57 protein-coding genes (2 of these 57 running past the window's edge) are annotated in these 56,141 nt (G+C 74.2%); 28 read left to right on the top strand and 29 right to left on the bottom strand.

Features of this window, described 5'->3' with window-relative positions:
- The 3 genes from GGQ55_RS12525 to GGQ55_RS12515 all read left to right on the top strand — a co-directional run.
- Positions 1 to 1,247 carry the 3' portion of a cryptochrome/photolyase family protein gene (locus tag GGQ55_RS12525; RefSeq protein WP_179717143.1) on the top strand. 127 nt of this gene lie to the left of the window's left edge, so 1,247 of the gene's 1,374 nt are visible here — the last part of the coding sequence; its start codon lies off the left edge, out of view; the stop codon is at positions 1,245 to 1,247.
- The gene (locus GGQ55_RS12520) at positions 1,240 to 2,049 is read left to right on the top strand and encodes an Fpg/Nei family DNA glycosylase (protein ID WP_179717141.1); all 810 of its coding nucleotides are present in this window, start codon (positions 1,240 to 1,242) and stop codon (positions 2,047 to 2,049) included. Before GGQ55_RS12525 ends, GGQ55_RS12520 begins: the two co-directional genes overlap by 8 nt.
- Before the next feature lie 64 nt (positions 2,050 to 2,113).
- Positions 2,114 to 2,941 carry a glycoside hydrolase family 25 domain-containing protein gene (locus tag GGQ55_RS12515; RefSeq protein WP_179717139.1) on the top strand — a complete coding sequence of 276 codons (828 nt, stop codon included), beginning with the start codon at positions 2,114 to 2,116 and terminating at the stop codon, positions 2,939 to 2,941.
- Between the two features lie 3 nt (positions 2,942 to 2,944).
- On the opposite strand, the gene GGQ55_RS12510 is transcribed toward GGQ55_RS12515, so the two are convergent.
- Positions 2,945 to 3,253, bottom strand: coding sequence for a putative quinol monooxygenase (locus GGQ55_RS12510; RefSeq protein ID WP_366489186.1), 309 nt, complete (start codon positions 3,251 to 3,253; stop codon positions 2,945 to 2,947).
- 73 nt (positions 3,254 to 3,326) lie between these two features.
- Between GGQ55_RS12510 and GGQ55_RS12505 the strand changes: the two genes are divergently transcribed.
- A complete protein-coding gene (locus tag GGQ55_RS12505) occupies positions 3,327 to 4,739 on the top strand; it encodes an FAD-dependent oxidoreductase (protein ID WP_366489184.1) in 1,413 nt (470 codons plus the stop codon).
- A gap of 62 nt (positions 4,740 to 4,801) precedes the next feature.
- Here GGQ55_RS12505 and GGQ55_RS12500 read toward each other — a convergent pair whose 3' ends face one another.
- From GGQ55_RS12500 to GGQ55_RS12450, 11 genes are all read right to left on the bottom strand, one after another.
- Positions 4,802 to 5,500, bottom strand: a complete 699-nt coding sequence (locus tag GGQ55_RS12500) for a gamma-glutamyl-gamma-aminobutyrate hydrolase family protein (protein ID WP_179717133.1) — start codon at positions 5,498 to 5,500, stop codon at positions 4,802 to 4,804.
- Positions 5,497 to 6,264 (bottom strand): 3-oxoacyl-ACP reductase, encoded by a 768-nt coding sequence (locus GGQ55_RS12495; RefSeq protein ID WP_179717131.1) that lies wholly within the window; start codon positions 6,262 to 6,264, stop codon positions 5,497 to 5,499. Before GGQ55_RS12495 ends, GGQ55_RS12500 begins: the two co-directional genes overlap by 4 nt.
- A 13-nt stretch (positions 6,265 to 6,277) precedes the next feature.
- On the bottom strand, positions 6,278 to 7,642 hold the full coding sequence (locus GGQ55_RS12490; RefSeq protein WP_179717130.1) for an aldehyde dehydrogenase family protein: 1,365 nt from the start codon (positions 7,640 to 7,642) through the stop codon (positions 6,278 to 6,280).
- A 10-nt stretch (positions 7,643 to 7,652) separates the two neighbouring features.
- The gene (locus GGQ55_RS12485; RefSeq protein ID WP_366489181.1) at positions 7,653 to 8,996 is read right to left on the bottom strand and encodes a glutamine synthetase family protein; all 1,344 of its coding nucleotides are present in this window, start codon (positions 8,994 to 8,996) and stop codon (positions 7,653 to 7,655) included.
- Positions 8,993 to 10,534 (bottom strand): amino acid permease, encoded by a 1,542-nt coding sequence (locus GGQ55_RS12480; protein WP_218859262.1) that lies wholly within the window; start codon positions 10,532 to 10,534, stop codon positions 8,993 to 8,995. Before GGQ55_RS12480 ends, GGQ55_RS12485 begins: the two co-directional genes overlap by 4 nt.
- 106 nt (positions 10,535 to 10,640) lie before the next feature.
- On the bottom strand, positions 10,641 to 11,711 hold the full coding sequence (locus GGQ55_RS28390) for an inositol monophosphatase family protein (protein WP_179717128.1): 1,071 nt from the start codon (positions 11,709 to 11,711) through the stop codon (positions 10,641 to 10,643).
- A complete protein-coding gene (ppc, locus tag GGQ55_RS12470) occupies positions 11,704 to 14,508 on the bottom strand; it encodes a phosphoenolpyruvate carboxylase (protein WP_179717126.1) in 2,805 nt (934 codons plus the stop codon). Before ppc ends, GGQ55_RS28390 begins: the two co-directional genes overlap by 8 nt.
- A gap of 62 nt (positions 14,509 to 14,570) precedes the next feature.
- Positions 14,571 to 15,431, bottom strand: coding sequence for a tetratricopeptide repeat protein (locus GGQ55_RS12465; RefSeq protein ID WP_179717125.1), 861 nt, complete (start codon positions 15,429 to 15,431; stop codon positions 14,571 to 14,573).
- Between the two features lie 84 nt (positions 15,432 to 15,515).
- The gene (locus GGQ55_RS12460) at positions 15,516 to 16,493 is read right to left on the bottom strand and encodes an LLM class F420-dependent oxidoreductase (RefSeq protein WP_179717123.1); all 978 of its coding nucleotides are present in this window, start codon (positions 16,491 to 16,493) and stop codon (positions 15,516 to 15,518) included.
- A 37-nt stretch (positions 16,494 to 16,530) separates the two neighbouring features.
- Complete coding sequence (locus tag GGQ55_RS12455) at positions 16,531 to 17,718, bottom strand: ABC transporter permease (RefSeq protein ID WP_179717121.1); 1,188 nt, start codon at positions 17,716 to 17,718, stop codon at positions 16,531 to 16,533.
- A complete protein-coding gene (locus GGQ55_RS12450; RefSeq protein ID WP_179717119.1) occupies positions 17,715 to 18,632 on the bottom strand; it encodes an ABC transporter ATP-binding protein in 918 nt (305 codons plus the stop codon). Before GGQ55_RS12450 ends, GGQ55_RS12455 begins: the two co-directional genes overlap by 4 nt.
- Before the next feature lie 90 nt (positions 18,633 to 18,722).
- On the opposite strand from GGQ55_RS12450, the gene GGQ55_RS12445 reads away from it, so the two are divergent.
- The 3 genes from GGQ55_RS12445 to GGQ55_RS12435 are packed head-to-tail and all read left to right on the top strand — an operon-like array spanning position 18,723 to position 21,107.
- Positions 18,723 to 19,937 (top strand): MFS transporter, encoded by a 1,215-nt coding sequence (locus GGQ55_RS12445; RefSeq protein WP_179717117.1) that lies wholly within the window; start codon positions 18,723 to 18,725, stop codon positions 19,935 to 19,937.
- Positions 19,938 to 19,969: 32 nt separating this feature from the next.
- The gene (locus GGQ55_RS12440) at positions 19,970 to 20,635 is read left to right on the top strand and encodes a UdgX family uracil-DNA binding protein (RefSeq protein WP_179717115.1); all 666 of its coding nucleotides are present in this window, start codon (positions 19,970 to 19,972) and stop codon (positions 20,633 to 20,635) included.
- 28 nt (positions 20,636 to 20,663) lie between these two features.
- On the top strand, positions 20,664 to 21,107 hold the full coding sequence (locus GGQ55_RS12435) for an organic hydroperoxide resistance protein (RefSeq protein ID WP_179717113.1): 444 nt from the start codon (positions 20,664 to 20,666) through the stop codon (positions 21,105 to 21,107).
- 43 nt (positions 21,108 to 21,150) lie between these two features.
- On the opposite strand, the gene GGQ55_RS12430 is transcribed toward GGQ55_RS12435, so the two are convergent.
- Together GGQ55_RS12430 and pdxH are read right to left on the bottom strand one after the other, a co-directional pair.
- Positions 21,151 to 22,470, bottom strand: coding sequence for an MFS transporter (locus GGQ55_RS12430; protein WP_179717111.1), 1,320 nt, complete (start codon positions 22,468 to 22,470; stop codon positions 21,151 to 21,153).
- Complete coding sequence (gene pdxH / locus GGQ55_RS12425; RefSeq protein ID WP_179717109.1) at positions 22,467 to 23,123, bottom strand: pyridoxamine 5'-phosphate oxidase; 657 nt, start codon at positions 23,121 to 23,123, stop codon at positions 22,467 to 22,469. Before pdxH ends, GGQ55_RS12430 begins: the two co-directional genes overlap by 4 nt.
- 194 nt (positions 23,124 to 23,317) lie before the next feature.
- Between pdxH and GGQ55_RS12420 the strand changes: the two genes are divergently transcribed.
- On the top strand, positions 23,318 to 24,448 hold the full coding sequence (locus tag GGQ55_RS12420; protein ID WP_179717107.1) for a citrate synthase 2: 1,131 nt from the start codon (positions 23,318 to 23,320) through the stop codon (positions 24,446 to 24,448).
- A gap of 95 nt (positions 24,449 to 24,543) precedes the next feature.
- Positions 24,544 to 25,659: a phosphoserine transaminase gene (serC, locus tag GGQ55_RS12415; protein WP_179717105.1), complete on the top strand. Its 1,116-nt coding sequence runs from the start codon at positions 24,544 to 24,546 to the stop codon at positions 25,657 to 25,659.
- Positions 25,660 to 25,707: 48 nt separating this feature from the next.
- Here the strand turns inward: serC and GGQ55_RS12410 are convergent, their stop codons facing one another.
- Together GGQ55_RS12410 and GGQ55_RS28385 are read right to left on the bottom strand one after the other, a co-directional pair.
- On the bottom strand, positions 25,708 to 27,105 hold the full coding sequence (locus GGQ55_RS12410) for a circularly permuted type 2 ATP-grasp protein (RefSeq protein WP_179717103.1): 1,398 nt from the start codon (positions 27,103 to 27,105) through the stop codon (positions 25,708 to 25,710).
- A 103-nt stretch (positions 27,106 to 27,208) separates the two neighbouring features.
- Positions 27,209 to 29,038 (bottom strand): S9 family peptidase, encoded by a 1,830-nt coding sequence (locus GGQ55_RS28385; protein ID WP_366489175.1) that lies wholly within the window; start codon positions 29,036 to 29,038, stop codon positions 27,209 to 27,211.
- A gap of 132 nt (positions 29,039 to 29,170) precedes the next feature.
- Here GGQ55_RS28385 and sepH point away from each other — a divergent pair, with 132 nt between their 5' ends.
- The 5 genes from sepH (at position 29,171) to GGQ55_RS12380 (ending at position 34,752) form a co-directional block, all read left to right on the top strand.
- The gene (gene sepH, locus GGQ55_RS12400; RefSeq protein WP_179717101.1) at positions 29,171 to 30,058 is read left to right on the top strand and encodes a septation protein SepH; all 888 of its coding nucleotides are present in this window, start codon (positions 29,171 to 29,173) and stop codon (positions 30,056 to 30,058) included.
- Positions 30,059 to 30,137: 79 nt separating this feature from the next.
- Positions 30,138 to 31,916, top strand: a complete 1,779-nt coding sequence (locus GGQ55_RS12395) for an ABC transporter ATP-binding protein (RefSeq protein ID WP_179717099.1) — start codon at positions 30,138 to 30,140, stop codon at positions 31,914 to 31,916.
- On the top strand, positions 31,913 to 33,733 hold the full coding sequence (locus GGQ55_RS12390) for an ABC transporter ATP-binding protein (RefSeq protein ID WP_179717097.1): 1,821 nt from the start codon (positions 31,913 to 31,915) through the stop codon (positions 33,731 to 33,733). Before GGQ55_RS12395 ends, GGQ55_RS12390 begins: the two co-directional genes overlap by 4 nt.
- 67 nt (positions 33,734 to 33,800) lie before the next feature.
- Positions 33,801 to 34,274, top strand: a complete 474-nt coding sequence (locus GGQ55_RS12385) for a YflT domain-containing protein (protein WP_179717095.1) — start codon at positions 33,801 to 33,803, stop codon at positions 34,272 to 34,274.
- Positions 34,267 to 34,752, top strand: a complete 486-nt coding sequence (locus GGQ55_RS12380; RefSeq protein WP_179717093.1) for a GNAT family N-acetyltransferase — start codon at positions 34,267 to 34,269, stop codon at positions 34,750 to 34,752. Before GGQ55_RS12385 ends, GGQ55_RS12380 begins: the two co-directional genes overlap by 8 nt.
- Before the next feature lie 24 nt (positions 34,753 to 34,776).
- Here GGQ55_RS12380 and GGQ55_RS12375 read toward each other — a convergent pair whose 3' ends face one another.
- The 4 genes from GGQ55_RS12375 to GGQ55_RS12360 are packed head-to-tail and all read right to left on the bottom strand — an operon-like array spanning position 34,777 to position 37,143.
- Positions 34,777 to 35,580, bottom strand: a complete 804-nt coding sequence (locus GGQ55_RS12375) for an MBL fold metallo-hydrolase (RefSeq protein WP_366489172.1) — start codon at positions 35,578 to 35,580, stop codon at positions 34,777 to 34,779.
- Positions 35,577 to 36,005 carry an alpha/beta fold hydrolase gene (locus GGQ55_RS12370; protein WP_218859261.1) on the bottom strand — a complete coding sequence of 143 codons (429 nt, stop codon included), beginning with the start codon at positions 36,003 to 36,005 and terminating at the stop codon, positions 35,577 to 35,579. The genes GGQ55_RS12375 and GGQ55_RS12370 overlap by 4 nt, the downstream gene beginning before the upstream one ends.
- 39 nt (positions 36,006 to 36,044) lie before the next feature.
- Positions 36,045 to 36,251 (bottom strand): hypothetical protein, encoded by a 207-nt coding sequence (locus GGQ55_RS12365; protein WP_179717092.1) that lies wholly within the window; start codon positions 36,249 to 36,251, stop codon positions 36,045 to 36,047.
- A gap of 40 nt (positions 36,252 to 36,291) precedes the next feature.
- Positions 36,292 to 37,143 carry a TrmH family RNA methyltransferase gene (locus GGQ55_RS12360; RefSeq protein WP_366489170.1) on the bottom strand — a complete coding sequence of 284 codons (852 nt, stop codon included), beginning with the start codon at positions 37,141 to 37,143 and terminating at the stop codon, positions 36,292 to 36,294.
- Between the two features lie 158 nt (positions 37,144 to 37,301).
- On the opposite strand from GGQ55_RS12360, the gene GGQ55_RS12355 reads away from it, so the two are divergent.
- From GGQ55_RS12355 to GGQ55_RS12325, 7 genes are all read left to right on the top strand, one after another.
- Positions 37,302 to 38,249, top strand: a complete 948-nt coding sequence (locus tag GGQ55_RS12355; RefSeq protein WP_179717090.1) for an ABC transporter permease — start codon at positions 37,302 to 37,304, stop codon at positions 38,247 to 38,249.
- A gap of 63 nt (positions 38,250 to 38,312) precedes the next feature.
- Positions 38,313 to 39,035 (top strand): ABC transporter ATP-binding protein, encoded by a 723-nt coding sequence (locus tag GGQ55_RS12350; RefSeq protein ID WP_179717088.1) that lies wholly within the window; start codon positions 38,313 to 38,315, stop codon positions 39,033 to 39,035.
- Positions 39,032 to 39,829, top strand: a complete 798-nt coding sequence (locus GGQ55_RS12345; RefSeq protein ID WP_179717086.1) for an ABC transporter permease — start codon at positions 39,032 to 39,034, stop codon at positions 39,827 to 39,829. The genes GGQ55_RS12350 and GGQ55_RS12345 overlap by 4 nt, the downstream gene beginning before the upstream one ends.
- A gap of 65 nt (positions 39,830 to 39,894) precedes the next feature.
- A complete protein-coding gene (locus GGQ55_RS12340) occupies positions 39,895 to 40,446 on the top strand; it encodes a TetR/AcrR family transcriptional regulator (RefSeq protein ID WP_218859260.1) in 552 nt (183 codons plus the stop codon).
- A 44-nt stretch (positions 40,447 to 40,490) separates the two neighbouring features.
- Entirely contained in the window at positions 40,491 to 41,243 is a 753-nt protein-coding gene (locus GGQ55_RS12335; RefSeq protein WP_179717084.1) for an ABC transporter ATP-binding protein, read from the top strand.
- Positions 41,240 to 41,905: an ABC transporter ATP-binding protein gene (locus tag GGQ55_RS12330; protein ID WP_179717082.1), complete on the top strand. Its 666-nt coding sequence runs from the start codon at positions 41,240 to 41,242 to the stop codon at positions 41,903 to 41,905. The genes GGQ55_RS12335 and GGQ55_RS12330 overlap by 4 nt, the downstream gene beginning before the upstream one ends.
- Entirely contained in the window at positions 41,902 to 44,538 is a 2,637-nt protein-coding gene (locus tag GGQ55_RS12325; protein ID WP_179717080.1) for an FtsX-like permease family protein, read from the top strand. Before GGQ55_RS12330 ends, GGQ55_RS12325 begins: the two co-directional genes overlap by 4 nt.
- A gap of 50 nt (positions 44,539 to 44,588) precedes the next feature.
- Here GGQ55_RS12325 and GGQ55_RS12320 read toward each other — a convergent pair whose 3' ends face one another.
- On the bottom strand, positions 44,589 to 45,419 hold the full coding sequence (locus GGQ55_RS12320) for an acyl-CoA thioesterase (RefSeq protein WP_179717078.1): 831 nt from the start codon (positions 45,417 to 45,419) through the stop codon (positions 44,589 to 44,591).
- Between the two features lie 27 nt (positions 45,420 to 45,446).
- On the opposite strand from GGQ55_RS12320, the gene GGQ55_RS12315 reads away from it, so the two are divergent.
- Positions 45,447 to 46,418 (top strand): aldo/keto reductase, encoded by a 972-nt coding sequence (locus tag GGQ55_RS12315; RefSeq protein WP_179717076.1) that lies wholly within the window; start codon positions 45,447 to 45,449, stop codon positions 46,416 to 46,418.
- 7 nt (positions 46,419 to 46,425) lie between these two features.
- Here the strand turns inward: GGQ55_RS12315 and thpR are convergent, their stop codons facing one another.
- From thpR to GGQ55_RS12290, 5 genes are all read right to left on the bottom strand, one after another.
- Complete coding sequence (thpR, locus tag GGQ55_RS12310) at positions 46,426 to 46,971, bottom strand: RNA 2',3'-cyclic phosphodiesterase (RefSeq protein ID WP_246324430.1); 546 nt, start codon at positions 46,969 to 46,971, stop codon at positions 46,426 to 46,428.
- Between the two features lie 17 nt (positions 46,972 to 46,988).
- Positions 46,989 to 47,282, bottom strand: coding sequence for a hypothetical protein (locus GGQ55_RS12305; RefSeq protein ID WP_179717074.1), 294 nt, complete (start codon positions 47,280 to 47,282; stop codon positions 46,989 to 46,991).
- A 133-nt stretch (positions 47,283 to 47,415) separates the two neighbouring features.
- On the bottom strand, positions 47,416 to 48,741 hold the full coding sequence (locus tag GGQ55_RS12300; protein ID WP_179717072.1) for an MFS transporter: 1,326 nt from the start codon (positions 48,739 to 48,741) through the stop codon (positions 47,416 to 47,418).
- A 44-nt stretch (positions 48,742 to 48,785) separates the two neighbouring features.
- Positions 48,786 to 49,220, bottom strand: a complete 435-nt coding sequence (locus GGQ55_RS12295; protein WP_179717070.1) for a MarR family winged helix-turn-helix transcriptional regulator — start codon at positions 49,218 to 49,220, stop codon at positions 48,786 to 48,788.
- 22 nt (positions 49,221 to 49,242) lie between these two features.
- Positions 49,243 to 50,763, bottom strand: coding sequence for an NCS2 family permease (locus GGQ55_RS12290; RefSeq protein ID WP_179717068.1), 1,521 nt, complete (start codon positions 50,761 to 50,763; stop codon positions 49,243 to 49,245).
- Positions 50,764 to 50,867: 104 nt separating this feature from the next.
- Here GGQ55_RS12290 and GGQ55_RS12285 point away from each other — a divergent pair, with 104 nt between their 5' ends.
- Positions 50,868 to 51,089 (top strand): DUF2530 domain-containing protein, encoded by a 222-nt coding sequence (locus GGQ55_RS12285; RefSeq protein WP_179717066.1) that lies wholly within the window; start codon positions 50,868 to 50,870, stop codon positions 51,087 to 51,089.
- Positions 51,090 to 51,116: 27 nt separating this feature from the next.
- Here GGQ55_RS12285 and GGQ55_RS12280 read toward each other — a convergent pair whose 3' ends face one another.
- Positions 51,117 to 51,890 carry a DUF3027 domain-containing protein gene (locus GGQ55_RS12280; protein WP_436277830.1) on the bottom strand — a complete coding sequence of 258 codons (774 nt, stop codon included), beginning with the start codon at positions 51,888 to 51,890 and terminating at the stop codon, positions 51,117 to 51,119.
- Positions 51,891 to 52,046: 156 nt separating this feature from the next.
- Here GGQ55_RS12280 and GGQ55_RS12275 point away from each other — a divergent pair, with 156 nt between their 5' ends.
- Both GGQ55_RS12275 and GGQ55_RS12270 read left to right on the top strand, forming a co-directional pair.
- Entirely contained in the window at positions 52,047 to 53,534 is a 1,488-nt protein-coding gene (locus GGQ55_RS12275) for an MFS transporter (protein WP_179717062.1), read from the top strand.
- Between the two features lie 23 nt (positions 53,535 to 53,557).
- Positions 53,558 to 54,019, top strand: a complete 462-nt coding sequence (locus GGQ55_RS12270; RefSeq protein WP_366489165.1) for a DUF2771 family protein — start codon at positions 53,558 to 53,560, stop codon at positions 54,017 to 54,019.
- Here the strand turns inward: GGQ55_RS12270 and GGQ55_RS28720 are convergent.
- Positions 54,016 to 54,411: a cold-shock protein gene (locus tag GGQ55_RS28720; RefSeq protein ID WP_179717061.1), complete on the bottom strand. Its 396-nt coding sequence runs from the start codon at positions 54,409 to 54,411 to the stop codon at positions 54,016 to 54,018. The genes GGQ55_RS12270 and GGQ55_RS28720 overlap by 4 nt on opposite strands.
- Positions 54,412 to 54,551: 140 nt before the next feature.
- Here GGQ55_RS28720 and GGQ55_RS12260 point away from each other — a divergent pair, with 140 nt between their 5' ends.
- Both GGQ55_RS12260 and GGQ55_RS12255 read left to right on the top strand, forming a co-directional pair.
- Positions 54,552 to 54,899: a YidH family protein gene (locus tag GGQ55_RS12260; protein ID WP_179717059.1), complete on the top strand. Its 348-nt coding sequence runs from the start codon at positions 54,552 to 54,554 to the stop codon at positions 54,897 to 54,899.
- 5 nt (positions 54,900 to 54,904) lie between these two features.
- Complete coding sequence (locus tag GGQ55_RS12255; protein ID WP_366489163.1) at positions 54,905 to 55,213, top strand: DUF202 domain-containing protein; 309 nt, start codon at positions 54,905 to 54,907, stop codon at positions 55,211 to 55,213.
- Here the strand turns inward: GGQ55_RS12255 and GGQ55_RS12250 are convergent.
- The gene (locus tag GGQ55_RS12250) at positions 55,204 to 55,764 is read right to left on the bottom strand and encodes a nucleotidyltransferase family protein (protein WP_179717055.1); all 561 of its coding nucleotides are present in this window, start codon (positions 55,762 to 55,764) and stop codon (positions 55,204 to 55,206) included. The two genes, GGQ55_RS12255 and GGQ55_RS12250, sit on opposite strands and share 10 nt — an antisense overlap.
- 77 nt (positions 55,765 to 55,841) lie before the next feature.
- Here GGQ55_RS12250 and GGQ55_RS12245 point away from each other — a divergent pair, with 77 nt between their 5' ends.
- On the top strand, positions 55,842 to 56,141 hold the beginning of the coding sequence (locus GGQ55_RS12245) for an endonuclease/exonuclease/phosphatase family protein (protein ID WP_179717053.1). The gene runs 468 nt beyond the window's last position; only the first 300 of its 768 coding nucleotides appear in the window; its start codon is at positions 55,842 to 55,844; the stop codon falls past the right edge of the window.

Genomic DNA, 56,141 nt, shown 5'->3' with positions numbered 1-56,141 from the left:
TCTGGGAGCCGGCCGGCGGCCCGCGCCGGCAGTTCCTGCGCGACTGCCTCGCCGAGCTCGCCGCCGCCCTCGACGGCGCACTCGTCGTCCGGACCGGAGACCCGGCGGACGTCGTCCCCCGCCTGGTCCGCGAGATCGACGCCGGCAGCGTGCACGTCAGCGCCGACACCGGTCCCTACGGCCGCCGCCGGGACGCCGCGGTCGAGCGCGCCCTCGGCGACGTCCCGCTGGTCGGCACCGGGTCGCCGTACGCGGTGACGCCCGGCCGGCTCACCAAGGACGACGGCACGCCCTACAAGGTCTTCACGCCGTTCGCCCGCGCCTGGCGGGAGCACGGCTGGCGGGCGCCGGCCCCCCGCCCCCGCGCGCTCACCTGGGCCGGCGGCGTCGCCTCCGACGGCCTGCCACCCGCGCAGGAGCTGGACGGGGCGCGTCTCCCCGCCGCCGGGGAGGCCGCCGCCCGCGCCGCCTGGCGGCGGTTCCGCGACGAGCGGCTGGCCGGCTACGACGACGCCCGCAACCTGCCCGCGATCGACGGCACCAGCCGGCTATCGGTGCACCTCAAGTACGGCTGCGTGCACCCCCGCACGCTGCTGGCCGACCTCGCCGCCGCGGAGGCGCCCCGCGAGCACGTCCGCCGGTTCACCGACGAACTGGCGTGGCGCGACTTCTACGCCGACGTGCTCTGGCACCGCCCGGAGACCGCGCACGAGGCCTTCGACCGGCGGATGGCGCGGCTGGAGTACGACACCGGCCCGGACGCCGACGAGCGCTTCACGGCCTGGGCGCAGGGCCGCACCGGCTACCCGATCGTCGACGCCGGGATGCGCCAGCTGCTCGGTGAGGCGTGGATGCACAATCGGGTCCGCATGATCACCGCCTCGTTCCTCACCAAGGACCTGCACGTGGACTGGTGGCGCGGCGCCCGCCACTTCCTCGCCCACCTCGTCGACGGGGACCTCGCCAGCAACAACCACGGCTGGCAGTGGGTCGCCGGCACCGGCACCGACGCCTCGCCCTACTACCGGGTGTTCAACCCGGTGCGGCAGGGCCAGCAGTACGACCCGGACGGCGCGTACGTGCGCCGCTGGGTGCCCGAGCTGCGCGAGGTCCCGGACCGCTTCGTGCACGAGCCGTGGCGGGCGCCGGGCGGGGTGCCGGCCGGCTACCCCGAGCCGATCGTCGAGCACGCCGCCGAGCGGCAGGTCGCGCTGGCGCGCTACGAGGCGGTGCGCGCCGGTGCCTGAGGGCCACACCCTGCACCGGCTGGCCCGCCAGCAGACGGTGCTGTTCGCCGGCCGTCCCGTGCGCGTGAGCAGCCCGCAGGGCCGCTTCGCCGCCGGCGCGGAGCTGCTCGACGGCCGGGTGCTCGACCGCTCCACCGCCTACGGCAAGCACCTGTTCGGGGCGTTCGGCGGCGACGTCGTCCACGTGCACCTGGGCCTGTACGGCACGTTCACCACCGGCACCGGCGTCCCGCCGGCCCCGAAGGGGGCGCTGCGGATGCGCTGGGAGGGCGACGGGCCCGACGGCGGGGGCGTCTGGACCGACCTGCGCGGCGCGACCGCCTGCGAGGTGCTCACCCGGCCGGAGGTGACCGCGATCCTCGACCGGCTCGGCCCCGATCCGCTGCGCCGCGGGGCGGACGGCGGCCGCGCCTACCGGCGGATCGCCAAGAGCCGCACGCCGGTCGGCGCGCTGCTCATGGACCAGTCGGTGCTCGCCGGCGTCGGCAACGTGTACCGGGCCGAGCTGCTCTTCCGGCACCGGGTCTCGCCGTTCCGGCCCGGCCACGCGCTCGCCGAGGACGAGTGGGCGCGGATGTGGGCCGACCTCGTCGTCCTCATGCGGGCCGGGGTGAAGCTCGGGCGGATCGTCACCACCCTGCCCGCCGACCGCGCGCGCCGGCGCGGCCCGGTCGACCTCGCCGACGCGCACTACGTCTACCGGCGCACCGGCCTGCCCTGCCGCATCTGCGGGACGGAGGTCCGCACCGAGGAGATGGTCGGCCGGAACCTGTACTGGTGCCCGGTCTGCCAGGCGGTCTGAGGAGTCGTCCCACCCGTCTCGTCCGCCCCGCTGACCCCGCCGCTTCCGTGTACCGTCGCCGCCGATGAGCAGAGGGCCGCGCAGCCTGCTCGTCACGGGGATCGCCGCCGTCGCGGTGGCGCTGGGTCTGCCCGCGACGAGCGCTTCCGCCGCGCCCGCGAACTCCCCCACCGTCGGCTACGACGTCTCGCACCCGCAGTGCGGCAGGTCGCTGCCGACCGGCCAGGCGTTCGGCGTCGTCGGGGTCAACGGCGGGCTGGCCACCACCGCCAACTCCTGCCTGAACTCGCAGCTGCAGTGGGCCGCGCGGTCCACCGGCGTCGTTCCCGGCCAGCCGAAGGTGCAGCTCTACCTGAACACCGCCAACCCCGGCGAGATCCGCGACCTGGTCACCACCTGGCCGTCGAGCGGCAGCACGCCCTACGGCGCGTGCGACGGCCGCAACAGCACCGCCTGCTCGTGGCAGTACGGCTGGGAGCGGGCACGCAACTCGGTCTCGTCGATCTTCGTGCCGGCCGCGATGTCGGCCCGGGTGGATCCCTCCCCCGGCAGCTACACCTGGTGGCTGGACGTCGAGGCGGCGAACACCTGGCAGTCCGCGACATCGGCCGGGCAGGCCCGCAACCGGGCGACGCTCGAGGGCATGGCGGCCTACCTGCGCACCCGCGGCGGCGCGGTCGGCCTCTACGCCCTGCCGGCCGACTGGCAGGAGATCGCCGGCACGGTCACCTGGGACAGCAACCTCTACCGCCTGCCCAGCTGGCTGCCCGGGGCCGGCAGCCCGGCCGGGGCAACGGCGGCCTGCCACCGGGCACCGCTCACCAACGGCGGCCAGGTCACCCTGGCCCAGTACGTCAGCGGCGGCCTGGACGGCGACGTCTCCTGCGTCTGACGGCTACAGCCGGCCCTTCGCGGCGTCGCCGCCCGGCACCGCGGTGAGGGTCCGGACGTTCGGCGGCCCGGACACCTTGCCGGCCAGCGCGGACCCCAGCCGCGTGAGGGCCTCGGCCTTCGAGTGCACCGCCAGCGCCTCGGCGCTCTCCCACCGCTCGACCATGACGAACTCACCGGCGCCCTCGTGCAGCGCGTAGAGCTCGCAGCCGGGCTCCTCGTGCACCTGCGGGATCGCGGCCAGCACCGCCTCGCGAACGGCGTCCTCCTCGCCCGGCTTCGGGGTGATGGTGGCAACGACGACGACGGACACGGGTGACCTCCGGGACGACGGCGGGGCAGAGTGGCCTGGTGCACACTCGCCGCGTGAGGTCAGGATGCCAAACGTGACTACCGAGGGTGCCGAGCCAGGACCGTCCCCGTCCCCCGACCGCCCGCTGCGGGTGGCGGTGATCGGCGCCGGCCCCGCGGGCATCTACGCCGCCGACGCGCTGACCCGCCAGGACGACGTGCCGGTCGCCGTCGACCTGATCGACCGGCTGCCCACGCCGTTCGGCCTGGTCCGGCACGGGATCGCGCCCGACCACCCGAAGATGCGGGCGATCCGCGAGACGTTGCACCGCTTCCTCGACCACCCGCTGGTCCGCTTCGTCGGCAACGTCGACGTCGGCACCGACATCTCCATCGAGGACCTGCGCCGGCACGTCGACGCCGTCGTCTACACCTACGGCGCCTCGGTCGACCGGCACCTCGGCATCGAGGGCGAGGACCTGCCCGGCAGCCTCGCGGCGACCGACCTCGTCTCCTGGTACTGCGGGCACCCCGACGCCGACCGGACCACGGTCGAGGCCGCGCTGCGCGGTGCCCGCTCCGCCGTCGTCATCGGGGTCGGCAACGTGGCACTCGACGTCGCCCGCGTGCTGGCCCGCACCGGCGACGAGCTCGAGCCCACCGACATGCCGCAGCACGTGCTCGACGCGCTGGCCGGCGCGCCGGTGCAGGAGGTGACGATCCTCGGCCGTCGCGGCCCCGCGCAGGCGGCGTTCACCACCCAGGAGCTGCGCGAGCTGGACGGCCTGGCCGGTGCGACCGTGCTGGTCGACCCCAAGGACCTCGAGCTCGAGCCGGACGCCGAGGAGCGCGCCCAGGCCGACCGCGTGGTCAGCCGCAACCTCGCGGTGCTGCGCGAGTGGGCCACGCACGAGCTGGCGCCGGGCAAGATCCCGCTGCGGCTGCAGTTCTTCAGCCGGCCGGCGCGGTTCGTCGGCAGCGAGCGGATCGAGGCGGTCGAGATCGAGCGGACCGCCGTGGACGGCGACGGCCGCGCGTACGGCACCGGTGAGCTGGAGCTGCTGCCCGCCGACCTCGTCATCCGCTCCGTCGGCTACCGCGGCGTGCCGCTACCCGGCCTGCCGGTCGACGAGCGCTCGGGCACGGTGACCAACGAGGACGGCCGGGTGCTCCGCGACGGCGCGGTGTCGCCGGGCGAGTACGTGGCCGGCTGGATCAAGCGCGGACCGACCGGCGTCGTCGGCACCAACAAGCACGACGCGCGCGAGACGATCGCCGCGCTGCTGGCCGACGCCGCCGACGGCACGCTGCGGGTGGGCGGGCCGGTCGACGACCTGGTGCAGACGCTGATCGCCCGCGGCGGTGAGCCGGTGCTGCTCGAGGACTGGCGGGCCATCGACGCCGCCGAGGTCGCGCTCGGCGAGACCCGGGGGCGGGCGCGCACCACGCTGCACGAGTGGGACTCGCTGCTCGCCGCCGTGCGGGCGGCCGCCGCCTCCCCCCGCTGACCCTCGCGGTGCGGTCGTCGCCCTCGCGGGATGGCGCGCGGGTCGCGACCACACGGCGAGGGTCAGGGCCTCCGGGCCGCCGCGACCAGGCCCTCGAAGAGGCGGACGTCGTCGCCGACCTCAGGATGGCCCTGCACGCCGAGCACGAACCGGGCGCCCTCCAGCTCGGCGCCCTCCACCGTGCCGTCGGCCGCCCACGCCACCGGCGTCAGCCCGGCGCCGAGCGCGTCGACGGCCTGGTGGTGGTGGCAGGCCCAGGTCGCCTCGGTGCCGATCAGCCCCGCCAGCCGGCTGTCGGGGGCGATCCGGACGTCGTTGTCGCCGTAGGTCCCCGGCGCGGGCACGTGCACGTCGCTGCCGACGACGTCGGGCAGGTGCTGCACGAGCGTGCCGCCGCGCAGCACCGCGAGCAGCTGCAGTCCGCGGCAGATGCCGAGCACCGGCAGGTCCCGCGCCAGCGCCCCGGCCAGCAGGGCCAGCTCGGCGTCGTCCCGGTGCTGCTGCGCGGGCCCGGTGCGCGGTGAGCGGTCGGCGCCGTAGCGGGCCGGGTCGACGTCCGAGCCGCCGGCGACGACCAGCGCGTCGAGCCGGTCGAGCACCTCCACGTCGCCGGCCAGCGGCGGCAGCAGCACGGGCACCCCGCCGGCCGCCGACACCTTGCGCACGTAGTCGGCCGGCACCAGGACGGCAGGGCAGTTCCACACGCCCCACCGCGCCGTCTCCTCGTACGTCGTGATGCCGACGACCGGCCGCGGACTCACAGCGGCGTCACGTACGCACCCGAGATCCCGCCGTCGACCAGGAACGTCGAGGCGGTGATGAACGAGGCGTCGTCGGAGGCGAGGAAGCAGGCAGCGGAGGCGATCTCCTCCGGCTCGGCGAACCGGCCCATCGGCACGTGCACCAGCCGGCGCGCGGCCCGCTCCGGATCGCTGGCGAACAGCTCGCGCAGCAGCGGCGTGTTCACCGGCCCCGGGCACAGCGCGTTGACCCGCACCCCCTGCCGCGCGAACTGCACGCCCAGCTCGCGGCTCATCGCCAGCACCCCGCCCTTGGAGGCGGTGTAGGAGATCTGGCTGGTCGCCGCGCCCATCACGGCCACGAACGACGCGGTGTTGATCACCGACCCACCGCCGTGCTCCAGCAGCAGCGGGATGCCGTACTTGCAGCACAGGTACACCGAGGTCAGGTTGACCTCCTGCACCCGGCGCCAGGCGTCGAGCTCGGTCTCCAGGATCGAGTCGTCGTCCGGCGGGGAGATGCCGGCGTTGTTGAACAGCACGTCGAGGCCGCCGAAGCGCTCGATCGCGGCCGCGTACATGGCCTGGACGTCGTCGGCGCTGGTCACGTCGGCGCGCACGAACAGCCCGCCGAGCTCCTCGGCCAGCGCCGTCCCGCCGCCCTCGTCGAGATCCGCGACGACGACGTGCGCGCCCTCCGCGGCGAACCGCCGGGCGCTCGCCCGGCCGATGCCGCTCGCCGCCCCGGTGATCACCGCGACCTTGCCCTCGAGCCGACCCGCCACGAAAACCTGCCTCTCAGTCCGTCGCCAGGAAGACGTTCTTCACGTCGGTGAACGAGTCCAGCGCGTCGGGCCCGAGCTCGCGGCCGAGGCCCGACTGCTTCATCCCGCCGAACGGCGTCCAGTACCGCACCGACGAGTGGGAGTTCACCGACAGGTTGCCGGCCTCGATCGCCCGGGCCACGCGGAACGCCCGCCCGAGGTTCTCGGTCCAGATCGAGCCGGACAGCCCGTACTCGGTGTCGTTGGCCAGCCGGATCGCCTCGGCCTCGTCGTCGAACGGGACGACGGCGACCACCGGGCCGAAGATCTCCTTCCGCCACGCCGGCGACGTCGGGTCGACCGGCGCCAGGACGGTCGGCGGGAACCAGAAACCAGGGCCCGAGGGCGCGCTGCCGCGGAACGCCACCGGGGCGTCGTCCGGCACGTAGGCGGCGACCCGGTCGCGCTGGACGGCGCTGATCAGCGGCCCCATCTCGCTGTCCTCCGACCGCGGGTCGAGCACCCGCAGCCCGGTCACCGCGCTCTCCAAGCGGGCGAGGAAGTCATCGAGCACCGGGCGCTGGACCAGGATGCGGGAGCGGGCGCAGCAGTCCTGCCCGGCGTTGTCGAAGACGGCGTACGGCGCGGACGCGGCGGCCTTGTCCAGATCGGCGTCGGCGAAGACGACGTTCGCGCTCTTGCCGCCGAGCTCCAGCGTCACCCGCTTCACCTGCTCGGCGCAGCCGGCCATGATCTGCTTGCCGACCTCGGTGGAGCCGGTGAAGCACACCTTGCGCACCGCGGGGTGGGTGACGAACCGCCAGCCCACCACCGAGCCCTTGCCGGGCAGCACCTGGAAGACGCCCTCGGGGATGCCCGCCTCGCGGGCCAGCTCCGCCAGGCGCAGCGCGGTCAGCGGGGTGACCTCGGCCGGCTTGAGGACGACGGTGTTGCCCGCGGCCAGCGCCGGCGCGAATCCCCAGCCGGCGATCGGCATCGGGAAGTTCCAGGGGACGATGATGCCCACGACACCCAGCGGCTCGGCGAAGGTGACGTCGACCCCGCCCGGCACCGGGATCTGCCGTCCGGCGGCCCGCTCCGGCGCCGCCGAGTAGTAGGTCAGGACGTCGCGGACGTTGCCGGCCTCCCAGCGGGCGTTGCCGATCGTGTGGCCCGAGTTGCTCACCTCCAGCTGCGCCAGCTCCTCGAGGTGCTCGTCGACGGCCTCGGCGAAGCGGCGCAGCAGCCGGCCGCGGTCGCCGGGCGCGACCGCGCGCCACGCCGGGAACGCGGCGGCGGCGCGCTCGATCGCGGCGTCGGCCTGCTCGAGCGAGGTCTCCTCGACGCTGGTGACGATCTCCTCGGTGGCCGGGTTGACGATGTCGAAGACGGCGGTCACGGCCACATCTTCACAGTCGCTCGAATCCCCGGAACTTCTCCCAGTCGGTGACCGCCGCGTCGAAGGCCGCGAGCTCCACCCGCGCTGCGTTGACGTAGTGCTCGACGACGTCGTCGCCGAACGCCGCGCGGGCCAGCGAGCTCTTCTCGAACAGCTCGGCGGCGTCCCGCAACGTCGTCGGCACCCGCGGCTTGTCCGACGCGTAGGCGTTGCCCTCGAACGCCGGCTCCAGCGGCAGCTCGTTCTCGATCCCGTGCAGGCCCGCGGCGACCAGCGCGGCCAGCGCCAGGTACGGGTTCACGTCGCCGCCGGGCACCCGGTTCTCCGCCCGCAGCGACGACCCGTGCCCGATCACCCGCAGCGCGCAGGTGCGGTTGTCGAAGCCCCAGGCGACCGCCGTGGGCGCGAAGCTGCCGAGCGCGAACCGCTTGTAGGAGTTGATGTTCGGCGCCATGAGCAGCGTGAACTCCCGCTGGGCGGCGAGCAGCCCCGCCAGCCAGTGCTCGAACACCGGCGAGAACCCGTGCGCGCCGTCGCCGGCGAACACCGGACGGTCGTCGGCGTCGCGCAGGCTCACGTGCAGGTGGCAGCTGTTGCCCTCCCGCTCGTTGAACTTGGCCATGAAGGTCAGGCTCATCCCGCTCTGCGCGGCGATCTCCTTGGCGCCGTTCTTGTAGACGACGTGGTTGTCCGCGGTGCCCAGGGCGTCGCGGAAGCGGAAGGCGATCTCGTGCTGGCCGAGGTTGCACTCCCCCTTCGCTGATTCGACCGTCATGCCGGCGCCGGCCATCCCGTTGCGGATCTCGCGCAGCAGCGGCTCCACCCGCGCGGTGCCCAGCAGCGAGTAGTCGACGTTGTACTGGTTGGCCGGGGTGAGGTCGCGGTAGCCGCCGGACCAGGCCTGCTCGTAGCTGTCGCGGAAGACGATGAACTCCAGCTCCGTGCCGGCCATCGCCGTCCAGCCGTGCTCGGCCAGCCGGCCCAGCTGGCGACGCAGCACCGCCCGCGGCGACGGCTGCACGGCCGCGCCGTCCAGCCACTCCAGGTCCCCGAGCAGCATCGCCGTCCCCGGCTGCCACGGCACCCGGCGCAGGGTGGCGAGGTCCGGACGGACGACGAAGTCGCCGTAGCCCTGCTCCCACGAGGAGATCGCGAACCCGTCGACGGTGTTCATGTCGACGTCGACGGCGAGCAGGTAGTTGCACGCCTCGGTGCCGTGGGCGAGCACCTCGTCCAGGAAGAACCGGGCGTGGAACCGCTTGCCCTGCAACCGGCCCTGCATGTCGGGGAGGGCGAGGACGACGGTGTCGACCTCGCCCCCCTCGACAGCGAGGGTCAGCTCCTCAGGGGTCACGCGGTCTCGCCCGCCAGCTCGATGTCGCGCTCGACCGCGGCCAGCTCTTCGGCGGTGCCCTGGACCTTCGGCCCGGTGAACCAGTTCTTGGCCGAGACCAGCCACCAGATGCCGGCGAAGCCCAGGACGACGAGGACGGCGAGCGGCGTGTAGTTGAACGTCGTCGCGTCGATCGGGCTGACCGTCGGCAGCATGAACAGGATCGTGATGAACACGACCCAGACCACGGCGACGATGCCGATCGGCCGGCTCCACCTGCCCAGGTGCCACGGGCCGCGCTGGAACCGCTCACCCGCACGCAGCCGCAGGAACGTCGGGATCACGTAGGCGATGTAGAGCCCGATGACCGCGATCGAGGTCACCGCCGCGTACGCCGTGGCGTTGAACAGGTAGGGCAGGCCGAGGACGAACGCGCCGCCGGCGGCCAGCCAGATGGCGTTGGTGGGCGTGCGGGTGCGCGGGTTGATCCGGTGCCACACCCGGGACGCCGGCAGCGCCCCGTCACGGGAGAACGCGTAGATCATCCGCGAGTTGGCCGTCACCGAGGACATGCCGCAGAACAGCTGCGCGCCGATGACGATGAGCAGCAGCAGCTTGGCCGTGGTCAGCCCGACCGCGTCGACGAAGATCTGCGCCGGCGGCACGCCGGTGTCCGGTGCGGCCAGCGCGTTGTCGTAGCTCTGGATGGCGAAGGTGACGCCGATCAGCAGCACCCAGCCGGCGACCAGCGAGACGACGATCGACATCACGATGCCGCGCGGGCCGGCGGTGTCGGCCGACCGGGTCTCCTCGGTCATGTGCGCCGAGGCGTCGAAGCCGGTGAACGTGTACTGCGCCAGCAGCAGGCCGAGCAGGACGACGTAGAGCGTCGAGCTCCAGCCGGTGTTGTTCACGAAGTGGCCGAACACGAAGCTCGCCGACTGGTGCTGGTCGGGCACGAAGGCCAGCACCGCGACGATGATCAGCACCCCGAGGATGTGCCACCAGACGCTGACGTCGTTGAGGAACGCCACGACCTTGACGCCGAAGGTGTTCAGCAGCCCGTGGACCAGCAGGATCAGCCCGAACAGCAGGATCGTGTGCCAGGGCCGGGAGTCGAACCCGAACTGCAGGTCGAGGAAGGCGTTGAGGAAGAACGCCGCACCGAAGTCGATGCCCGCGGTGACCGCGACCTGGCCGAGGAAGTTGAACCAGCCGGTGAACCACGACCACGCGGCGGAGCTCTTCTCGGGCGCGAGCTTGGCGGCCCAGTAGTACAGGCCGCCGGCGGTCGGGTAGCTCGAGCAGACCTCGGCCATGGCGAGCCCGACGATGATCACCATGATCCCGACGATCGGCCAGCCCCAGACGATGACGGCCGGGCCGCCGGTGTTCAGGCCGAAGCCGTAGAGCGTCAGGCACCCGGACAGGATCGAGATGATCGTGAACGACACGGCGAAGTTGGAGAAACCGGACATGTGCCGGCGCAGTTCCTGGGCGTAGCCCAGCTGGTGCAGCCGGGTCTCGTCGCTGGTGGGTGCGGGGGCGGTGGTGTCCACGGCGCCGCCTTCCTGGCGCGGTCCACCGGGTCGGTGGCCGGGGAGGCTTATTTGCGGGGTGGGGCCCACCCGCTGTCAAGAGCCGGTCGAGGATCGTTACCGCAGGTCAGTCGAACGCCCGGAGCAGTTCCTCGGCGGTCGCCCGCGACTCGGCGGCGACGAACCGGATCCGGCCCTCGGTGTCGGGCCGCAGCACGAGCTCCGCGCCCTCGGGCGTGAGGGCGATCCCGCCGCCTGCGGCGAGCAGCGCCAGCCCGCCCGCGACGTCGTGCACGTGGGCGCCGCCGCGGTCGAGGTCGTGCCACGCCGCGGCCGACCCGTCGGCGACCAGGCAGAGCTCGACGGCGGTGCAGCCGGTCACCCGCACCCGGTGCGCGGACGACGGGACGGCGACCGCTCCCCCGGCCGGCGCGGTCGGGACGACGACGGTGCTGCCCGGCCGCGACCGCACCGGCAGGCCGTCGCGCCACGCGCCGCCGCCCTCGGTCCACCACCGCCGTCCGGAGGAGAGGTCGACGACGACGCCGGCCACCGCGCGCCCGCCGTGCACCAGCCCCGCGGAGAACGCCCACGGCGGCAGGCCGGCGCGGAAGTTGCCGGTGCCGTCGAGCGGGTCGAGCACGACCCACGCCGACGCCTCGTCGACGCGCTGATCGGTGCGCTCCTCGCTGAGCACCGGCACGCCCAACCGGCCGAGCACCTCCGCGGCGGCGACGTGCGCGGCCTCGTCGGCGGCCAGCGACGGGCTGCCGTCGGCCTTGACCGCGTCCACGCCGGTGCCGCGGGCGAGCGCGACCGCGGTCTCGACCCGGGTGGCGGCCAGCGCGGCCAGGTGCAGGAAGCGCTGGGTCACGGGTTGGGCGTCGTCCGGCGGCGGGACGACGACCACCCCGCGGCCGCCGGGCCGGTCGCGCACCCGGTCGCAGCCCCACGCCACGGCGGTGGCCAGCACCGCGGGGGTGTCCGGGCCGATGCCGGCCGAGGCCAGCAGCACCGCCTCGGCGACGCCCTGCGCTGTCCACTGCCGGCGCAGCAGGACCGCGGAGTCGTCGTCCCCGACCAGCACCCGGTAGGCCGGGTCGCTCACCGCCGGGGCCAGCGCCGCCGGGGCGAGGGCGAGGGAGTCCCCCGCCCGCGCGAGATCCGGGCCGACGGCCGCGGCGCGGTGCTCACCCACTGTTGCGCAGGGCCGTGGCGACGCCGTTGATGGTCAGCTGGATGTTGCGGACGGTCAGCTCGTCGTCGTCCCCTTCCCGCCGGCGGCGCAGCATCTCCACCTGCAGGTGGTGCAGCGGCTCCAGGTACGGGAAGCGGTTGCGGATCGAGCGGGCCAGCGAGGGGTTGTCGGCGAGCAGCCGGTCGTCGCCGGTGACGGCGAGCAGCATCCGGCAGCTGCGCTCGTGCTCGGCGGTGATCTGGTCGAACACCCGGTGCCGGAGGTCCTCGTCGGGCACGAGCTCGGCGTAGCGGGCGGCCAGCCCGAGGTCGGTCTTGGCCAGCACCATGCCCATGTTGGACAGGATCGTGCGGAACCACGGCCAGCGCCTGTGCAGCTCTCGCAGCTGCTCGAGCTTGGCGTCGTCGCCGTCGACCCACGACTCGAGCGCGGAGCCGGTGCCGTACCAGCCGGGCAGCATGATCCGGGCCTGCGACCAGCTGAACACCCACGGGATGGCGCGCAGGTCGGAGATCTTGTCGCCGGCCTTGCGCGAGGGCGGCCGGCTGCCGATGTTCAGCTCGGCCAGCTCGCCGATCGGCGTCGCGGCGCGGAACCACTCGACGAAGCCGGGCGTCTCGTGCACCAGCGCCCGGTAGGCCTGCTGGGCACGCGCGGCGAGGTCGTCGAGCAGCTCGTAGGTGGCCTCGGCGTCGTCCCCGAGGTTCTCCGTGTCGAGCAGGCTGGCCTCGAGCGTGGCCGCGACGATCGCCTCGAGGTTGCGGCGGGCGCGGTCGGGCTCGCCGTACTTGGCCGCGATGACCTCGCCCTGCTCGGTGATCCGCAGCGACCCGGCGACCGCTCCCGGCGGCTGCGCGCGGATCGCGTCGTAGCTGGGGCCGCCGCCCCGGCCGACCGTGCCGCCGCGACCGTGGAACAGCCGCAGCCGGATGTCCTCGCGGTGGGCGACCTCGACCAGCGCCAGCTCGGCGCGGTAGAGCGCCCAGTTCGCGGCGAGGTAGCCGCCGTCCTTGTTGCTGTCGGAGTAGCCGAGCATGACCTCCTGGACGTCGCCGCGGTTGGCGACCAGCGCGCGGTAGAGCGGCTGGTTGAGCATCGCGGTCAGCGTCGCCCCGGCGTTCTTCAGGTCGTCGATGGTCTCGAACAGCGGCGAGATGCCGACCGGGCAGGTCGGGCCGTCGTCGCCGTCCGGGTCGAGCAGGCCGACCTCCTTGAGCAGGACGGCGACCTCCAGGACGTCGCTGACCGACTCGCACATGCTGATCACGTAGTTGGGGATCGCGCGCGGGCCGAGCAGCGTCACCTGCGCGGCCGCCGCCTCGACGACGTCGAGCTCGCCGCGGACCTTCTCCGACAGCTCGGCGCCCGGCCGGACCAGCGGGCGGCGCATGCGCAGCTCGCCGGCGAGCATCTCGACCCGCTGCTCCTCGTCGAGCGCGGCGTAGTCGTCGCACACCCCGGCCCAGGCGAGCAGCTCGGCGACGACCTCCTCGTGCACCTCCGCGTTCTGCCGCAGGTCCAGCCCGCACAGGTGGAAGCCGAAGACGTCGACCGCCTCGCGCAGCCGGGCCAGGCGGTCGTCGGCCAGGGCGCCGGCGCCGTGGCTGCGCAGCGAGGTGTCGACGACGTCGAGGTCGGCCCGCAGCTCCGTGGGGTCGTCGTAGGGCTCGAGGTCGGCGTGCGGCTCGGGGACGTGCAGGTGCCCGACGGCGCGCTTGAGCGTGGCGGTGACCCGGTCGTGCACGCCGTTGAGCGCGCGCCGGTAGGGCTCGTCGGCGCGGAAGGGCGAGTCGTCGCCGGAGGCGTCGGCCAGCGCGTAGAGCTCGTCGGTCGGCGTGACCAGGCGGTCGGACACGGAGAGCTCGACCCGCAGCTCCTCGAGCTCGGCGAGGTAGTGGCCCAGGGCCGTCTCGGCCTGGCGGGTGGTCGCGCGGCGCAGCGCGTCGGCGGTGACGTAGGGGTTGCCGTCGCGGTCGCCCCCGATCCAGGAACCGGACTGCAGCATCGGCCGCTCGAGCAGGCCGGCGTCCGGCCACCGCTCGGTCAGCGCCCGGCGCAGCTCGGCGTTGATCGCGGGGATCACCTCGAACAGCGAGAGCTCGTAGTAGCGCAGCGCCTCGTCGATCTCGTCGGACAGGCGCAGCCGCGACAGCCGCAGCAGCGCCGTCTGCCAGAGGGTGAGCACCGCCCGCCAGAGCCTGGCCGACCACTCGTCGTCCACCTCGCCGAGGGCGGCGCGGTCGCGCTGCCGGATCAGGTCGGTGACGTGCACCTGGACCTGCGAGATCGTCTTGCGGCGGACCTCGGTGGGGTGCGCGGTGACCACCGGGACGACGAGCGCGCCGGCCAGCTCGCGGGCGACGGTCGCGGCGTCCAGGTCGGCCTCGTCCAGCAGCGCGAAGCTCGCGGCCAGGCTGCCCTGCTGCGGCGGCGACCCCTCGCGGCGGTGGAAGCGTCTGCGGCGCTCGTGGTGGATGTCCTCGGCGAGGTTGGCCAATAGCGAGAAGTGGCTGAACGCCCGGATGACGTGGTTGGCGTTCTTCACGTCCAGGCCCGCGAGGCGCTCGGCGAGCTCGGCGCGGTCGACCTCGGAGCGGCGGATGCGGAAGGCCTCGACGCGGGTGGCCTCGACCAGGTCGAGCACGTCGGCACCGGCCTGCTCACCGATCACCTCGCCGAGCACGCGCCCGAGCAGGCGGATGTCGTCGCGCAGCGGGGCGTCGTCGGCGCGGTCGTCGGTGCTGTCCCCGCCCCCGTGGTGGCGCAGATCGGCGACGTCGACGGTGGCTTCGGACATGCGCAGGATCATTCCCGACGCGTGTGAACACCTCATGTCGGCGTCGGTCGCACCGCCAGGCGTCAGCTGCCCTCGAACTGCTCCAGGGCGCGCAGGGCCAGGTCGTCGCCGGCGGCCACGCCGAGCCGGAACTGCTCGACGGCGCCGTCCACGTCACCGCGCTCGACCAGCAGCAGCCCGAGGTTGTGGTGGCAGTAGACGTCGCCGGCGCGGATGCCGGCGCGGTAGGCCTCCTCCGCCGCCTCCTCGTCGCCGAGCTCGTCGCAGTAGAGGTTGCCCAGCGGCAGCCACGACTCGGTCTCGCCGAGCTTGGCCCCGAGCTCGAGCACCCAGCGGGCCTCGTCGACGCGGCCGGTGTCGCGCAGCAGCCGCCCGAGGTCGGCGCGCGCGGAGGGGTAGTGCGCGGCGCCGGCCCGCAGCTCGGGCTCCAGCGCCGGGTCGAACGTCATCGACCAGCACCAGCTGGCGACGACGGCGGCCGCGACCGGGTCGCCGAGCGCGGCTCCCCGCTCGGCCGCGACCAGCGCGTCCTCGCGCTCGCCCTGCTCGCGGAGCAGGAACGCCAGGCCCAGCCAGCCGGCCGGGTCGCCGGCCTCCCCGGCGCCGCGGTAGGCGTGCATCGCACCGGCGAGGTCGCCGAGCTCCTCGAGCACCAGGCCGAGGTTGCGCCACGCGTCGGACTCACCGGCGGCCAGCGCGACCTCGTAGGCCTCGACCGCCTCCTCGTTGCGGCCCTGCGCGGCCAGCGCGTTACCGAGGTTGAACGAGCCGACCGAGTCACCCAGCGCGGCGGCGCGCCGGAAGCAGCCTTCGGCGTCGCGGTGCCGGCCGGCCTCGGCCAGGTCGCAGCCCAGATCGATCAGCTCGGCGGGCTCCCCGGAGGCCTGGAGCCGCCGGAGGCGCCGGTCCAGGTCCTCTCGCACGACGCTGATGATCTATGCGCGGCCTGCCGCATGGGGCCGCCGGAGGCCCGGTCTCACCCGTTGGAGCGGCGGAATTCGCGCAGTTCAGCTCCCGAAGGCCTCGCGCCAGGCCGGCAGCAGCGTCCGCTGGGTCCATTCGAGGAACGGCTGCTGCTCGTCCCCGCCGATCTGGACCAGCGCCAGCTGGGTGAATCCGGCGTCGGCGTACTCCTTCGCCGCCTCGAGGACGGCGTCGACGTCGTCCCCGCACGGGATGCTCTCGGCGACGTCGTCCGGCGTCACGAAGGACGACGCCGAGTCGAACGCCGTCGGCCCGGGCAGCTCGGCGTTGACCTTCCAGCCGAGCCCGAACCACCGGAACAGCGAGTGCGCCCGCTTGACCGCGGCGTCCTTGTCGGTGTCGTAGCAGATCGGCAGCTGGCCGACCTTCGGCTTGCCGGCCCCACCGGCCGCCTCGAACATCTCGCCGAGCTCGCCCTTGGGCTCGACGGCGATCATCACGTCGCCGAGCTCACCGGCGATCTCCGCCGACTGCTTGCCGCTGATCGCGATGCCGATCGGCACCCGCTTGTCCGGCAGGTCCCAGAGCTTGGCCGACTCGACGTCGAAGTGCTCGCCGCGGAAGTTGACGTAGCCGCCGTCGAAGAGCTCGCGGATGACCTGGATCGCCTCGACGAACGCCTCCTGCCGGACGTCGGCGCCCGGCCAGCCGCCGCCCACGATGTGCTCGTTGAGGTTCTCCCCCGCACCCAGCCCGAGGGTGAACCGGCCGCCGGAGACCAGCTGCAGCGTCGCCGCCTGCTGGGCCACGACCGCCGGGTGGTAGCGGAACGTCGGACAGGTCACGTAGGTCATCAGGGGGATGCGGCTGGTGGCCTGCGCGGCCGCGCCGAGGGTCACCCACGCGTTCGGTGAGTGGCCCATCTCGTCCAACCACGGGAAGAAGTGGTCGCTCGAGACCGCGAAGTCGAAGCCGACCTCCTCGGCGCCCACCACGTGCCGGACGAGGTCGGTCGGCCCCGCCTGCTCGGTCATCATCGTGTAGCCCAGCTGCATCGCCATGCCGCCCGGCTACCCCGGTCCGGCGGGGCACAATCGGTCAGGCGCGCTCGGCCTGCAGCGCCTCCCGCATCTTGATCTTGCCGCCGGTGCGCAGCAGCGCACCGGCGTAGACCCGGCCGCCGAGCCGCACGATCAGCCCGATGGCGACGAGCATGAGGGCGACGGCCACCACGACCTCCCACCACTGCGCCGCCCCCGCCGCCATGCGCACCGGCATGACCAGCGGCGACAGCCCGGGGACGAAGGAGGTGACGGTGGCCAGGGTGCTCGTGGGGTCGCCGGCCGCCTGGATGGCGATGACGAAGCCGACGACCAGCAGGATCGTCGTCGGGGTCAGCACGCTGCCGAGGTCCTCCTGCCGGCTGACCAGCGACGCCGCGACGGCGAAGATCGAGGCGTAGAGCGCGTAGCCGATGACGAACCAGAGCACGACCGAGACGACGGTGCCGATCACCTGACCGGGGACGTCGACGACGTCGAAGGCGATCGCCCCGGCCGTCCCGACGACGCCCAGGATCACGATCTGCCCGAGCCCCAGCAGGCCGAGGCCCAGGATCTTGCCGGCCAGCAGCTGCCAGGGCTTCATCGTCGCCAGCAGCAGCTCGACGACCCGGCTGGACTTCTCCTCGACCACGCCCTGCGCCACGAACTGGCCGAACAGGATCAGCAGGAAGTAGAGGAGCCCGACCCCGACGATCGCGACGACCGTCGCCTGCGTCCGGTCCTCGCCGCCGGGCTCCAGCGGGACGACGGCGACCGTCGGCGGCGGCTCCAGCGCCACGTTCGCCTGCTGCAGCTGGTCGGCGGTGGACAGCGCGGCGACGGCGCCCTGCACGAGCCGCTCCTCGCTGCCGCCGCTCTTCTGCACGATCAGCCGCGGGTCGGACCCCTCGGGGTCGATCACCGCGGCGTCGACGTCGCCGTCGTCGACGGCCATCCGGGCCGCGGCCTCCGAGGAGAGGCTGCGCACCTCGACGTCGGTGCCCTGGAGGTTGCCCTGCGCGACCAGCACCTGCTCGACGTTGCGGCTGCTGCCGACGACCCCGATCGTGCTGCTCGAGCTCCCGCTGTTGACGAGGACCTGGAAGACCATCACGCCGATGATCAGGATCAGCAGGACCGCGGTGCTGATCAGGAAGTTCTTGTCGCGCAGCCGGGTGGAGATCTCGCGGCCCGCGACCAGCCGGATGAGCGAGGTGCTGCTCAGCTGCTTCGGCTCGCTCACGCCGCCGCCTCCTGCCGCTGCGCCGGGTCGGCGACGGCCTCCCGGAACAGCTCGACCAGGCTCGGCTCGCGCCAGGCGAAGTGGGTGACCCGACCGGTCTCCAGCGCCGCGGCCAGCACCTGCTGGTCGTCGGTGGCGGGGTCGAGCTCGAGCAGGGTGTCCCCGCCCTGCTGGGAGACGACCCGGACGCCGGGCAGGTGAGCCGCCCAGCCCGGGCCGGCGTCGGGGACGACGACCCGCAGCAGCCGGCCGGCCTCCCGGCGGCGCAGCTCCTCCACCGTGCCGGCGGCCACCATCCGGCCTCGGGCGAGGATGCCGACGGAGTCGCACAGCCGCTCCACCAGGTCGAGCTGGTGGCTGGAGAACAGCACCGGCACGCCGGCCCGGCACTGCTCGAGCAGCGCCTCGGCGAGGGAGTCGACACCGACCGGGTCGAGACCGGAGAACGGCTCGTCGAGGATCAGCACCTCGGGCCGGGAGACCAGGGCGGCCGCGAGCTGGACCCGCTGCTGGTTGCCCAGCGACAGCTTCTCGACGCGGTCGCCGCGGCGCTCGCCCAGTCCGAGCCGGTCGACCCACTCGTCGCTGGCCCGGGTGGCCGCGGCGGTGTCCAGGCCGTGCAGCCGGGCGAAGTAGGCGACCTGCTCGCCGACCTTCATCTTCGGGTAGAGGCCGCGCTCCTCCGGCATGTAGCCGATCCGGCGGCGGGCGGCCTCGTCGAGGGGCCTCCCCCGCCAGCGCACCTCGCCGGCGTCGGCGCGGGCCAGGCCCATGGCGATCCGCATCGTCGTCGTCTTGCCGGCGCCGTTGGCCCCGCAGAAGCCGAACATCGATCCCTCGGGGACGGCGAAGCCCACCCCCCGCAGGACGGCGTTGTCGCCGTAGGTCTTGTACAGCCCGTCGAACTCGAGCATCCCCGCTCCCTCGTTGATCATCCGGACCGTATCGGCCCGCACCCCCGAAACCGGGTGCCCCCCGCAGTTCCGGGTCGTTAGCGTGCCGCTGTGCAGGACGTCCGGACCCGGTTGCCGGGCGACTTCTGGCGGGTCTGCGTCGCCGCCGTCGTGTCGCACCTGGGCAGCGGCGCGTCCGGGACGGCGAGCGCGCTGCTCGCGGCGAGCCTGACCCGCGCCCCCCGGGCGGTCGCGCTGGTCGGCGTCTGCTCCGGCCTGCCGTGGCTGCTCTTCGCGCTGCACACCGGCACGCTCGCCGACCGGTGGGACCGTAAGCGGGCGATGTGGCTGTGCGACCTGGCGTCGGCGGTCCAGTTCGCCGTCCTGGCGGTCACCGTCGTCACCGGCCGGGCGAACCTGGCGGTGCTCTGCGTGGTCGCGTTCGGCACCGCCACCGTCTCGACGCTGTTCGACAGCGCGTCGCAGGCCGCGCTGCCCTCGCTCGTGCCGACGCCGCTGCTGGACCGGGCCAACAGCCGCTTCTACGCCGGCACAGTGCTCACCGGCTTCCTGCTCGGGCCGCCCCTGGGCAGCTGGGCGTTCGGGCTCGCGCCGGCGCTCCCGTTCGGCCTGGACGTCGTGTCCTTCCTCGGCTCGGCCGCGCTGATCCTGGGCGTCCGGACGCGGATCCGGGCGACCGACGAGGACCGGGACACGACCGGGATCACCCGGCAGATCGCCGTCGGGCTGCGCTGGCTGTGGCGGCACCGGCAGCTGCGCGCCCTCGTGGTGCTGCTGACGGTGTGGAACCTCGCTGAGACCGCGACGATCGCCGTCCTGGTGCTCTACGTCCTGGAGGTGCTGCACGTCGGCCCGTCCTTCTACGGGCTGCTGCTCTCCGGGCTGGCCGTCGGCGGGCTGGCCGGGTCGGCGGCGGCGCCGTGGCTGCGCCGCCGGCTGGGCCTGGGCGGGGTGATCGCCGGGACCGTCGTCCTCAGCGTCATGGCGTACCTGCTGCTCGCGCTGACCACGACGCCGTGGATCGCGGTCCTGCTGCTCGGCCTGATCGGGTTCGCCGCCTTCGCGTTCAACGTCGTCTCGGCGTCGTACCGCGGCGAGGCGGTGCCCGACCACCTGCGCGGGCGGGTGTACAGCGCCTACCGGTTCGCGACGTGGGGGGTCACGCCGATCGGGGCCGCGCTCGGCGGTGTCGTCGCCGCGGCGTTCGGGCTGCCGGCGGTGTTCGCCGCGACCGCGGCCGTGCTCGCGGCGGTCGCCGTCGTCACCCTGCCGTCGCTGACCAACGCCCGTCTGGCGGCCCCGTAGCGCGCGGCGGCCCTCTGCGGTGTCATCAGGCCATGAGCGAGCACAACGGTGTGGCGCAGCCGCCGTCGGGTGTCGGGCTGGACGGGCTGCGCCGGGCCGCCGCCGGGTGCAAGGCGTGCGAGTTGTGGGAGCCGGCGACGCAGACGGTGTTCGGCGAGGGCCCGGAGACCGCGCGGGTGGTGTTCGTCGGCGAGCAGCCCGGCGACCAGGAGGACCGCAAGGGCGAGCCGTTCGTCGGCCCGGCCGGCCGGCTGCTGGACAAGGCGCTGGCCGAGGCCGGCATCGAGCGCCGCGACGTCTACATCACGAACGCCGTGAAGCACTTCCGGTTCACCTCGACGCCGAAGCGGCGGATCCACCAGACGCCCGGCCCGGAGCACCTGCGCGCCTGCCGGCCGTGGCTGGCGGCGGAGTTCGAGGTGCTCACCCCGGAGGTGGTCGTGTGCCTGGGGGCGACCGCGGCCAAGGCGCTCATCTCGCCGTCCTTCCGGATCACCAAGGACCGCGGGCAGCTCATCCCGTGGAGCCTGCACGGCCCGGTCGAGGACGACGAGGACGAGGAGGAGGCCCCGCACCAGACCTGGATGCTGGCGACCACCCACCCGTCGGCGGTGCTGCGGACTCCGGACGAGTCCCGCGCCGCCGCCTACGACGCCCTGGTCGCCGACCTCAGGGTGGTCGCCGGCGCTCTGGCGTGACCCGCCGGTCGCGGGGTAGACCGTCGCCATGCAACGGCTGTACACCGCGGAGGCGACCGCGTACGGAGCACGGACCGGGGCGGTGGTCACCTCCGACGAGAAACTGGACCTGGAGCTGTCGCGGCCGGCGGGGATGGGCGGGGACGACGGCCCCGGCACGAATCCCGAGCAGCTGTTCGCCGCCGGGTACGCCGCCTGCTTCCACAGCGCGATGCGGCACGCCGTGCGCGAGATGGGCCTGTCCCCGAGGGCGCTGGACGGCTCGCACGTCACCGCGCGGGTGCACTTCCTGAAGGAGCCGCCGATCGACTTCGGGCTGGCCGTCGAGCTCGAGCTGACCGCCCCGGGTCTGGACGCCGATCAGGCGCTCACGGCCATGGAGCTGACGCACCAGATCTGCCCGTACTCCAAGGCCACGATGGGCAACATCGAGGTCGATCTGCAGGTCGCCGAAGCCGCGCCCGTGGACTGAGCCCGGCCGGTTCTCATGATCACCTCGGGTGATCGTGCGGTCGCTACCGGGCCGAGCGGGAGGCGCGGAAGTACCAGAACGACGGCACCAGGAACGCGAACAGCACCATCGCCAGGACGACGATGACGCCGCCGGACACCATCGCCACGCCCACCGACGTCGCCGAGGCCAGCGCTCCGGCGCGCAGGTCGCCCAGCCTCGGCCCACCGGCCACGACGACGATGAACACGCCCTGCATGCGCCCGCGCATGTCCTCGGGCGCCGCGAGCTGCAGCATCGACGTCCGCAGCACCGCGCTGACCATGTCGGCCGCACCCGCGACGGCGAGGCAGAACACCGCCAGCCACAGCGCCGGGGCGAACCCGAAGCCGATGATCGCCAGCCCCCACGCGACGATCGCGCCGAGCACGACGGCGCCCTGCCGGTCGACCCGCGACACCCAGCCCGACGTCAGGCCCATCAGCAGCGCGCCGATCGAGATCCCGGCGAACAGCCAGCCGAGCGCGTTCTCCGATCCGGCGAACCGGGTGGCCGACAGCTCCGGGAAGACCGCCTGCGGCCAGGCGAAGAGCATCGCGCAGATGTCGACGACGAACGTCATGAGCAGCACCGGCTGGGTGCGCAGGAAGGTGAAGCCGTCCCAGACCCCGCGCACCGCGGCACCGAGCCGCAGCGGCCCGGCGTCGTGGCCGGGCGGCAGCGCCGGCAGGCCGCGGAGCAGCAGCAGCGCGACGAGGAAGCCCAGCGCGTCGACGGTGTAGCAGAGGAACAGGCTGCCGGTGCCGATGAGCACACCGGCGATCAGCGGGCCGACGATGACGCCGGCCTGCCGCACGGTCATCGACAGCGCGTTCGCGCCGGGCACGCCGGCCGGCCCGACCAGCGCCGGGATCACCGCGCCGCGGGTCGGCTGGTTGACCGCCGCGAAGCCCGAGACGCACGCGGTGAGCACCCACAGCACGACCAGGTTGCCGTCGCCGGGCAGCGCCGCCTGCACCGCCAGCAACGCGCTGGTCACCGCCGACCCGGCCGACGTGATGAGCATCAGCCGCCGCCGGTCCATGGCGTCGGCGATCGCACCGCCGAGCAGGCCGAAGACGATCAGCGGGATCAGCGCGACCATCGAGGTGACGCCGACCAGCAGCGACGAATGGGTCACCTTGAACACCTGGTACGGGACGGCGACCAGCGTCATCTGCTGGCCGAGCATCGTCGCCGCGATGCCGCCGAACAGCCGGCGGAAGGCCTTGTTCTTCAGCGGTTCGGTGTCGATCGCCCAGCCGCGCCGCTTGGCGACCGGTTCGGCGACCTTGCCCGCGCCCTCCACCGGGTCGACCGGCGTCGGCGTCTCCTCGGGGCTCACGGGGCGAGCCGCTGCACGATCCAGCCGCCGCCCTCGTCGTCGTCCCGCACGAACCGCAGCCGGTCGTGCAGCCGGTCGGCGCCGCCCTGCCAGAACTCGATCCGCTCCGGCACCACCCGGTAACCGCCCCAGACCGGCGGCCGCGGCACCGGCCCCTCGCCGGTCTCCTCGTCGAGCAGCCGCACCCGCTCCTCCAGCTCCTCGCGGGAGTCGACGACGGTCGACTGCACCGAGGCGACGGCGGCCAGCTGCGCGCCGCGCGGCCGGGGGTTCCACAGGTCGTCGGAGGCGGCGTCGCCGACCCGCTCCACGCGGCCCGCGATCCGCACCTGCCGCTGGATCGCGTGCCAGGGGAAGACCAGCGCCGCGTGCGGGTTGACCGCGAGCTGCGCGCCCTTGGCCGAGGCGTAGCTGGTGACGAAGACGAAGCCGAACGCGTCGTAGCCCTTCATCAGCACGATGCGGGCGTCCGGGGCGCCGTCGGCGTCCGCCGTGGCGACGACCATGGCGTTGGGCTCGGGCAGCTCGGCGGCCACGGCGTCGGCGAACCAGCGGTCGAACAGCTCGACCCAGCCACCGGCCAGGTCCTCCTCGCGCAGGCCGCGCCCGCCGTAGTCCCGGCGCATGCGGGAGAGATCGGGCACGACCGCCATGCTGGCACCGCAACGCCCTCCGTGCCGCCGCGGGACCCGGTCGTGCCTGGTGAGCGCCCTCACACGCGCACTCTCCCGGGGGACAATGAGGCGAGGGCCGATTCGAGACGGCGCCACGGCACCGCCTAGGGTCCACCCAGTCGTGCGCGTCTCGATACGCGCACATGTCCGGCGCGCGCGAAGGAGCATGCGAGATGGCCGACGACTTCGTACCCGGCCTCGAGGGCGTCATCGCCTTCGAGACGGAGATCGCAGAACCCGACAAGGACGGCGGTGCGCTGCGCTACCGCGGCGTCGACATCGAGGACCTGGTCGGCAAGATCACGTTCGGCAACGTGTGGGCGCTGCTGGTCGACGGCAAGTTCGGCCCGGGCCTGCCGCCGGCCGAGCCGTTCCCGATCCCGGTGCACAGCGGCGACGTCCGCGTCGACGTCCAGGCCGCCCTGGCGATGCTGGCCCCGTTCTGGGGTTACCGGCCGCTGCTGGACATCAGCGCCGAGGAGGCCCGCGACCAGCTCGCCCGGGCCGCCGTCATGGCGCTGTCCTACGTGGCTCAGTCGGCGCGCGGCATCGGCGTCCCGGCCGTGCCGCAGAAGCGGATCGACGAGGCCTCGACGATCGTCGAGCGGTTCATGATCCGCTGGCGCGGCGAGCCCGACCCCCGCCACGTCGCCGCGGTCGACGCCTACTGGACGTCGGCCGCCGAGCACGGCATGAACGCCTCCACCTTCACCGCCCGCGTCATCGCCTCCACCGGCGCCGACGTCGCCGCCGCGCTCTCCGGCGCGATCGGTGCGATGTCCGGCCCGCTGCACGGCGGCGCGCCGTCCCGGGTGCTGCACATGCTCGACGGCGTCGAGGAGGCCGGCGACGCGGAGAAGTACGTCAAGGACCTGCTCGACCGCAAGGAACGGCTGATGGGCTTCGGCCACCGCGTGTACCGCGCCGAGGACCCGCGCGCCCGCGTGCTGCGCAAGGCCGCCGAGGAGCTCGGCGCGCCGCGCTTCGAGGCCGCGCTGGCGCTGGAGAACGCCGCGCTCAAGGAGCTGCGCGAGCGTCGTCCCGACCGGCCGATCGAGACGAACGTGGAGTTCTGGGCGGCGATCGTGCTCGACTTCGCCGAGGTGCCCAGCCACATGTTCACCTCGATGTTCACCTGCGCCCGCACCGCCGGCTGGTGCGCGCACATCCTCGAGCAGAAGAACACCGGCCGCCTCGTGCGCCCGTCGGCCCGCTACATCGGCCCCGACCCGCGCAAGCCCGAGGAGGTCGAGGGCTTCGACACCGTCTCGGTGAAGTCCATCAACGCCGCCGCGCCGGCCTAGCCTCCGCCGCACGTTCGTCGACGGCCCGGGTCCGCGCTCCAGCGGCCCGGGCCGTCGTGCTCTCGTCCCCACCCGTCCCGTCCCGAGAGGCCCGCATGACCATCCAGATCCCCGCCGAGCTGCTGCCCGCCGACGGACGGTTCGGCTGCGGTCCCTCCAAGGTCCGGCCGGAGGCGCTGCGGGCCCTGGCCACCGACGGCGCCCCGCTCATGGGCACCTCGCACCGCCAGGCGCCGGTCAAGAACCTGGTGCGGCAGGTCCGGGAGGGGCTCACCGCGCTGTTCGACCTGCCCGACGGCTACCAGGTGGTGCTCGGCAACGGCGGGTCGACGGCGTTCTGGGACGCCGCGGCGTTCGGGCTGATCCGCGACCGGGCGGCGTTCGGCACGTACGGCGAGTTCTCCGCGAAGTTCGCCTCCGGCGTGGCCGAGGCCCCGTTCCTGGGCGACCCGGTGATCGCCAAGGCCGAGCCGGGCTCGCTGGCGCTGCCCAAGGCCGCAGACGGGATCGACGCCTACGGCTGGGCGCACAACGAGACCTCGACCGGCGTGATGGCGCCGATCGCCCGCCCGCACGGCGCCGACGACGACGCCCTCGTGCTCATCGACGCCACCAGCGCCGCCGGCGGCCTGCCGGTCGACGTCGAGCAGACCGACGTCTACTACTTCGCGCCCCAGAAGAACTTCGGTGGGGACGGCGGGCTGTGGATCGCGCTCATGTCGCCGAGCGCGCTCGCGCGGGTGGCGGAGATCAAGGCGTCGGGCCGCTGGATCCCGGGTTTCCTCGACCTGTCGATCGCCGTCGACAACTCGGCCAAGGACCAGACCTACAACACCCCCGCCGTCGCCACGCTGTTCCTGCTGGCCGACCAGATCCGGTGGCTGCAGGGGCTCGGCGGGCTCTCCGGCGCCGTGGCCCGGACCCGCGAGTCGTCGTCCCGGCTGTACTCCTGGGCGGAGAAGTCGGAGGTCGCGACGCCGTTCGTGGCCGACCCGTCGCAGCGCTCCTTCGTCGTCGGCACGATCGACTTCGCCGAGGGCGTCGACGCCGCGGCGATCGCGACGACGCTGCGCGCGAACGGCGTCGTCGACGTCGAGCCCTACCGGAAGCTGGGCCGCAACCAGCTGCGCGTGGGCATGTTCCCCGCCGTCGACCCCGACGACGTCAGCGCCCTGACCGCCTGCATCGACTTCGTCCTCGAACGCCTGTAGCGCGGTTTCGCGTGCTTAACCGCGCGCGGTTAGGCACGCGAAACCACCTCAGGTGAGTACCCAGGTGGGTTTGATCGCGGCGCCCGTGGGGCGGGTGGCCGGGGACGGCCCCACGCGGGTCAGCGGGCACGGCAGCACCCGCGTGCCCGACGCTCCGGCGACCGAGAACACCCGCAGGTCCACCGGCCGCGGCACGAGCGCGCCGCCGACCAGCGTCGGCACGGTCGGCAGCACGACCGGCTCGGCGGCGACGAAGCGGTGCGGCGCGGCGGCCACCTCGGCCTGCAGCTGGGCCAGCTCGTCGGTCGTCGCCTGGGGCCCGACGACGGACGAGCCCCCGCCGTAGGCGTCCACCGGGGTGAGCACGAGCTCGTGCAGCCGGCTCCGGACCTCGGCCCACTGGACCGGGTCGGCCAGCACGTGGGTCGGGACCGAGCGCAGCAGCGGCTCCTCGCCCAGGTAGAAGCGGATCATCCGCGGGACGACGGCGTAGGTCGCCCGGTCGTCGGCGACGCCGTTGCCCGGCACGTTGGCCAGCCCGAGGGTGCCGCTGCGGACCCCTTCGGCCAGCAGCGCGGCCAGCTGCGCGCCACCGGGCGTGCGGTGCGCCGCGAGCTCGGCGTCGTCGAACCGGCGGAACAGGACGTCGACCGGCACCCGCTCACCGTCGACGGCCGCCACGATCCCGCCGTCGGGCCGCGGCCAGAGGTCGGCGGCGCGCACGAGCGGCACCCCCAGCGCGTCGGCCAGCACCCGGTGCTCGAACCAGGCGGGGTCGGCCTCCCCCGCGGACAGGGCGGCGACCTGCGGCGCCCGCCGCACCTGCGGCGGGGCGGCCCCGGCGAGCGCGCCGGCCAGCAGCGGGACGGCGTCGGACGGGTCGTGCACCGCCACCGGGGGCACCAGCTCCGGCACCGCCGTCCGGACGACGTCGCGCGCGGCCAGGGCGTAGCCGATGCCCGCCGGCACGCGCAGCGAGTCGGCGAGGACGATCCACCGGCCGTCGGGCCCGCGGGCGACGTCGGTCGCGGCCAGGGTCGCCCGCGGCTGGTCCCGCCAGGCGAAGCCGACGGCCTCGGGCTCGCGGGCGGGGCTGGACGCCACCGCCCACGCGGGCAGCACGCCGGCCCGCACGACCTCGGGATCGCGGTCGGGGTCGCCCCGGCGCCGGCCGGCGGCGCGGTAGACGTCGGCGAGGAACAGGTTGAGCGCCCGGTGCCGCTGCTCGACCCCGGCGGCCAGCGAGGCCCACTCGGCGGCGTCGATCGCGTGCGGGACCGGGTCGACCGGCACCGCACGGGAGGTCTGCCGGCCGTCGGCCCACCCGGCGACGACCAGCCCGCGGCCCGCGCCCTCGGCGGCCAGCGCCGCGGCGGCCGCGGTCAGCCCGTCCGGCCCCAGCTTGTCCAGGACCGGCCGCACGACGGCGTCGAAGGGATCGCTCACAGCGCACCCCGTTCGACTCCGGGCTCGTTCCGCTCCTCGGTCGCTGTCCCCCGCAAGCGGGAGGTGCCCCCAGCCTGCGGCGATGCTCGCTCGCCCGTCGTTCTCACAACCACCGATCGAACCAGGCCGCCACCCGCTCGCTCAGCTCCACCAGGTGATCGCGGCCCACGATGGTGTGCCCCTCCCCCGGCAGCAGGAACAGCTCGCTGGGCCCGCCGCGCGCCTGCAGCTCCTGGTGCGCCTGCACCGACTCGCCCACCGGCACGTTCGTGTCCCGGTCGCCGTGGCACAGCAGGACCGGCGAGGTGAGCCGGTCCAGGTGCGTCATCGGCGAGATCGCCGCGAGCATCTCCCGGTCGGCGATCGGGTCGCCGTACTCGGTCACCGACGCCGCGGCCATCCACCGCTCGGTGCCGGCGAAGAAGCTGCGCAGGTCGCTCATCCCGGCCAGCGTCGCGCCGGCGGCGAACAGGTCCGGCCAGCGGGTCAGCGCGACCAGCGTCAGGTAGCCGCCGTAGGACCAGCCGTGCGCGCCGATCCGCCCGGGCGCGGCGAACCCGGAGTCCACCAGGGTGCGCACGGTCGCCGGCACGTCCTGGAACGACGACTCGCGGGCCGCGCCGTCGTCGGCGCACGTGAACGCGCGCCCGGACCCACCCGAGCCCCGGACGTTCGGCGCGAACACGGTGAACCCCGCGGCGACCAGCGACTGCGCGACCGGTGACCACCCCGGCCGCTCCTGCCCCTCCGGCCCGCCGTGGAAGCTGATCACCGTCCGGTTGGGCCCCTCGACCCCGCGCGGCACGTACAGCCAGCCGGACAGCTCCAGACCGTCGGGAGCGCGGTAGCGGTGCAGCACCGGCTCGACCAGCAGGTCGGGGTTGGGGCGGCGCGGCGACGTCGGCAGGGGGTGCGGCTCGGTCCCGTCCAGCGGCACCACCCACAGGGACCGCGGTGCGCGCGGGCCGGTCAGCTCGGCGATCAGCCGGGTGCCGTCGCCGGTCAGCGACCAGCCGGGCATCACGGGTTCGGGCAGCGGCACCTCGCGCAGCACCGCGCCGTCGGCCGGGTCGTGCAGGCGCAGCTGGGTGACGCCCTCGCAGGTCCAGACGGCGAGCACGGTGCCGTCGGCGCGGACGGCGTAGCCGTCGAGGTCGGCGTCCGGGCGGGACAGCAGCACCCGGCCGGGACCTGGGACGCCGTCGTCCGAGAGCGGGACGACGACCAGCCCCTCGCGGTCGGCACCCGGCTCGCCCGGCAGCGAGGCCCGCAGGTAGACCGACCGCCCGTCGGGACCGAACCGGCCGTCCTCCGACGCGATCCCGCCGGGCGCGTCCAGCGGGATCACCCGGCGCAGCTCGCCGGTGGCGACGTCCCCGAGGACGACGTGCCGGAAGTTCCGCGGTCCGCGGCGGGCCAGCACCCAGCACTCGTCGGCGGACACGCTGGTCACCGCGAGGAAGCCGCCCCGGGCCAGCGTGCGGTGCGCGCCGGTCTCGGCGTCGACCAGGACGACGTCGGCGTCCGGACCGTCGCCCGGCGCGATGGAGCAGACGTAGCGCCCCGGCCGGGTCCAGCCGCCGGCGAAGACGGTGACGAACGGGTCGGCGCCGGCCACGACGCGGTGGTCGCTGCCGTCGGGGCGGACCACGTGCAGCTCGGCGCAGATCGAGCCGCCGGGGCTGACCAGGTAGGCCAGCCACGCGCCGTCCGGCGACCAGGCGACCGAGACGACCTCCTCGTCCATCCCGGACAGGACGGCCGGCGGCGTGTCCTGGACCAGCGACGCGGTCTCCAGCCGGGGCAGGCCCGAGCGGTCGGTGACGTAGGCGAGCCCGTCGCCCTCCGGCGACAGCGCGGGGCACCAGGCACCGGCGGTGCCGGCGATCTCGGTGACGGCGAGCCGCACATCGGTGGAGAGCGGCTCGATCACGGGGCCCAGTCTTCCGGAGCCCGCGACGCGCCGCTCCGGGCGTGCCTGCCGGACGGCCCGGCGGCGCACGGATAGCCTCGGACCCCAGGTCTCTCTCCGGGACCACGCGCGCCGAACCACAGGAGGTCGCCGATGCGCACGCTGCGCCTGGTCGCGCTCTCCGACGACGGCAAGAGCCTGATCCTCACCGCCGAGACCGACGGCTCCGACGAGATCGAGCGCTTCGCGCTGCCGATCGACGAGCGGGTGCGCGCCGCGGCTCGCGGCGACGCCCGGCTCGGCGCGATCGAGGACCTCGGCAACACGCTGCCGCCGCGGGTCATCCAGGCGCGCATCCGCGCCGGTGAGACCCCCGAGCAGGTGGCCGAGGCCTCCGGCACCCGGGTCGAGCGCATCCTGCGCTTCGCGCACCCCGTCCTGCAGGAGCGCGAGCGGCTGGCCGAGCAGGCCCGCGAGTCCCGCGTCCGCCTCTCCGAGGGGACGACGTCGACCTCGCTCGAGCGGTTCATGACCCAGCGGCTGCGCCTGATCGGCGGTGACCCGGACGCCGTCCGCTGGGACTCCTTCCGCGGCGACGACGGCACCTGGGTGGTCACCGCGGCGTGGAAGGCCGGCGGCAAGTCCGGCACCACGCACTGGAGCTACGACGTCGCCGCCCGCACGGTCGCGCCGGCCGACGCCTCGACCACCGACTTCGCCGAGGGCACCCGGCTCGTCCGGGTCGTCCCCGACGTGCCGGCCGGCCCGTTCCCGTCGGCGCCGGTTCCCCGGCCTGTCGTCGTCGAGGACGACGACGTCTCGGCCCCCGAACCGGCTCCCGAGGTCGAGGCCGACCTCGACGAGCACGTGCGCGACGTCGCCCCGGACCACGGCACGCCGGTGCTCGACCCGCTCGACGACCCCGAGCTGGCCGAGCACGACACCGTGGTGCTGGGCCGCACCGGCGAGGAGCCGGAGGACCCGCGGGCGCGCATCCCGGCGTGGGAGGACATCGTCTTCGGCGTCCGCCGCCACCGCTGAGGCCGCCGAAAGGCGCAGGTGGCGGGGTTTCCGAAACTCGTTCGCCAGCGTCAGTACCCCGGCCTAGCCTCGGGGGGCCATGGCTGATCCCTCCCCTCCCGGTCCGCACCCCGAGCGGGGCAGGCTCTCCGCCCTCCGCCGGCTGATCCCGTTCGCCCGCCCGTACCGCGGCCTGATCGCGCTGACGTTCGGCGCCGCGCTGGTCGCGACGCTGGCCCAGCTGACCGTCCCGCTGGTCACCGCGGCGATCGTCGACGGTCCGCTGGCGCACGGGGACCGCGCGGGGCTGTGGCCGCTGCTCGCCCTGGCGCTGGTGTTCGGCGTCGCCGAGGCCGGCCTGTTCTTCCTGCGGCGCTGGTCGATGGGCAAGAGCAGCCTGCGGCTCGAGCGCGACCTGCGGCAGGCGCTGTACGAGCGGCTGCAGCGGCTGCCGGTCGCCTTCCACGACCGGTGGGCGTCGGGCCAGCTGCTCTCCCGCGCGACCAGCGACATGTCCACGATCCGCCGCTTCGTCGGCTTCGGCGCCGTCTTCCTCGCGGTCAACCTGATCACCTGCGGCGTCGTCCTGGTGCTGCTGCTGATCACCTACTGGCCGCTCGGCCTGGTCGTGCTGCTCACCACGGTGCCGCTGACCCTGACCGGGCTGCGCTGGGAGAAGCGCTACAACGTGCAGTCGCGGCTGGTGCAGGACCAGCAGGGCGAGCTGGCCACCGACGTCGAGGAGGCCGTGCAGGGCATCCGCGTGGTCAAGTCGCTGGGCCGCAGCCGGCTGGTGTTCGACCGCTACGACCTCAAAGCGCTGCGGCTGCGCGGCCAGCAGCTGGACAAGATCCGCACGCTCGCGCTGCTCTGGTGCGTCTTCGAGTTCCACCCGCAGATCACGCTGGCGGTCATCCTGGTGGGCGGCGCGCTGGCGGTGCAGGCCGGCGCGCTCACCATCGGCGGGCTGGTCGGGTTCGTCGCGCTGTTCACCGTGCTGCTCTGGCCGATCCTGTCGCTGGGCTTCCTGTTCGCGCAGGCGCAGGAGGCGGCCAGCGCCTGCGACCGCATCGGCGAGCTGCTCGACGAGCCGATCACCGTCACCGACCGGCCCGGGGCCCGCAGGCAGCCGATCGGCTCCCCCGCCCGGCTGCGGCTCGAGGGCGTCGGCTTCCGCTACCCCGGCTCGCGCGAGCCGGTGCTCGACGGCGTCGAGCTCGACATCGCCCCGGGCGAGACGGTCGCGCTGGTCGGCGCCACCGGATCGGGCAAGACGACGCTCACCGCCCTGGTCCCCCGGCTCTACGACGTCACGGCCGGCCGGGTCACCCTGGACGGCGTCGACGTCCGCGACCTGCCGCTGGAGCAGCTGCGCCGCGTCGTCGCCACGGCGTTCGAGGACGCGACGCTGTTCTCGATGAGCGTCCGGGAGAACCTCACCCTCGGCCGGCCGGACGCGAGCGACGACGACGTCGCCGAAGCGCTGCGCGTGGCGCAGGCCGGCTTCGTGCACGACCTGCCGTGGGGTCTGGACACCCGCATCGGCGAGCAGGGCCTGTCCCTGTCCGGCGGCCAGCGGCAGCGGCTGGCCCTGGCCCGCGCGGTGCTGGGCCGGCCGTCGGTGCTCGTGCTCGACGACCCGCTGTCGGCCCTCGACGTGCACACCGAGGCGCTGGTCGAGGCCGCGCTGCGCGAGGTGCTCGCCGAGACCACCGCGCTCGTGGTGGCGCACCGGCCCTCCACCGTGCTGCTCGCCGACCGGGTGGCGCTGCTGCAGGACGGCCGGATCACCGCGGTCGGTCCGCACTCCGAGCTGCTCGCCGAGGTGCCCGCCTACCGCGACCTGCTGGCCCAGGAGAGCGAGCTGGTGCTGCCGTGACCGCCTCCGACCAGAGCTGGCGCGGCGTCGCGACCGAGAACGCCGACGAGCTGCCCACCGGCGCGGGCGTGTTCCTGCGCGCCCGGTCGCGACGGCTGCTCGGCGAGCTGGCCCGCCCGCACCGCCGGTCGCTGTGGGGGCTGCTGGCCACGATCACCACGCAGAACGTGGCGTGGCTGGCCGGCCCGTTCCTCATCGGGGTGGGGATCGACGTCGCCGTGCCGGCCCTCGTCGACCACGGGAACGTCTGGCCGCTGATCGGCATCGCGGCGGCGATGGTGGCCGCCGCGCTCGCCGACGCCGGTCTGCGCTTCCTGTTCATCACCTGGTCGGGCCGGGTGGGCCAGGCGGTGCTGCTCGAGCTGCGCCGGCGGGTGTTCCGGCACGTGCAGCGGCTGCCGCTGTCGTTCCACGAGAGCTACACGTCGGGCAAGACGATCAGCCGCCTGACCAGCGACGTCGAGGCGCTCTCCGAGCTGCTCGACGAGGGGCTGGACAACCTGCTGTCCGCCGTCTTCAGCGTGCTGTTCATCGGCGTCTTCCTGCTCGTGCTCGACCTCCCGCTCGGGTTGGTCGTGCTGATCGGGTTCGCGCCGCTGTACCTGGTCGTGCGCTGGTTCCAGAAGCACTCGACCGCGGCCTACCGGCGCACCCGCGAGACGATCGCCGCGCTGATCGTGCAGTTCACCGAGACCTTCGGCGGCATCCGGGCGGTGCAGGCGTTCCGCCGGGAGCGGCGCAACGACGCGCTGCACGGCGCGCTCAACGAGGACAACCGGCTCGCGCACAACCGCGCGTTCTGGCTGATCGCGGTCTTCGTGCCCGCCGTGACGCTGATCGGCAACCTGGTCACCGTCGCGGTGCTCGCCTACGGCTCGCTGCGGGTGCTCGACGGCGAGCTCGCCGTCGGCACGCTGGTCAGCTTCCTGCTCTACCTGCGCCGGTTCTTCGACCCGCTGCAGGACGTCGCCATGTTCTACAACTCATACCAGTCGGCGACGGCGGCGCTGGAGAAGCTGTCCGGCGTCCTGGAGGAGGTGCCGACGGTCCCCGAGCCGGAGAACCCGATCCGGCTCCAGGAGCCGCACGGCGAACTGGTCTTCGACGGCGTGACCTTCGGCTACACCGACCGGACCGTGCTGCCGTCGCTGGACCTGCGCGTGCCGGCCGGGCAGACGGTCGCCCTGGTGGGCGCGACCGGCGCGGGCAAGTCGACGCTGGCGCGGCTGGCCGCGCGGTTCTACGACCCGGTCGGCGGCGAGGTCCGGCTCGACGGCGTCCCGCTGCGCCGGCTGGCCGACGCCGACCTGCGCCGGGCGGTGGTCATGGTCACCCAGGAGAGCTTCCTGTTCTCCGGCACGGTGGCCGACAACATCGCCTTCGGCCGGCCCGGCGCCACGCGGTCGCAGATCGAGGACGCCGCCCGGGCGATCGGCGCGCACGGCTTCATCGCCGCGCTGCCCGAGGGCTACGACACCGACGTCAGCAAGCGCGGCGGTCGGCTGTCGGCCGGCCAGCGGCAGCTGGTCAGCTTCGCCCGCGCGTTCCTCGCCGACCCGGCGCTGCTCATCCTCGACGAGGCCACCAGCTCGCTGGACGTGCCCAGCGAGCGGCTGGTGCAGCACGCGCTGCAGACCCTGCTGGCCGACCGGACGGCGCTGATCATCGCCCACCGGCTCTCCACCGTGGAGATCGCCGACCGGGTGCTGGTCATGGACGACGGCCGGATCGTGGAGGACGGCTCTCCCGGCGAGCTGGTCGCCGGGGTCGGCAGGTTCGCCGATCTGCACCGCGCCTGGGCCGACAGCCTGGTCTAGGGCGTGTCAGACACGCCCTGCGGGCCACACTGGGGAACGGCAGTCCCACCGGAGGAGTTGGTCAGGCATGGCGATGTCGGTGTCGATGCCGCTCGGCGGCGTCCAGGTCGGGTCCTACGACAGCTACGAGCAGGCGCAGGCGGCGGTGGACTACCTCTCCGACGAGAAGTTCGCCGTCGAGAACGTGACGATCATCGGCTCGGACCTGCGCATGATCGAGCGGGTCACCGGCCGGCTCACCCAGGGCCGCGCGATCGCGGCCGGGGCGGCCGGGGGTGCCTGGTGGGGTCTGTTCGTCGGCCTGCTGCTGGGCATCTTCTCCACCAGCGGGACGGCGTGGATCGGCTCGCTGCTCCTCGGGCTGGGCATCGGCCTGGTGTTCGGTGCCCTGTTCGGCTGGATGGGCTACCGGGCCACCCAGGGCAAGCGCGACTTCACCAGCACCAGCCAGATCGTGGCCAGCCGCTACGACGTCATGTGCAGCCCGGCGCACGCCGAGGAGGCGCGGGCGATGCTGGCCCGCTTCTCGCTGCGTGGCTGACCCCGTCGTCCGGGATGCCGGGCCGGACGACGTCACCGCCGTCTGCGCGTTCGGCGAGCAGCACATCCGGCCGCACTACACGCCGCTGATCGGTGCGGCCGCCGCGGACGCGCAGGTGCGCGACTGGTGGAACGAGCGCGCGATCGGCGCGGCCGTGGCCGCGGGTCTCGTGGTCGTCGCCGAGGCCGACGGGCAGGTCGTCGGCGTCGGGCAGCTCGGTCGCGACCACGTCGTCTACAAGCTCTACGTCTCCCCCGAGCAGCGCGGCCGGGGGTTGGGCGTCCGGCTGCTCGACGCCCTGATCGGCCGGCTCCCGGCCGCCGTCGAGCGGCTGTCCATCGAGCACTTCGCGGCCAACGAGCGCGCCGGCGCGTTCTACGAGCGCGAGGGCTACCGCGTGGAGCGGGTCGATCCGGGTCCGCCGGAGAACCCCGGCCTCGGCGTGGTCTGGCGGGCCCGCTCCCTCGTCCGGGGCTGAGACCCGACCCGGGAAGTCGCCCGGTCAGGCGTCCAGCTCGGTCCGCACTCCGATCGGCAGCCACCGGAACCGGCGGCGGACGTCCTCGGGAGCGTCGGCCAGGTCGTGCTCGACGCCGTCCCGGCCTTGGGAGAAGTGGCTCCAGCCCTCGTAGTGCACGGGGACGACGGTCCGTGCGCCCGTGAGCCGGCAGACCTCGACGGCTTCCCGGCCGGTCATCGAGTAGCGGACCGGGCCGGTGAGACCGAAGCGGACGCGGCCCAGGTGCAGCACCGCCGTGTCGACCCGCAGTCGCTCGGCGACCTGGCGGACGCCGTCGAAGAGCACGGTGTCGCCGGAGATCCACAGGACGCCGTCGTCCTGGCCCTCCTCACGGAGGGCGAAGCCGACGACGTCCCCCACGATCGGCCGGGACAGCGGCGGACCGTGCCGCGCCGGGGTGGCCGTGACCTCGAGCGGGAGCCGGTCGGCGACGTGGAGGGTGGTGCGCTCCCACGGGCGCAGCCCGCGCGCGCCACCGCCGAGCCGGGCGGCCCCGGACGCCGTCGTGACGACGACCGGGACCGACCCCAGCAGCTCACGGCCGGCGTCGTCGAGGTTGTCGGCGTGGTGGTCGTGGCTGAGCAGCACCGCATCGACCGGCAGCAGGTCGTGGGCCGGCACCGCCGGTCCGGCGACCTTGCGGGAGCCGGTCCCCCAGCCGAACGAGTACCGCCGTCCGGGCGGGTCGAAGGTCGGGTCGGTCAGCAGCCGCCAGCTGCCGTACTCGATCAGCAGCGTCGGCCCACCGACGTGGGTGAGCCGCAAGCCCAGCCGCGCCCGGGTCACGACGCCCCGGCGACCTGCGAGCGAGAACCGCCGGCGTGCGCCAGCGCCCACTCGAGCACCTCGTCGGCGATCCGCTCCCACCCTTCCTGCGCCGGCAGGAGGTGGGCGTAGCCCGGGTATTCGCGCACCTCGGTGACGGTGTCGCCGTGGTAGTGGTGGGCGTTCGACCGCTGGACGCTCGGCGGCATGATGTGGTCCTCCCCGCCGGAGACGAACAGCAGTGGTGGTCGCGCGTCGTTGCCGTAGTCCACGTGCGCATCCTGCGGACCGGGCATCAGGTTGGCCAGGACCGAATTCCAGAGGATCCCGCCCGACGCCGGGATGGCGTACCGCTCGTACAGCCGCCGGGACTCGTCCTCGTCGAAGGCGTTCGTGAAGGCGTAGTTCCACTGCTCCCAGGTGAACCCGACCGCGCGGTGCCTCACCCCGCGCGAGTGGCAGCGGATCGCGACCGACGGGTGACCTCAGACGTTGCCGAAGCCGCCGCCCCAGCGCTCGGGCTGCATCGCCCCCCGGTGCGCCTCGGGGTCGCCCTGCGGCGTGGTCACGCCGCGCGCCATCGAGCCCGGGTCGTTGAGCCGCGACCCGCGCGACTGCGCGCGCCGGTCGTGCAGCCACATCGGGACCAGCACGACCGCGACACCCACGAGGAACCACGCCCACAGCGGCATGCGCGGACCGTAGCGGTACGGCACCGTTCCGACCAGTGGCTCACCGCAGGAGGGTGAACGCGATCGCCGCCGCCGCGGCCACCCCCAGGGAATCGACGCCCTCGCGCATCGGGATCCGCGCCCGCACCCGCGCCGCGGCCTGCGCCTGCGCGGTCAGCCCCGGCCCCTCCGCGCCGAGCAGCACCGCCGTCCGCGGGTGCTCGCGCGGGTCGAGCGAGGTCAGGTCGACCGCGTCGTCCGCCGGGGTGAGCGCGACGGTCAGGTAGCCGGCCTCGTGCAGCCGGTCCAGCCCGCCCGGCCACTCACCCAGCACAGCGAACGGCAGCGCCAGCACGTGCCCCATCGAGACCCGCACCGAACGGCGGTACAGCGGATCGGCGCAGCGCGGGTCGAGCAGCAGCCCGTCGACCCCCAGCGCCACCGCCGACCGCGCGATCGAGCCCAGGTTCTCCGCGTCGTTGAGCGCCTCCAGCACCGCCAGCCGGCGCGGCGCCGCCGGGTCGGGCCCGGTCAGCAACTCGTCGAGCGCGGTGGGCGGACGGCGGTCGGCCGACGCGAGCACCCCGCGGGTCAGCCGGAAGCCGATGATCTCCGAGAGCAGCCACTTGTCCGCCTCGTAGGCCGGGACGTCGTCGGGCAGGTCCAGCGCGCCGACCCGCCCCGGGACGCCGAACACCGCCCGCACCCGGTAGGGCGAGGCCAGCAGCCGCTGCACCGCCGGCACGCCCTCCACGATCACCGGCCCGGTCCCCCGCGGTGTGCCGGGTCGCCGGTCGCCCGACACGAGATCCCGGAAGTCGGCCACCCGGGGGTCGTCGGCGTCCGTGATCAGGGTGGGCACGTCGCCGATCATCTCCGCCGGCCGCGCCGTCCCGACGGGCGGGATGCGCACCGCCGACGCAGGATCGCTGAGGGTGGGGGAAGCCGGGTCCTGCCGCGCGACGTGCGAGCACAGGACGGGAGGCGCCCGTGGGCGGCCTGGCGGGACCACCGGGACCGGCGCGGCCGGGTGCGGAGACCGAGCGTTCGCAGGGCTCGCGCGGACGCGCGGTGCTGCGCGGGATCGTCGTCCCCGCGCTCGCGGCGACGATCAACGGCGTCGCGTTCGTGGCCCTCTACACGGCCGCGTTCCACGACCCCGTTCCCCACCACCTGCCGCTCGCGGTGGTCGGCTCAGCGCAGCAGGTGGAGCAGGCCCGGGCGGCGGTGGACCCCTCGCAGTTCGCGCTGCGGCAGCTGCCCGACGCGGCCGCGGCCGCCGAGGCGGTCCGACGCCGGGAGGTCTTCGGCGCCCTCGTGGTCGACACCCCGCAGCCGGAGCTGCTGATCGCCGGCGCGAACACCCAGGCGGTCACCATGACCGTCACGCAGGCGTTCCAGCCGGTCGAGGAGCAGCTCGGCGCCCCCGCGCAGCAGCACGACCTCTCTCCCCTGGTGCCCGGCGACACCCGCGGGCTGACGATCTTCTACGGCGGGTTCGGCGTGGTCCTGGGCGGATTCCTGTTCGGCGTCGCCAGCTTCGCGGCGGCCCCGCAGATGCTGCTTCGCTACCGGATCGTCAGCGTCGTCCTCTTCGCCGTGCTCGCCGGCGCCCTCACCTCCTGGCTGATCGACGGCGTCTACGCCGCCGTGCCGGCGGGGTTCTTCCTGGTGTTCGGCCTGGTGGCGCTGCTCGCCACCGCCTGCGCCGCGACCGCCGCCCTGCTGTTCCGGGTCTTCGGCTCGGCGGGGCAGATCCTCACCGCGATCGGGCTGGTGATCATCGGCAACGCCACCAGCACCGGTCAGCTGCCGGCCGAGTTCCTCCCGCCGTGGATGCAGCCGCTGCCCGCCGTCCTCCCCAACGGCGTGACCGTCCGCGCACTGCGGGGCGCGCTGTACTTCCAGGACGACGGCGTCGCCCGGGCCTGGGTCGTGCTCGGCGTCTGGACCGTCGTCCCGCTGCTGCTCATCGCACTGCTCGACGCGCTGTCCCGCCGCCGTCGAACACACGCTTGACCGCTCCGCAGAAACTCACCTACCGTTGAGTTCATCACTCGTTGAGTTTCTGCGGAGGTGCTCGTGGACAGCGCCGTCACCGTCTCCGACCTCGTCGTCGACCGCGGCACCCGCCGGGTGCTGAAGGGCCTCTCGTTCGCCGTCCCGACCGGGCAGGTGACCGGGCTGCTCGGCCCCAGCGGCAGCGGCAAGACCACGCTCATGCGCGCCCTGGTCGGCGTGCAGAAGGTGCACTCCGGCGAGGTGACCGTGCTGGGCGAGCCCGCGGGCTCCCCCGGGCTGCGGGCCCGGGTCGGCTACGTGACCCAGTCCCCCAGCGTCTACGAGGACCTGTCGGTGCGGGAGAACGTGCGCTACTTCGCCGCGCTGTACGGCATGGGCGCGCGCGAGGCCGAGGCGGCGCTGAACGACGTCGGCCTCGGCGACCACGCCGGGCAGCTCGTCCGCGACCTGTCCGGCGGGCAGCGGGGCCGGGCCTCGCTGGCGTGCGCGCTCGTCGGCTGCCCGGAGCTGCTGGTGCTCGACGAACCCACCGTCGGGCTGGACCCGGTGCTCCGCGTCGAGCTCTGGGAGAGGTTCCACGCCCTGGCCGACGCCGGGACGACGCTGATCGTCTCCAGCCACGTCATGGACGAGGCCGGCCGCTGCGACCGGCTGCTGCTGCTCCGGGACGGCGACCTGCTCGCCGACGAGTCCCCGGACCGGCTGCGCGCGACCTCCGGCACCGACGACCTGGAAGAGGCGTTCCTGACGCTGATCCGCAACCGCCAGGAGGTGGCGGCATGACCACGCTCGCCCGCGCCGACGTCGTCGCGCCCTCGATCTTCAGCCCGCGGCTGTCCGGGGCGACCGCCGCCCGGGTGCTCCGGCAGCTGCGGCACGACCACCGCACGATCGCGATGATGCTGCTGCTGCCGAGCCTGCTGCTCGGGCTGCTCTACCTGATCTGGAAGGACGTGCCCACCCCGCCCGGGGTGCCGAGCATCTTCGACCAGGTCGGGCTCACCATGATCGCGATCCTGCCGTTCGTGGTGATGTTCCTCGTGACCAGCATCGCGATGCTCCGCGAGCGCACCTCCGGGACTCTCGAGCGGCTGCTCACCACGCCCCTGGCCCGGTTCGACCTGCTGCTGGGCTACGGGCTGGCGTTCGGCCTGATGGCGCTGCTGCAGGCCGGCATCACCGTCACCGTCGCGACCACGCTCTACGACCTCGACGTCGCCGGCTCGCTGTGGCTGGTCGTGCTGATCGCGGTCGTCGACGCCGTCCTCGGTGTCGCGCTCGGCCTGCTGGCCAGCGCGTTCGCGCGCACCGAGTTCCAGGCCGTGCAGTTCATGCCGGTGATCGTGCTGCCGCAGTTCTTCCTGTGCGGGCTGCTCATCGCCCGCGACCAGATGGCCGACTGGCTGCGCTGGATCAGCGACGTCCTGCCGCTGACCTACGCCGTCGAGGCCCTGCAGGAGGTCGGCCGGTCCACGTCGCCGACGGGGACGATGTGGCGGGACGTCGCCGTCGTGGCCGGCGTCGCGCTGCTCGCCCTCGCCCTGGGTGCCATGACCTTGCGCAGGAGGACGAACTGAGCGCACCGGGGCGCCGGCTCCGGCCGACGGGCCGGCGCCCCGGCAACCCCGACACCCGGGAAGCGGTGCTGGCGGCCGCGCGCGACGCCTTCGCCGAGCGCGGCTTCGAGGGCGCGAGCATCCGCGGGATCGCGACCGCCGCGGGCGTCGACCCGGCGCTGGTCCACCACTACTTCGGGACCAAGGACCAGCTGTTCCTGGCCGCCGTCCAGGCGCCGGCCGATCCCGAGGAGCTGCTCCCCGAGGTGCTCGCCGGCGGTCCCGAGGAGCTGGGCCGCAACCTGCTGGGGATGTTCCTCCGCGTGTGGGACGGCCCCGCCCGCGCCGGCGGGCTGGCGCTGGTCCGCTCGGCCGTCGGCAGCGAGTGGACGGCGAAGCTGCTGCGGGAGTTCCTCGTCGCCCGGGTGCTGCGGCGGGTCGTGGGCACCCTGGGCTACTCCCCCGCCGAGCGCGACGCCCGCGGCGCGCTGGTCGGCTCGCAGCTGATCGGCCTGGTCATGACCCGGTACGTGCTCAAGCTGGAGCCGATCGCCTCGGCGTCGCGCGAGTCGCTGGTCGAGGCGTACGCGCCCACGCTGCAGCGCTACCTGACCGGGGACGTCGTCCTTCCGGGGTGAGTCGTGTCCCGCCTGTGATCGCCAGCACCTAGAGTGCCGCCACGATGACTGGTCAGGAAGGGTTCCGGTTCACCGACGACCCGCTGGCCGACCCCGTGTTCGGCACCCCCGGCGACGCACCGGCCGACGGTCCGGCGGCGGTCTGCCACGACGTGGTGAAGACCTACCGGACGGCGACGGAGTCGGTGACGGCGCTCGACGGCGTGACGCTGTCGATCCCGCGGGCGCAGGTGACGGTGGTGGTCGGGCCGTCGGGGTCGGGGAAGTCCTCGCTGCTGCGGCTGCTGGCCTGCATCGACCGGCCCGACTCCGGCGAGGTGCAGGTGGCCGGGCAGCGGGTGGACTCCCTCGGTGCCCGCGCCCGGCGCAAGCTGCGGCAGCGGCAGGTGTCCTACCTGTTCCAGCGGCCCGGCGAGAACCTGCTGCCCTACCTGGACGCCGTCGCGCAGGTGCGGCTGGCCGCCGATCTGCGCGGCGCGCACGTCGGGGACGACGACGTCCACGGTCTGCTCGACCGGCTCGGGCTGGGCGCGCGGGCCGACCACCGGCCGGCACAGCTCTCCGGCGGCGAGCAGCAGCGCCTCGCGGTGGCCTGCGGGGTGGTCGGCGATCCGGCGCTGGTGGTGGCCGACGAGCCGACCGCCGAGCTGGACACCGCCGCGGCCGAGCGGGTGCTGCTGGCCATGGAGGAGCTGGCGGAGTCCGGCGTCGGGTTCGTCATCTCCTCGCACGATCCGCGCGTGATGGCGATCGCCGACGGGTTCGTCCGGCTCGACCACGGCCGGGTGGTCGCGTGAGCGGCTTCTCCGGGGTGGCGCTGCGCAAGACGTTCCACCGCGGCAGCGAGTCGGTGCACGCCCTCGACGGGGTCGACCTGCGGGTCTCGGCCGGCGAGGTGGTGGCCCTGGTCGGCCCCTCCGGATCGGGCAAGAGCACGCTGCTGGCGCTGCTGTGCGGCTGGGAGTCCGCCGACTCCGGCACGCTGGCCTACGCCGGGGCCCTGGCCGACCGTCCGCCGTCCACCCTGGGCTGGCCGGAGCTGGCGCTGGTCCCGCAGGCGCTCGGGCTGGTGCCCGACCTGTCGCTGGCCGACAACGTGCTGCTGCCCGCCCGGCTGCGCGGCGGCACGGCGGCGGCGCGGGACCGCACCGAGCAGCTGCTGACCGACTTCGGGCTCTCGCACCTGGCCGACCGCTATCCGCACCAGGCCTCCCTCGGTGAGCAGCAGCGGGTCGCCGTCGCCCGCGCCCTGCTGCTGCGCCCGGCCGTGCTGCTGGCCGACGAGCCGACCGCGCACCAGGACCGCGGGCACGCCGACGCCCTGCTCGACGCGCTCGCCACCCAGGCCCGCGAGGGGTCGGCGGTGCTGATCGCCACCCACGACGAGATCGCCTGGTCGCGCGCCGACCGGGTGCTGTCCATGCGCGACGGCCGGCTGACCGAAGGCGCGCCCGCATGAGCCGGCCGTTCCTGTGGCGGCTGCCCCCGTGGCGCCGCGCACCGCTGCTGGGGCTGCGCTCCCCCGCCGCCGTCGTCGCCGTCCTGGTGACCTCGGCGATCCTGACCTGCGCGGTGGCCTCCGCCCCGCTGTTCCTGTCTTCGGCCCGCTCTGCCGCCCTGCAGCAGCAGCTCGCCCCGCAGTGCGCCGAGGCGGCCTGGCCGCAGATCGGCGCCTCCGCTGCCACGGCACCCGACGAAGCTGCAGACGACCTGGCGGCGTACGCCGATCGGTACGCCTGGACGGCGACCGGGCGGGCGAGTGAACCAGTTCTCCAGGTGACCCGCGCGACCGGCTCCGGCGGCAACGCCCAGTTCGGGATGCTCGTCCGCGACCCCACCGGCGAGCCGCTGACCCAGCCGGCCAACCTGTTCTGGCGCCCGGGTGTCACCGCGCACGTCGAGAAGGTCGAGGGGTCGGACACCGCGGGCGTGTGGCTGCCCGCCTCCTACGCCCAGGCGGCGCACGCCGGTGTCGGCGACTCGATCACCATGTCCGGCACCCAGGTCGCCGTGGCCGGCGTCTACACCGACCTGTTCGAGACCGACCCCGGCGCCTACTGGTGCGACTACCAGCGGCTCTACCTCAACCTGGCCTCGGCCAACACCCCGCCGCCGGCCCTCGTGCTGGCCGCCGACGAGGACACCTTCTTCCGCCTGGCCGCAGGGGCCGGGTTCTTCTCGGTGCAGCAGCAGGTGCCCACCGACGCCCGCACGCTGTCCGTGACCGACGCGCGCGCCCTGCTGACCGACCAGGACCGGGCGCAGGCGGCCGCCGTGCAGGGCGACCTGGTGCAGGCGCAGACCAACCAGCGGCTCGCCGACGCCGTGACCCGTGCCGAGACGATCGAGCGCGGCCTGCAGGGTCCTGTGCTGCCGGTGGCGATCGCCGGCGGGCTGCTCGCGCTCGTGCTGGTCGCCGCGGCGGGCAGCTTCTGGGCCGACCGGCGGGCGAACGAGGTGCGGCTGCTGGCCTCCCGGGGCGTCGGGCCCGCACCGCTGGCCGGCAAGGCCGCCCTCGAGCTCGGGCTGCCCGCGCTGGTCGGCTCAGCGGCCGGCTGGGCGGTGTCCCGGCTGCTCATCGCCGGTCTCGGCCCCGCCGACGACCTCGACCCCGCGGCCACCACCACCGCGATCTGGGCCGCCGTGGCCGCGTTCGTCGTGGGCCTGGGCTGCGCCGCCGTCGTCGCCGGGCTGCGCGCCCGCGGCACGGCCGAGCGGCCGCTGGGCGCCGCGCCCCGCTGGCCGGCCGCGGTGCCGTGGGAGCTGGCGCTGCTGGCCGCCGCCGCGTGGTGCTGGGTGCTGCTGGAGAGCCGCGACGGCATCGTCAACGACCACGGCGTCGCCCAGGTCAACGGGCTGCTCGTCGCGTTCCCGCTGCTCGGCCTGGCCGGCGCCGCGGTGCTGCTGACCCGGCTGCTCACCCGCCTGCTGCCGGCCGTGCGCCGGTTCGCCGCCCGCCGCTCCCCGGCCGTGTACCTGGCGGTCAACCGGCTGGCCGCGGCCCGCCTGGCGACGGCGACCCTGCTGGTCGCGGTCACCCTGCCGGTCGCCGTCCTGGGCTACACCGCGACGCTGACGTCGAGCTCGCAGGCGACGCTGGACGCGAAGGTCGGCGTCCAGGTCGGCGCCGGGCGCGCGGTGCTCACCGTCGCGCGGATCGACCGGAACGCGGCGACCGCCGCGGTCGGCACGGTCGTCGACCGGTACAACGGCAGCGTCGCGACCGAGGACGGCCGCCACGACGTGCAGGTGCTCGCGATCGACCCGGCGACGTTCGCCCGCACGGCGTTCTGGGACGACAGCTTCGCCGACTCCTCCCTCGACGACCTGGTCGCGCAGCTCTCCGGCGACGCCGTCGACGGCCGCCTTCCCGTGGTCGCCGCCGGGCTGCCGGAGGGCGATCCGGACCTGCAGCTGGGCGCGCAGCAGGTGCCGGCGCAGGTGGTCGCGACCGCCCGGGTGCTGCCGGGACGACGGACCGCCGACCCCGTCGTCCTGGTCGCCGCCGACCGGCTGCCCGACATCCCCCGCAACGCGCACGCCGACCGCGTCTCGGAGCTGTGGACCGACGTCCCGCGTGCCCACGCGGTCGAGGTGGCGACGGCGGCCGGTGCGACCGGCCCGCGCGTGGTCGAGCCCGACGACGTCTTCACCACCGCGAACTTCCTGGGCATCACGTGGACCTTCGGCTACCTCTCGGCGCTGGCGGTCTTCGTGGGCGTGATCGCCGTCGGCGGGCTGCTGCTGTACCTCGAGGCGCGCAGCCGCACCCGGGTCTCCGGCTACGTGATGGCCCGCCGGCTGGGGCTGTCGAAGGGCGCGCACCTGCGCTCGCTGGTCGTCGAGCTGGGCGGGGTCGCCGTCGCCGGGCTGGTGCTCGGCGCGTGCCTGGCGTCGGTCGCGGTCTCGGTCGTCTACCGCCGACTGGACGTCGACCTGATCCGCCCGCCCACGCCGCTGCTCGACGTCCCGTGGCTGGCGGTCGCCGCGACCGCGGTGGTCGCGCTCGCGGTCGCCGTCCTGGCCTCGTTCTACGCCCAGCGGGCCGCCGACCGGGCCGATCCCGCCAGCGTCCTCCGCGAAGACGCCTGAGCGTGGTTTCGCGCGCTTAACCGCGCGCGGTTAAGCGCGCGAAACCACCGTCATCGGGGGCGGGGGGCGCGGGCGAGCTGGCGGCTCTGCGCGACCAGCCGGCCGGTGGAGTCCCAGATCCGGTAGTCCTCGTCGAGCCAGCCACCGGCGACCTCGCTCGCCCGCGCCTCGACCAGGCACCAGCCCGGCGCCGGCAGCGCCCGCACGAGCACCTGCAGCTGCACCGTCGGCGCCCAGCCGAACCGGCCGAGCGCCCAGCTGGTCGGGGGCAGGACGTCGGCGAACAGGATCAGCGCGTACGGATCGGGCTCGCGGCCGTCGGCCAGCCGCACCCAGCCGCGCATCACCGGCTCCCCCGACGGCTGCCCGTCGACCCAGCCCGCGGTCGCCGGGTCCAGCCGGGTCTCCACGCGCGTGCGCAGGCCGACCTCGAGCGTGGGGCGCCCGCCGATCGAGGTGAACGAGTCAGGGCCGAGGCACTCCTCCGCCGGCGGGACGTCGGGCGCGGGCAGCGCGTAGTCCGGCGCCTCGGTGCCGAGGGTCGCCGTCGTCACCTGGACGGCGAGGCTGGGGCCTTCCGCGCCGGACAGGACGACGGAGCTGTGGGCGAGCGTGCGCCCCGCCGGACCGGGGGTGACCGCCAGGGAGACCCGCCCGGGACCGGTCGCCCGCAGGTAGCTGGCCGCCAGCGCGACCGGGTGCGGGTGCGGGCTGTCCAGCACCGCGGCCCGCGCCGCCGTGGCCAGGAGGTAGCCGCCGTTGAGGATGCCGCCGCCGACGTCCCATCCCGGATCGAGGTCGGCGACCATCCCACCGCCCTCGGCCCGGGTGACCGCGGTGGCGGCGTCGAAGGCGGAGGGCGCGGGGTCGGTCTGCGGCACGATCGCCAGGGTGCCAGGGTGGTTGTCATGGAGTACACGCACCTGGGCCGCAGCGGCCTGTCGGTCTCCCGGCTGTGCCTCGGCACCATGAACTTCGGCTGGCAGACCCCCGAGGAGGAGTCCCACGCGATCCTGGACCGCGCCATCCAGGAGGGGATCAACTTCTTCGACACCGCCAACGTCTACGGGTTCTCCGAGGGCAAGGGCCGCACCGAGGAGGTGCTCGGCACCTGGTTCGCCCAGGGCGGCGAGCGCCGCGACAAGACCGTGCTGGCGACCAAGGTGTACGGCGGGATGTCCGACTGGCCGAACGACACGTTCCTGTCGGCACGCAACATCGTCCGGGCCTGCGAGGCCTCGCTGCGCCGGCTGCAGACCGACTGGATCGACCTCTACCAGTTCCACCACGTCGACCTGGAGACGCCGTGGGAGGAGATCTGGCAGGCCTGCGAGACGCTGGTCGCGCAGGGCAAGGTGCTCTACGTCGGCTCCTCCAACCACGCCGGCTGGCAGATCGCCGCGGCCAACGAGGCCGCCGCCCGCCGCAACTTCCAGGGGCTGGTCAGCGAGCAGTCGATCTACAACCTGCTCACCCGCCAGGTCGAGCTCGAGGTCCTCCCGGCCGCGCAGCACTACGGGGTGGGCATCATCCCCTGGAGCCCGCTGCACGGCGGGCTGCTCGCCGGGGCGCTGGAGAAGTCGACCGAGGGCAGCCGGCGCTACGAGGGCCGCGCCAAGCAGGACCTCGAGGAGAACCGGTCGGCGCTGGAGGAGTACGAGGCCCTCTGCCGCGCCCTCGGCGAGACGCCCGCCGACGTCGGGCTGGCCTGGCTGCTGCACCAGCCCGCGGTGACCGCGCCGATCGTCGGCCCGCGCACGATGGAGCAGCTGGAGGGGTCGCTGCACGCGCTCGCCGTCCGCCTGGACGACGACACCCTCGCCCGGCTCGACGAGATCTTCCCCGGCTACAAGCCCGCCCCGATGGAGTACGCCTGGTAGCCGGCACCTATCCGCCGACGGGCCACGTGGCGACGGGGTCGTAGCGGGGCGTCGGGCCGAGATGGCTCTCCAGCAGGAGCACCTCGCGCACCGGCCACCGCGGGCCGGCGTAGCCGGCCAGCCGGTCGGTCAGCGCGGCGTCGGCGGGGCGGCCCGGTCGCCAGCGGCCCACGGTGAGGTGCGGTCGGTAGGGCCGCTCCTCCACCTCCAGCCGCAGCCGCCGCGCGACCGCGGCCAGCCGTTCGGCCAGGTCGGTCAGCGGTCCGACGTCGCCGTCCAGACCGACCCAGGCCACCTGGGGACGACGACGCGAGCCGAACCTGCCCCCGCCGGCCAGCCGCAGCGTCATCGCGGGTGCGGTCGCCACCGCCGGGCCTGCCGCCTCCACCAGCGGCGCGACCAGCCGGGCCGGGACCGAGCCGAGGAACAGCAGCGTGAGGTGCCAGCGGTCGGCCGGCGTCCACCGCGGCTCCCCCGGCGCCCCGCGCACGGCCGACAGCGCCGTGTCCAGGTGGGCGCGCGCCTCCGCGGACGGGTCGACCGCGAAGAACAGCCGCGGCTCGGCGGAGCTCAGCCGTGCACCACCAGTCCGGCGCCTTCGAGGGCGGCGAGGATGCGCAGCCGTTCGATGTCGCGGGCGATGCCGACCGGCGTGCCGGGGAGCGTGTGCTCCACCTCCAGCAGCGCAGCGGCCTCCATGAGGACGGCGTCGTAGGCGAACCACAGCGCCTTCCACCGGACCAGCGGCGCACCGGCCGGGACGAGCTCGAACTGCCGCGAGAGCCGGCGCAGATCGGCGGCGACCAGCTGGATCGGGCGGCGGACGGGGTCGACGTTCGGGCGCACGCGGTTGCCACGCAGCACATGGCGGTCCCGCCGGGGTGGGTGGTCACGCCGTCCCCGGCGGAGCGCCCATCGGTCGAGCAGCAACGGACCCTCCCGGTACGACCGGACGCGTGCGGAAACCGTACTCCGGACCAGGCGCTGCGCCATCCGGTCAACCAGCAGCGCGCGTGGTCGCCGACGCCGACCCGGCGGCGGCCTCCTCGGCGGCCCGCAGCGGGGCCGACGGCACGCCGACCCGCAGCGCCAACCGGGGCGGGGCGACGCCGGCCTCGAGCCGGACCTGCCGGCCGCGCGCCAGCCACAGCCCGACGCCGCCCGCGGCCAGGACGACGACGATGCCGCCGATGATCAGCCCCCACGGCGCGCCCCAGTGCTCGGCGATCCAGCCGATCACCGGCGCCCCGACGGGCGTGCCGCCCATGAAGCACATGAAGTAGAGCGCCATGACCCGCCCGCGCATCTGCGGATCGGCGCCGAGCTGGACGAAGCTGTTGGCCGCCACGCTGTAGATCAGCGCCGAGGCGCCGGCGGGCACGAGCATCACGGCGAACGAGGCGTAGCTCGGCATCAGCCCGGCGACGACGGTCAGCACTCCGAAGACCATCGCGGCGATCACGAGGAACCGCTGCCGCGGACGGGCGCTGCGCCGGGTGGACAGCAGCGCCCCGGTGAGCGAGCCGATGGCGAAGGTGGTGGAGAGCAGGCCGAAGTCCTGCGCGCCGAGCCCGAACGTCTCGCGGGCCATGAGCGCGATCGTGACCTGGAAGTTGAAGCCGAAGGTGCCGATGATCAGCGCGAGCAGCATCGCGAGCACCAGGTCGGGGTGGGCCGCGGTGTAGCGCAACCCCTCGCGCAGCTGCCCCTTGGCCCGGGCGACCGGTGCGCTGCGGCGCAGCTCGCTCGCGCGCATGAGGACCAGCGCGCCCATCGTGAAGGCGAAGCTGCCGGCGTTGACGAAGAACGCCGGCGCGGTGTCGCCCCCCGAGGCCCCGATCAGCAGGCCGGCGACGGCCGGGCCGATCAGCCGGGCGCCGTTGAAGATCGTGGAGTTGAGGCTGACCGCGTTGGCCAGCAGGTCCGGCCCGACCATCTCGGAGACGAACGCCTGGCGGACCGGCGCGTCGATGGCCGAGACCGCGCCGAGAAGCGCCGCGAGCACGAACACGTGCCAGAGGGCGATGCCCCCGGTGGCGACCAGCAGGCCGAGCACCAGGGCGAGCACGCCCATGAGGCCCTGGGTGATCAGCAGCACGCGGCGCTTGTCGTAGCGGTCGCCGAGCATCCCGCCGTACATGCTCAGCAGCAGCGTGGGCCCGAACTGCAGGGCGGTGATCAGCCCGAGCGCGACCCCGCTGTCCCCGGACAGCTGCAGCACCAGCCAGTCCTGGCCGATGCGCTGCATCCACGTGCCGGTGTTGCTGAGCAGGTTCGCCGAGGCGTACAGCCGGAAGTTGCGCACCCGCAGCGAACGGAACATGCCCGTCCCGCCGCGGGTGCCGGGTTGATCAGCGCTCGTCTACCTCACCCACTGGCCAGCTTGTCGATGATCACTGCCGCCTCCCGCAGCACCGCGCGCTCCTCGGCGGTGAGCTGCTGCAGCTGCCCCGACAGCCAGGCCTCGCGGGCCCGGGCCTCGGTGGCGAGCAGCTCGTCGGCCGCCGGCGTCAGGTCGATGACCACCTGGCGGCCGTCGGTCGGGTGCGGGGTGCGGGTCACCAGACCCATGCCCTCGAGCGCCACGACGACACGGGTCATCGACGGCGGCTGGACCCGCTCGTGCGCCGCCAGCTCGCCCGGGCTCATCGGCCCGAAGCGCTTGAGCGTCGACAGCGCGGCGAGGTGCGTGAGCGTCACCGAGGTGTCGACCCGCTGGCCGCGCAGCCGGCGGGAGAACCGCATGACGGCGAGGCGGAGGTCGTGAGCGAGCGCCGCGGTGTCCAGCGTCGTCCGACTCACGATAGTTAGCTTACCTCAGGAATCAGAGGATCTGGGTCAACGGCTCGATCGCGAAGTAGATGACGAACAGCACCGCGATCAGCCACATCAGCGGGTGGACGTCCTTGCGGCGGCCGGTGACGGTGCGCAGCAGGACGTAGCTGACGACGCCGGCGCCGATGCCGTTGGTGATCGAGTAGGTGAACGGCATGAGCGCGATCGTCAGGAACGCCGGGATCGACAGCGTCAGGTCGTCCCACACCAGGAACCGGACCTGGCTGATCATCAGCGCGCCGACGATGACCAGCGCCGGGGCGGCCGCCTCCGAGGGCACGACACCCACCAGCGGGCTGAAGAACATCGCGACCAGGAACAGCACGCCGGTGACGACGCTGGCCAGACCGGTGCGGGCGCCGTCGGCGACACCGGAGGCGCTCTCGATGTAGGTCGTGTTGGACGAGACGCTGCTCGCGCCACCGGCCGCGGCGGCCAGGGAGTCGACCAGGAGCACCGGCTGCGAGCCGGGCAGGTTGCGGTCCTCGTCGAGCAGGTCGCCCTCGGCGCCGACCGCGGTCACCGTGCCGACGGTGTCGAAGAAGTCGGCGATCATCAGCGCGAAGACGATGAGCAGGGCGGAGATGATGCCGATCCGGCTGAACCCGCCGAACAGCGAGAAGTGGCCGATGATCGACAGGTCCGGCGAGGAGACGACGTCGGACGGGAACTTCGGCACCTGCAGCGCCCAGCCGTGCGGGTTGGAGCCGTCGACGCCGCGCGCGCCGATGTCGGCGATCGCCTCGATGACGATCGCCAGGACCGTCGAGACGACGATGCCGATGAGCAGCGCGCCCTTGACCCGCCGGACGACGAGGACGGCGGTCAGCAGCAGGCCGACGACGAAGACCAGCAGCGGCCAGCCGGCGAGGTTGCCGTTGACGCCGAAGCTGATCAGCGCGCCCTGCCCCGGCCGGATGACGCCGGCATCGGCCAGCCCGACGATGGTGAGGAAGAAGCCGATGCCGACCGCGATCGCCGTCTTCAGCTGGGCCGGGATCGCCTCGAACACCGCGCGACGGAAGCCGGTGAGCACGAGGAGCGTGATGAGCAGGCCCTCGAGCACGATCAGGCCCATGATCTCGGGCCAGGTCATCTGGGTGGCGGCGTAGACCGCGACGATCGCGTTGATGCCCAGCCCGGCGGCCAGCGCCAGCGGGTACCGGCCGACGACGCCCATGAGGATCGTCATCACCGCGGCGACCAGCGCGGTCACGGCGGTGACCGCGGCGAACGGCAGCTTGTTCCCGTTGATGTCCGCGCCCGACAGGATGATCGGGTTCAGGATCACGATGTAGGCCATCGTGAAGAACGTGGTGATCCCGCCGCGCACCTCGCGGCCCACGGTGGAGCGGCGCGCGGTGATCGAGAAGTAGCGGTCGAGACCGTTCTTGGGACGGGCGCGCGGACCCTCGCTGCGGCGCGGGGCCTTGGTCACCACCTCGGCGGGGGTCCCGTCGTCGGCGCTCGACGCGGTGGCGCCCTTCGTCGGGCGGGACTTCTCGGCCATGGTGCTACTCCCCTGAGACGGGTCGGTGACGAGCGGCGACAGCGTGTCACACGGCGTGTCCCGCCCTGCGCAGGCCCGTGCGGTCGTGGCCGTACTGTTGCGCGGTGCCCGCGCCCACGCGTCCCGCTCCGCCCCCGCTGAAGGTCGACACCACCCGGGTCGTGCTCATCGGGACCGGGCTGTGGGCGGTGGCCCTCGTCGTCCTGCTGATCCTCGGCGACCGCGTCGACCGGATGTGGACCTGGACCTGCGTCGCGGCGATCGTCCTGGCCGTCATCGGCCTCGGCATCATGAAGTGGCAGGGCCAGCTCGGCCGCAAGGACTGACAGCAGAAGTCGCGACTTCTGCCGGGGTCAGATCACGTCGAAGTCGGCGGTGTCGTAGCGCGCGGTGAGCTCCACCTCGCGGGTGTCCGCGGGCACGAGCGTGGCCTGGCTGTGCGCGCCGCAGCCGTAGTCGACGGTCACGACGCGGCCGTCGGCCGGGGCGTAGGCGTTGCCGCAGGCACCCAGCCGGTCGCGCAGAGAACCGGCCAGCGGCAGCCAGAACCCGCAGGTCCCGCAGTGGCCGGGAGCGTGCCGGGCCATCGCCGACCGGGGACCGAAGTCGCCGGCGGCCCACCGGCCGACCGCGTCGTGGCGGCCCTCCCGGGACATGACCCGCTCGCGGCCGAGGCCGATCTCGTCGGCGACCACGCGGCCCGCGGGGTCCTCGGCGGAGTCGTCCGGGGCGGTGTAGCTGGGCACGAGGCGCGGGTCGTCCTCGGTGGAGGGCAGGACGTCGCCGACGGAGAGGTCGCCGGGGCGCAGCCGCTCGTGCCACGGCACCCACGCCGGGGCCAGCAGCGCCTGGTCGCCGGGCAGCAGCACGACCTCGTCGACCGTGACGTCGTCCTCGGCCGGGACGTGCGCGAGGGTGACCGCCCAGTGCCAGCCGACGTAGCCGGGCAGGCGGCTGGCGAAGGTGTGCGTGACCACCTCGCCGAGCTCGGCGGCCCCGGTCGGCTCGTGGACGGCGCCGAGGTGCTCGCCCACCAGCTCCGGATCGCCGGCGGTCTCGACGGCGGCGGCACGCGCCTTGTCGACGGCGGCGATCAGGACGTTCCCCTGGGAGGACGGCGTGGACACGCCCTCCATGCTCCCAGATGCCGACGCCGACCCGGTGTCAGGTTCGTGGGGCACGATGGACGCGTGTTCGCCAATCGTCCCGGTGCGCGACGTCGCGGCCGCCCCGATGACGAGCGCGTGGTGCCCGGGCAGCCGGGCCCGCAGCACACGACCCCCATGCCGCTGCCCCAGTGGGCCGCTCAGCAGCCGCCGCCCCAGTACGGGCCGCCTCCTCAGTACGGACCCCCGCCCGGTGGCCATCCCCCGCCCCAGTCCCCCACCGTGCCCGACGCCGCCCTCCCCCCGCCGCCCCCGCCGAAGGCCACCGTCACCCGGGTCGCGGCGTCGCGCACCAGGGAGCTGACCGGCAACGCGGTGCGCCGGGTGCAGGCGGCCAGCCGGGCCGACGGCGCCGGCGAGAGCGGCCTGACCCAGCTGCTGTGGGTCAACGCCCTGCACATGGCCGGCGACGCGATGATCGCCGTCTCGCTGGCCGGCACCCTGTTCTTCGCGGCCACCACCGACGCGCAGCGCGGCAACGTGGCGCTGTACCTGCTGGTCACGATGGCGCCGTTCGCCGTCCTGGCCCCGGTGATCGGCCCCGTGCTCGACCGGCTGCAGACCGGCCGGCGGTGGGCGCTGGCCGCCAGCGCGCTGGGCCGGGCGCTGCTCGCGCTGGTGATGGCCGCGCACTACGACGACATCTGGCTCTACCCCGCCGCGCTCGGCGTCCTCGTGCTGTCCAAGGCGCACAACGTGCTGCGCGCCGCCGTCGTCCCGCGGGTGCTGCCCCCGCAGATGTCGCTGACCTCGGCCAACGCCCGGCAGTCGGTGTTCGGCCTGATCACCGCCGGCATCTTCGGCGGCCTCGCCGCGGGGATCGCGAAGGTCTTCGGGTTCACCCCCGAGCTGTACGTCACCGCGGCGGTGCTCGCGGTCGCCGGCGTCCTGGCGCTGCGGCTGCCCAAGCACGTCGACGTGCCCACCGGCGAGCAGCCCGCCGACGTGCTGTCCACCGGTCCGCAGCCGGACGGTCGCCGCCGGCGCCAGGTCAACCCGCACGTCGTCCTCGGGCTCCGGGCGAACGCGGCGCTGCGCGGGCTCGGCGGCTTCCTCACGATCTTCTCCGCGTTCCTCGTGGAGGGCACGGTCGAGGGCGGCTGGCCGGCGACGTTCGCCCTCGGGGGCATCGCCGCCGCGGCCGGTGCCGGCAGCATCCTGGGGACGGCGATCGGCTCGCGGCTGCACGCCGTCGACCCCGACCGCCTGGTGCTCATCTCCGCCGGGGTCGCGACGGCGGTCACCGTCGTCGCGGCGTTCTTCTTCAGCCTGCCGATGGCCGCGCTCGTCGCCGGCGTCTCCGCGGTCACCAACGCACTCGGCAAGGTCGCCCTCGACGCGATCATCCAGCGCGAGGTGCCCGAGTCGCTGCGTGCGTCGGCCTTCTCCAAGTCCGAGACGATCCTGCAGCTGGCCTGGGTGATCGGCGGCGGCATCGGCATCGCGCTGCCGGCGATCGGCTGGCTCGGGTTCACCGTCGCCGCGGCGCTGCTGGTCCTGGCCGTGGGCCTGATCCTGTTCAGCCTGCACCGCGGACGGCGGGCGGCCGCACAGCCGGTCCGGCCCGAGGCCCCCACCACGCCGATGGGTGAGCAGTGGGGCTGAGGCACGCGACCGCTGTCGGCACGGTGCTCCTCGCGGTCCTGACCGGTTGCGGCAGCACGGGCAGCTCGTCCGACGGCCCGCCGACGGTCACCGTCGAGACGGGCAGCCAGACCGTCACGGTCAAGCCCACCCAGTACTGCCTGGACGGCGACGGCCGGCGCTACGACACCACGCCGCCGGTGATCGAGGTCTCCCCCGACTCGCCGATCACGTTCACGGTGCCGAAGGACGTCGCCGCACAGGGCTGGAGCGTCCAGGTCTTCGACGACAAGCTCGAGGAGAAGATCGGCTCGGTCGACGTCGGCAAGGGCACGACCGTGTTCGACCGGATCAACAGCTCCGACGTCGTCCCGGCTGCCTTCTACCTCGTGGTGGTCGAGGACAAGGGCGGCCCGTGCGGCGTCTTCTCCGGCGCCTGGCCGGTCGGCTTCATCCGTCCCGGCAGCCGGACGACGGGCACCGGCAGCGCGACCCCGTCGGGTTAGCTCTCCAGGTCGCCGGCGACCGCGCGCAGCACCGCGGCGACCTTGCGCGACTCGGCCCGGTCGGGGTGCCGGCCCCGACGCAGCGTGTTCGACACGTCGTCGAGCAGCTTGATCAGGTCCTCGATGATCGGCACGAGCTCGTCGGGCTTCTTGCGGCTGGCCGCGGCGTGGGTGGCCGCCACCGACGGCAGCGGGTCGAGCACCCGCACCTGCAGCGCCTGGTCGCCCCGTCGTCCCGCGACGATGCCGAACTCGACCCGCTGCCCGGGCTTGAGCTCGGTGGTGCCGGTCGGGAGGGCGTCCTTGTGCACGAAGACATCCGGCCCGTCCTCACGGGACAGGAAGCCGAACCCCTTCTCCGGGTTGAACCACTTGACTCTGCCGGTGGGCACGTTGGATCCCTCAGTCACTCTCTGCGGTCCGGTCCACGGACCGGTGGACGGCGCGGCGCGCCGGCCGCTCGTGCCCAGGTTAGCCGCCGCGTCGCCCGGTCCGACCAGTTGATTTCCGCGGCGCGCCCTAGCCTGGCGCGGTGAGCGAGCCCGACCACCCCGACTACCGGTTCACGCTGGCCAACGAGCGCACCCTGCTCGCCTGGCTGCGCACCGGCCTGGCCCTGGTCGCCGGCGGGGTCGCCGTCGCCACCTACGCACCCGACCTGGGCGTTCGCTGGGGCAGCACCGTGCTCGCGCTCGTCCTCGTGCTCATCGGCCTCGGTGCCGCGCTCGGCGGGTACGCCCGGTGGCGGGCCAACGAGGCCGCGATCCGCGCCGGCCGCCCGCTGCCCGACAACCGCATGGCACCGGCGCTGGTCGCCGTCGTCGCGGGGGTCCTCGTGGTGGCGCTGGCGCTGGTCGCCGTCGAGCTGCTGCGGCGGTGACACCGGTGGAGACCCAGCCCGAGCGCACCGGCCTCGCCTGGCAGCGGACCGCGCTGGGCGTGCTCGGCGTCGCGGGGCTGATCGCGCACGGCGCCCTCCTGGCCGGCGACCTGCTGCTGGTCCTGCTCGCCGGCGGGGTGGCCCTGCTCGGCCTCGCGCTGCTCGGCGCCGTCGCTCCCCGGCGCTACCGCGGGGTGCTGCGCGCGATCGACGCGGGAGAGGACGCGGTCACCCGGCGCTCGGTGCCGCTGGCCGTCGGTGTCGTGGTGGTGGCGGCGCTGGCCGCGGCGGTCGCCGTCCTCGCCTACTCCTGAGCCGGGGCGACGCCCAGCCGGTCGAGCAGCTGCAGGAAGACGACGGCGAAGTCGTTGGTCGCGACGTCGCGGCGCACCCGCGGCCAGTCGACCTGCTCGCGCAGCGCCCGGGCGACCGGCAGCAGGCGGGCGAAGTCGCAGTAGTGCTCGTCGAGGGCCATCAGCTTGGTGACGACGATGTCGGTCGCACCGAGCACCGGCATGATCACCGAGAGGACCGGGAGCTCCTCGGCGCGGTCGAGCAGGTCGCCCTCCACCGGGTGGCCGCAGGTCCGCCACAGGACGTCGACGAACGTGTGCTCGCCGACCACCTTGAGCAGCCAGTCCTCGGCCGGGTCCGCGACCTCGAGCCCGGCGTCGGCGAGCGCCTTGGCGGCCCGCTCGGCGTCGGCCTCGGGGACGAGGAAGTCGGCGTCGTGCTCGGGTTCCGGCGCTCCGCGGGCCCAGGCGGCGTACCCGCCGCACAGCGCGAAAGGGACGCCGTCCTGCTTGAGCGCGACGGCCGTCCGCTTGAGCAGCTCCCGGACCTCGTCCCGCTCCGCCGACGTCACGCAGGCCTGCTACCCCCGCTGACCTGCCCGGTGAACCTCGGGCGGTAGATCACCGCCGCACGGGGCACAGGGCATGCGTGCGCATCGCGACCTTCAACATCCTGCACGGACGGTCGCTCGACGACGGCCAGGTGGACGTGGACCGCCTCGCCGACGCCGTGAAGACGATCGACGCCGACGTCCTGGGCCTCCAGGAGGTCGACCGCGACCAGCCGCGGTCGATGAACGCTGACCTGACCGCGGTCGCGGCCGAGGCGATGGGCGCGGTCGACTCGCAGTTCGTCGCCGCGCTGTCGGGCACCCCGGGCGGCACGTGGATGGCGGCGACCGGCGAGGAGCAACCCGGCTCGGCCAGCTACGGGATCGGGCTGGTCTCC

This window comes from Petropleomorpha daqingensis, from assembly GCF_013408985.1.
GTDB lineage: Bacteria > Actinomycetota > Actinomycetes > Mycobacteriales > Geodermatophilaceae > Petropleomorpha > Petropleomorpha daqingensis.
This window is presented reverse-complemented; position numbering and strand designations above follow the sequence as displayed.

Excerpts from the sequence above, each read along its gene's own strand:
- GGQ55_RS12515 (WP_179717139.1), top strand. The coding sequence starts at position 2,114 with ATGAGCAGAGGGCCGCGCAGCCTGCTCGTCACGGGGATCGCCGCCGTC.
- ppc (WP_179717126.1), bottom strand. The coding sequence starts at position 14,508 with ATGTCCGAAGCCACCGTCGACGTCGCCGATCTGCGCCACCACGGGGGC.
- GGQ55_RS12460 (WP_179717123.1), bottom strand. The coding sequence starts at position 16,493 with ATGGCGATGCAGCTGGGCTACACGATGATGACCGAGCAGGCGGGGCCG.
- GGQ55_RS12450 (WP_179717119.1), bottom strand. The coding sequence starts at position 18,632 with ATGCTCGAGTTCGACGGGCTGTACAAGACCTACGGCGACAACGCCGTC.
- GGQ55_RS12440 (WP_179717115.1), top strand. The coding sequence starts at position 19,970 with ATGAGCGAGCACAACGGTGTGGCGCAGCCGCCGTCGGGTGTCGGGCTG.
- GGQ55_RS12435 (WP_179717113.1), top strand. The coding sequence starts at position 20,664 with ATGCAACGGCTGTACACCGCGGAGGCGACCGCGTACGGAGCACGGACC.
- pdxH (WP_179717109.1), bottom strand. The coding sequence starts at position 23,123 with ATGGCGGTCGTGCCCGATCTCTCCCGCATGCGCCGGGACTACGGCGGG.
- GGQ55_RS12420 (WP_179717107.1), top strand. The coding sequence starts at position 23,318 with ATGGCCGACGACTTCGTACCCGGCCTCGAGGGCGTCATCGCCTTCGAG.
- serC (WP_179717105.1), top strand. The coding sequence starts at position 24,544 with ATGACCATCCAGATCCCCGCCGAGCTGCTGCCCGCCGACGGACGGTTC.
- sepH (WP_179717101.1), top strand. The coding sequence starts at position 29,171 with ATGCGCACGCTGCGCCTGGTCGCGCTCTCCGACGACGGCAAGAGCCTG.
- GGQ55_RS12395 (WP_179717099.1), top strand. The coding sequence starts at position 30,138 with ATGGCTGATCCCTCCCCTCCCGGTCCGCACCCCGAGCGGGGCAGGCTC.
- GGQ55_RS12385 (WP_179717095.1), top strand. The coding sequence starts at position 33,801 with ATGGCGATGTCGGTGTCGATGCCGCTCGGCGGCGTCCAGGTCGGGTCC.
- GGQ55_RS12365 (WP_179717092.1), bottom strand. The coding sequence starts at position 36,251 with ATGCCGCTGTGGGCGTGGTTCCTCGTGGGTGTCGCGGTCGTGCTGGTC.
- GGQ55_RS12345 (WP_179717086.1), top strand. The coding sequence starts at position 39,032 with ATGACCACGCTCGCCCGCGCCGACGTCGTCGCGCCCTCGATCTTCAGC.
- GGQ55_RS12335 (WP_179717084.1), top strand. The coding sequence starts at position 40,491 with ATGACTGGTCAGGAAGGGTTCCGGTTCACCGACGACCCGCTGGCCGAC.
- GGQ55_RS12325 (WP_179717080.1), top strand. The coding sequence starts at position 41,902 with ATGAGCCGGCCGTTCCTGTGGCGGCTGCCCCCGTGGCGCCGCGCACCG.
- GGQ55_RS12315 (WP_179717076.1), top strand. The coding sequence starts at position 45,447 with ATGGAGTACACGCACCTGGGCCGCAGCGGCCTGTCGGTCTCCCGGCTG.
- GGQ55_RS12300 (WP_179717072.1), bottom strand. The coding sequence starts at position 48,741 with ATGTTCCGTTCGCTGCGGGTGCGCAACTTCCGGCTGTACGCCTCGGCG.
- GGQ55_RS12290 (WP_179717068.1), bottom strand. The coding sequence starts at position 50,763 with ATGGCCGAGAAGTCCCGCCCGACGAAGGGCGCCACCGCGTCGAGCGCC.
- GGQ55_RS12275 (WP_179717062.1), top strand. The coding sequence starts at position 52,047 with ATGCCGCTGCCCCAGTGGGCCGCTCAGCAGCCGCCGCCCCAGTACGGG.